Source organism: Bradyrhizobium sp. LTSP849 (genome assembly GCF_000938255.1).
Lineage (GTDB): Bacteria > Pseudomonadota > Alphaproteobacteria > Rhizobiales > Xanthobacteraceae > Bradyrhizobium.
This window is the reverse complement of record NZ_JYMR01000010.1, coordinates 57,088-112,203: the sequence shown is the minus strand read 5'-3', so window position 1 is coordinate 112,203 and position 55,116 is coordinate 57,088. Positions and strand designations below refer to the sequence as shown.

Genomic DNA, 55,116 nt, shown 5'->3' with positions numbered 1-55,116 from the left:
GAGATCGTGACGACCTCCGCCGGGTAGAAGGCACCGACGCCGAACGGCGCGCCGGTTCGTCGCTGGCAGTCGATGCAGTGACAGGCCGCGACGAGGTTGGTCGGCCCCGGAAGCGAAAGCGCAATGGTGCCGCAACTGCATCTGGCATCTGTCATGCGCACACCCTCCGAATTTCGCCGCCGCTACCGCGGTAAGTAGAGAAAGCGCCCGTTCTCTTCAGAAGAAATGGCCCGCGAACCGCCGTGCGTCTCTCGTGCCCCGGACGCAGCGCGGCGCCCCTTCGGCGATGCGCTGCAGAGCCGGAGTCCATCTATCAGCAATCTCCTGTGTCAACATCTGGGTCCCAGCTCTGCACCGCTTCGCTTCTCGCTGCGGCGCGTCCGGACGCGAGAGTTGAGTCGCGCCTCACCCTCACTCCTTCCCCACCTCGAACGCGAGCAACACATTTCCGGCGACGCCGCTCCACTGGCCGTAGCCGGAATTGGTGTAGAGCATGCCGTCGGCGATGACTGGCCCTGGGCCGTCGATCGCGCCGCCATGGGCGGGAACGCCGTTCACGGCCGTATAGTCCTGCGCGGTGTCGAACTCCCACAGCAGCTTGCCGTCGGCGGTCGCGTAGGCGCGCATGTGACCGCTGACGCCACCGGAGAACACGACACCAGGGATCACGCTGACCGCGGCCGAGAGCGCGGGACTGCATTGCGGGCGATCGCTGCAAGGCACCGGCGGCACTTCCATTGCAATTTTTCCGCTGGCGAGATCGAGGCCAAACAGGCCACCGCCTTGCGTGGAGTCGAGACGCCTTGTGCCGTCGCGCAGGAAGCGCACGTCGGAATTCGCGACATAGATGCGGTCCTGATCGGCCGCCGAGCCCCACTCGCTGCCGCCAAGCGCGCCACCCTTCCCGATCCGTGTCTGCCAGAGGATCTTGCCGTCGTCGTCGGGATCGAGCGCGTGCACGACGCCGGATTTCTGCGCGATGACGAGCATGCGCCTGCCGTCGCGCAAGGTGACAAGGATCGGCGACTGGCCGAAATCATGATCAGGCCCGTGGTCGTCGGGACAATTGGTCTTGTCCGCGCCGTAGCATGCCACCACATAGGCATCCTTCGGCGTCGCCTGCTGCTTCCACAACAGTTTTCCTGTCGCCAGATCGAATGCCAGGACCGCATCGCTGGTTGCAGACGGCGGATTCGAATAGGAATTGCTGGTGGCGACATAGATCGCGTTGCGCTTCACGTCGATCGTCGGCGCCGACCAGATCGCCGCACCGGACGGTCCGAACAGCTGCGTGCCTCTGGCATTCATGCTGGTCGGGTGCGGCACTTCGGGGATGGTGTAGGCCTGCCAGACCGGCTTGCCGGTCGCGGCCTCCAGCGCCACCACGCTGCCGCGGAAAGTGCAGCATTCGTAAGTGGCTTGCGAGCCGGCGGCTTCCTCGAGCGAGGAGACCGGGACATAGAGCATGCCGACATGAAGCACCGGCGCGCCGGTGATCCGCGCAGCCGTGTGCTCCTCGACCTTCGTTTTCCAGATCAGTGCACCCGTCAGCGCATTCACGGCATAGGCGTTGGCCCTGAGATCGCCGAAATAGATCGCGAACTGATCGCTGCCTGCGAGCGGCGCGACCGTGATCGCGGCGCGCACTGCGGCATCGGTCGCAAACGTCCACAGCGTGCAGCCGCTTTTGGCGTCGAGTGCATGCACCTTGCGGTCGGTGCCGCCGATGAACAACAAACCGCCCACCACCGTCGGCGGAGCAAAGGACACCGAGGCGCCAGGAAATGCATAGGCCCATTTCAACCGCAAGCGCGGCACTTGCTCCGCGGAGAGGCCCGCCATGTCCGCCGGCTGGAAGCGGCTGTTGTTGAGATCGACGCCCCACCCGTTCCAGCGCGGTCCGTCGATTGCTTGGGGAAAGCCGCTTCCCGGCTGCGTGCAAAGCCCCTGCGCACCAGCCGCAGCGCTCGGCGCGGCCTTGCCGGTGACGAAGGCGGCAATCGCGCGGCGTTCCTCGTCGCTGCGTTCCTTCGCCATCGGCGCCATGCTGCCGGTCGCAAGTGTTCCCAGCACATGCTCGAACGACATCGCCTGCATGGCACCGCGCGCCGGCACACGGCTCTGGGCATCACCGGCGTCGTGACACTGCGCGCAGTGCGTGGCGTAAAGCACCGCTCCGTCCTGCTGCGCTATCGCCGGAGAACAACACCCAAGCAAGATGGCGACGGCGGCGCTCAGCTTCATGGCGGACTCCGGCATTGTAACCGTGACACGAGATCGCTTTATGCAACCCAAAGTATATTGCAAGCGCGATCGCAGAGGCAAGGGACGGCGCGCCTGCGCCTGTTACACCTGCGTTGCACCACCACCGCCAACAGGCAGTTCATCCAGCCCAAGACTCTTGCCGCCCCAGCCGCCACCGCCCTCCTCGCAGTGCTCGTTGACCAGTTCGCGCGGCGCCGCCAGTTGAACGGTGCCTTCGCCATGTTGAGCGAGCCCAGTCGCCGTCCTCGCAATCGAGGTTATCCTCCCACTCCGGAAATGTCGTGACGAGCAGGAATTGCGCACCATTTGCTCAAAAGCGGGCGACCGCCCGGGCGATGTTCAGAAAGCTCAGATGCACGAGGCAGTCCCGGCACAGAATCACATCGGCGCGCGGCAACACATCGCGCGTGATGTCGGCAACCAGGAAGCGGCCGGACAATTCGCCGCGCGCCACACGCTCTCTGTTGACCTCGATCAGCGACGGTACGATGTCGATGCCGGTGTAGTCGACATTCGCTGAAGGGCAGCATCTAGTCGAGCTCGGCAAGTCGGTCGGCGCCGAGACCGAATTCGTACCCTATCCGGGCAAAGCCCACGGCTTTGATTTCTCCGACACCCGCCCGACGACATCAGATGCGATCGATCGCGTCACGAAATTCTTCCAGGCGAAGCTCGCCACCTGACCGCGCCAGCTCATGGGGACGGGGACTGACCACAGATTGGATCGGAGTCCAACATGAGGTAGAGTGTACCTCGCATGGAGCCCCATACCAGCCGCGAGAGCGCGAAGATCATCGCCGGTACCGTCGCAGCCGTTGTCGCGACGGTCTTCCTTTTCGCGGTCGCGATGGCTCTCTTGCTGCCGCAATAGGATCTGCGGCTCCCCGGCGGCGCAAGGCCGCCGGAGCTTGTGCGTCGCCCGGCTCAGGCCGCGCGCACCGTCCGGAGGAATTTTCCGACTTCGTCTTTGAGCCGGTTGCTGTCGGTCGCCAGCATCTTTGCGGTCGAGAGCACCTGCGAGGACGCCGAGCCGGTCTCGGCTGCGCCACGCTGCACGTCGGTGATGTTGGTGGAGACCTGCTGGGTGCCATGGGCCGCCTGCTGCACGTTGCGGGCGATCTCCTGGGTCGCAGCACCCTGCTCCTCGACGGCGGCTGCGATGGTCGAGGATACCTCGGACAACCGCTCGATGGTCGCCGAGATGTCGCGGATCGCGTTGACGGATTCCTGCGTCGCGGTCTGGATGCCGGAAATCTGCTGGCTGATCTCGCCGGTCGCTTTCGCGGTCTGCTCGGCCAGCGTCTTCACTTCAGAAGCGACGACCGCGAAGCCGCGGCCGGCTTCGCCTGCCCGCGCAGCCTCAATGGTCGCGTTCAGCGCCAAAAGATTGGTCTGGCCTGCAATGGTGTTGATCAGCTCGACGACGTCGCCGATCCGCGTCGCCGCGACCGAGAGCTCGCTGACCCGTTCGGTGGTGGTGCGGGCCTGGTTGACGGCTTCGCTCGCCATACGCGCGGATTCCTGCACCTGTCGGCTGATCTCGTTGACCGAGGAAGACAGCTCCTCCGTGGCCGTGGCGACCGACTGGACATTGCCGGTGGCCTCGCCCGAAGCGGTGACGACGACCGAGGTCAGCTCCTGCGCGCGCTGCGCGGTGGTCGCCAGCGTCGAGGACGATGCCTCGAGCTCGGTGGATGCGGATCCGACCGTTTCGATGATCTCGCCCACCGCCCGCTCAAAGCCGTCGGCCAGGTTGACCATGTCGCGGCGCCGCTGCTCGGCGGCCTGCCGCTCGATGTCGGCCTGCGCCGCCTTGAGCCGCTCGACCTCGAGCGCGTTGGTCTTGAAGACTTCGACCGTCTTGGCCATGTCGCCGATCTCGTCGCGGCGGTCCTTTTCGGGCACCTCGGTCTTGAGATCATTGCGGGCGAGGCCTTCCATCGCGAGCTTGAGCCGGGCGATCGGCTGCGACATCGCCTTCAGGCCGATGAACAGCGCGATCGCGATGCCGAGCACGAGGCCACCGGCGCTGACGCTCATCACGGTCCAGGTCGCGGATTTGGCGTCGCTATTGATGGCCTCCTTGCGCTTGGCAACCACCTGCGCCGTCTCGGTCGTGAACTTGGCGATGCGCTCCAGCGCCGCGTCGATCAGCGGATCGCACTCCTTGTGCGCACGATCTGCGGCCTTGGCGTTCTCTTCCGTGCTGTTTGCGGCAGCTCCAGCCTGGAGCACCGGTTCGCAGCCATTAAACACGGCCTTCAACTGGTCACCGATGCTCTTGAGCTCACTTGCACGCGACGGGTCGTCCTGCACGGCCGCATCAAGATACTGGCTAATTTCATTGCGGTTCTGGTTCGCGATCTTCAGACGATTGGCGTTGCCCGCTTCGGTCGTCTCGGTGAACACCGCATAGAGCGCCGCGTGATAGGTCTCGGCGCGACGCTGGGCACGCGTCAGGTTGAGCAATGCCGATTGCGCGGCGGCGAGTTCGCCAAACCCGTCGACGGTCGCGGAGAGTTCACGCGTGCCGAAGGCGGCGACGGCGACCATCGCGCATCCCATCACGGCTACAATCAGCGCAACCTTCAACACGATCTTCAAATTGTTCAAAAAGCTCATCCCTGCCTTCCAATGATTTTCGGCCTACGCGACCGAAGCGGCCCCAGCCGCGCCATTGGAACCGGCGGACGTTAAAATTTAATACTAAATGACAGGGGTAAACTTACTAAAAAATAACTTTCCGGTGCTCGTCCGTAAGCTTCGCGTAAGCTTGGGGTCCGTCTTAAGGGGTATCTGGTGCCGCCCGGCCGGCCCGGAACCATTCGTCACGTCCGGGGAAACCTGCTCAAATGGGGGAAATCTCCTGGCCCTCCTCGGGCCGGGCATGGACGCGCACGAGATCCTCGACGAACGCCAACACCTCCGCCCGTCTGTCGGGCGGCAGTGACAGAAAGGCGCGTACGAGCCGCAAGCCCTGCGCTTCGTCCGACGGGTCGTCCCTGGATTCCATCCGGCCAGTGTCGGGCGCTCGGGAAAAATATGCAATCCCTTGCAGGTCGCCTGCTTGATTCGGCGCTCCCACTTTGGTGGAATAGCTCTAACAAAGGTGGACCATGAAGTGGATCAGGGAACGCGACGCGCTGATTGCGCAGACACTGGCCTTCGTCCAATCGGTAACCGGCAAGACGGATGACCTCCATCCGCCGGCGCCCCCCGCGGCTGCGTTCGCAGTGACCACGGAGATCGTCACCGTGCGGGCCCTCGCGGTCGAAGCCGAGCCGCCACCGGCTCGCCCACCGCCCGCCCCTGTCCCCCCGCCGCGGTCGACGGGCGATTTTCGCAGCGAGATGCAGGCCCGCATCGCGAGCTTCAAGAAGCATCAGGAGCGCTTCGAGCGCGAGCGGGAGGAATATTGTGCGGCGACGCTGACCAGGCTTCGCGCCGCCATCCGCGATCCTTCCACCCGCCCGCCGGCGGACAAGTGAGGGCAGACTTAGCCTCTCACAGCCAGGACCACACCAGCCAGAGATTGGCCGCACAGGCACCCACCAGTGCCAGCGTCAGGGGCAGCAGCATGTGCCCGCAGGAGGTTTTCAGGTCGGTCGTCATGGCCAGAAACATCCGCTGATTCCGGCTGGGGAGTCCCAAGGATTCTTTTTTTGGGGATTCAGGACTCGTTTACGACTCAGGGCCCGCCACCTCGATCACGGCTCCGTGATCTAATCCCCGTATCGGAACCCCTCCCCGCGGCAGGTCGTTAATGCGGTTTCCGGGAGCGGGAAGCATGCCCTACGCCCTGTTCTGCAACGACGCCCAGATCAGCAAGGCCTATCCGAGCGAGGCCGACGTCTGGAAGCTCGCGCAACGGAGCGGCCTGGTCGTGGACGTCGGCACCAACGAAGAGCGGCCGGGGCCGCGCCGGGTGCTCGACAACGACTATGAGATCAAGTCCTGCCGGGCAGCCCAAGGCGAGGACCCCGCCAAGAACAAGGCGGATGCCGAGCGGGAGTCCCGGATGGAGCTTCAGTTGAGTTCGTGAGGCCCGACCGCAGGCCGCATTGCCTTAGGGCGTCGCGGTCGCCAACGAGGCCTGCTCACCGGCAAGGGCCACACAGGCCTTCCGGCGGTGCAGCCCGCGGATCGCACCGGTCACCTTCAGGACCTTGCCGGACGGACAAGACGCGTCCTTGACGAAAGCCACCTCATAAGGTGCCAGCATCAGAGGCTCGGATTTGAGGATTGTTTGGGCAGAGCACGGCAGGGCGACGAAGCACGAGAACACCACCACCGACGCCAAGATACGCATGTTCGTTGTCCCACCAGCCCGGCAATTCGATAATAACGCGTTCCGGAGCACGAGTTCCGTAAGTCGCAAAAATTATTTTTGCTTTACCCGAGCCCCGTGACACGCGTGAGAAGGCGCGCGCCCGAACGTTTGCTTGCAAATGACGCGCCAGATGGTTCACGCAATGCCAACAAGGGGCTGGGCCAACAAGGGGCTGGCAAACGAAAGGCCGGCGGGAAGCCGGCCTTTGTCAGATCTTGGTCGCTGCCCGCGGTCAGTAGCGCGAGGCTGCCGGACCGCCCCAGCCGAAGCGGTAGTTCACACCGACCTTGACGGTATGCTCATCCTCCCGGCCACGGACGCCGACAACGTCGGCCGGACCGGAGGTGATCGTCGTGCTGCCGAAATTGTAATACTGGTATTCGGCCTTGGCCGACCAGTTCGGCGCGAACATGTATTCGAGACCGGCACCGACGGTGTAGCCGTCCTTGCTGTTGCCGGTCGTGGTGAAGGCTTGCGGCACGCCGGCGATGTTGACGCCGAGGCCGCCGTTCCGCCAGGCGTAACCACCCTTGGCGTAGACCAGCGCCGGGCCCCAAGTGTAGCCGATGCGGCCGGTCACCGACCCGAGCTGGTCGGTATTCGACGTCACCTGCGTCCCCAGCGGGAACGTGGCACCGTTATTGTTGGTCGGCAGCCAGGAATACTGGGCCTCGACACCCACCACCCAATTGGGCGCGAACTGGTAGTCGAAGCCGCCCTGCACACCACCCAGGAAGCGGGCGTCGCTCGACTGGAAGCTGCTGTCGCCAGCGAAGGCGCCACCGACATGGCCGCCGATGTAGAAACCGGTCCAGTTGTAGATCAGCTGCGGTGGCGTATAGGCCGGAGCCTTGGTGTAGGTGCGCGGCTGCATGTCGGCTGCTGCCGCCGGTGCGGCGAGCGCAAGCAGAGCGGCTGCGCCCAGCAAAATCGTCTTCATGATCATCCCCGTTCTTTCAAATTCGACACTCTGGAAACAACGTGGCGTGAATTAGGTTGCTTCGCGGCGATGCCGGAACGTTGATCGGTCGCAACTGTGACGGGGTGGCAACAACGGCATTTTGTTCCGTCACTTGCGCTTGCACGACCGATTTTGTCGTCCGCGCAAGGCCAGCCGTAACGATTAGTCGCAAGGTAAAACCACCCCGTTCAAAGCTCGCCAAAATGTGATCCAGCGGCTCCGGCGGCTCTTGTCCTAGCACCGCCCGATGAAGGTGGGCTTTGCGCTATCGCGTCATCTTTTCCAGTTCCGGAAAGGGTGTGTAAACCGCGCCGGCGCAGAACTCGTTGGTGCGCTCAGTGACGCGGTCGCCCCGCCCGTTGACGAAGACAGCGGCACGCTCGCGCATGGTCTTGTAGCTGCCGTCAGGCTCGCGGGGCGTGAAGTGCAGGCAGCTGACATAGAATTGCCGGCCGCCGATCTCGCGCAGCACCGGTTCGGCGATGCTGGCGTCGCGCACGCCGACCGGATTGTTCAGATAGGCGCGCATCAAGGCCAGCGTGTCGCTGCGGAAATTGTCGGGAAACGGCTGCGGGCCTCCGGCCTGGGTCCCCTCCATCAGGGATGGACGGTCACCGTCACTGCCGAAACATGCCGCGAGCGCCAGCGGCAGCACCAGGATCACCGCACGTTTCGCCAATCGCCCCAAGGGTCACGCTCGCCGCTCAATCAGACCCGGAGACGTTTAGCCCCAAGGTTGCGATGATGCATCTCTAGAGATGTTTTGCCCGACGAGTCAAACAGATTCGTAAAATCCGTAGAGCAACCGATCGTCAAACCATTGATATATCTATCACCAGCTACTGTGCATGGGGTTGTTTTCGAGATTCTTGCCTGTGGTCGTGTATCGAAGGGAATTCGCCTGCAGGCACCGGCCCGCCGCCAGCACCTCGAGCTTTCGCACAAGGCATGACGAACGAGCCGGACCTGAACTCCGCGCGAGGCGGCGGGGCAATGCTATGGATGCCGCCTCACGGGATCAGTCGTTAGCTGCGCTTCTCGGTCGTCACCGGCTTGGTGACGTCGGGCTGCGCCTTGAGCGACTTCCTGGCCGACAGATGCTTGTGGTGGTGGCGATGCGTCCGCACGGTCTTGTGCTCGTCGGGCGTGATCGCGGCATTGGCGTTCATGGCCTTTGCCTTGGAATCTGCCTTGACGTCCGCCTTGACGCCGGCGGTCTTCGCGTCGGCCTTGACGGTAGCATCGGGTTTCGCCGCGGTGTTCGACGCCTTGGTCTGGGTCTGGTCCGCCTTGATCACCGGCGCGGTCGTCGTGGTGGTCTTGCCGGCCTCGGCTGCGAAGGCCGGGGCTGCGATCACGGAAGCTGCAAGCAAGGCTGCGGAAATGGTCTTCAACATGGTTGTCTCCTCTTTGAAGGATCTTGAGGCGGCGCCCACTCGCCAACCCTTCGATCGTAGGTGGAAGCCTAGGGGGAGCGCGCTGAACCCAGTCTGAAGCCGATTGCAGGCTTCCGTTCATCTGGATGACAAGTTTGTCATCTCGCAGGCGGACGGCGGCCGGGAATGTTTTTGCATGCGGGGTGTTCCGGTCTTCAGGCAATCGTGTAGGATCGCCACGTTCCATTCGGGAGAACTTGAGATGCGCAAACTTTCCATGCTTCTGGTACCGGGACTAGTCTCGATGGCGCTGGCGGCCGGACCGGTGCTGACGAGCGCCTATGCCGCCGGTAGCGATGATCCGTCGCCGCCGAAGTCGGATACCTCGACCAAGAAAGAGAAGAAGAAGAAGAGCTCTTCCATCAGCGATCCCAAATTCCTCGCGGCCTATCGCACCGCCTACACCACGATCTACGACAGCCACGACTATACGAGCGCGATCGGCCAGTTGAAGTCGCTCAAGCGTGACGACGTCGCCGACGTCGCCAATTTGATCGGCTACTCGTATCGCAAGATCGGCGACTACCAGTCGTCGAAGGTCTATTACGAGCTGGCGCTGAAGGACGATCCGAACCATGTCCGCACCTGGCAGTATTACGGCCTCTGGCAGCTCGAGCAGGGCAACCGCGAACAGGCGCAGTATCATCTGAACAAGATCGCCTCGCTCGCCGGCACCGACAGCTCCGAATATCGCTCGCTCGCCGCAGCGCTCGACAAGCCGACCGGCGCGACGCTCGTCTACTGAGATCCGCGTATTTGAACCGAGCGAACGGGCACAACCTCGGGGTTGTGCCCGTTCCGCTTTCTCGGCTAGCCTCTCGCACCAATCTCTTCTCGCAATTGGTGCGCAATGGACAATTGGCTGCGATCCGCGATCGACTACATCGGCTCCTGGATCGAATTCCAACAGACGACATTCCAACAGCCGGGCGTCCTCGTCGCGTTCGTCCATCGCGGCGAAGTCGTCGCCGAACATGCGTTCGGCCTCGCCAATCTCGACACCGGCGAGAAGCTCACCCCGCGCCATCGCTTCCGCATCGCCTCGCATTCGAAGAGCTTTACCTCCGCCGGCATCATGAAGCTGCGCGAGCAGCGCAAGATCCGGCTCGACGACACGATCGGCCAATATGTCAGTGGCCTGCATCCGCGCGTTGCTGAGACGACGATTGCGCAGGTGCTCTCCCACAGCGCCGGCCTGACGCGTGACGGCGCCGATTCCGGCCAGTTCATCGACAGCCGTCCCTATCTTGACGAGAAGGAGCTGCGCGCCGAGTTGAAGCTGCCGACCGCGATCGAGCCGGGTACGCGCTTCAAATATTCCAATCACGGTTTTGGCCTGATCGGCCTCGTGATCGAGGCGGTGACGAAGGAGCCCTACCCTGTCTGGATCAAGCGCGAGATCATCGAACCAGCGGGCTTGCGTGAGACCGAGCCGAACGCGCCGATTGCCAAGGGAACGCCGTTTGCACGCGGGCATACCCGAAAGCTGCCGCTGGGCGAGCGATGCGTGATCCCCGGCGACAATCCCGCCCACGCGATGGCATCCGCCGCGGGCTTCGTCGCCACCGCGGCCGACACGGCCCGCTTCTTCGCGCAGCTTGCACCCAACGCCAGGAAGAGCGTGCTGTCCGGTGCAAGCCGCCGCGAGATGACGCGGCATCATTGGCGCGTCCCGCAAAGTTTCGAGGCCTATTACGGCCTCGGCGTCAACGCCGGCAAGACCGACGGCTGGGACTGGTTCGGCCATGGCGGCGGCTTCCAGGGCTACATCTCCCGGACCTGCTCGATTCCGGGCTGCGAGCTCGCGATCAGCATCCTCAGCAATTCCATCGACGGCGCGGCACCATTCTGGATGGACGGCGCGATGCAGATTCTGCGTGTTTTCCAGACGCGCGGCGCCGCAGACAGGCGCGTCCGCGACTGGACCGGCCGCTGGTGGACGATCTGGGGCGCGACAGACTTCGTGCCGGTGGGCAATCGCGTGCTGATCGCCAATCCGCAATTCAACAACCCGTTCATGGATGCCGGCGAGATCGAGGTGACCGGCCGCGACACCGGCAATCTCGCATGGGCCGCCGGCTACTCCAGCCATGGCGAGCCGGTGCGCCGCGTCCGCGACAAGCGCGGCAAGGTCAGTGACATCTGGATCGCCGGCGCCAACGTCAAGCCTGCGAGCGTCGTCGCGCGCGAGATTGCGCGCAGATACAAGCCGCGGAAACGGCGGCCTACTCCCGAATGAGCGCCTCGACTTCGCCGCGCAACGCCTGTCGCGAGCCGTCGCGGGAATAGAACATGTGGCCGCCGGGATAGACGACGAATTTGATCCGCTGCGTCGCGAAGGCCGGCAATTGGTCGAGCGCCCGCTTCGATCCGAAATAGGGCGTGGCGAGATCGAACAGGCCGTGCGCGACCAGCACGTTCAGCTTCGCATCGGTTGCGAGGATCTGGCGCAACTCCGACACCGATTGCGGCGGGTTGATGCCGCCTCCGAAATCCCAATTGCGCTCGACGGCGCCGTTCAAAACCTCGTAGGAGCCGTCCGGCCGCCAGTTGAGCTTGTGTGTGAGAACATCGACCGCGGCACTCGTCAGCGGCGCCTGAAGCGCGTCGCCTGAGGGATCGCCGAACCGTGAGCTGCTCGAATCCGGATAGGGATCGAAGCCGCGCACGGAGGCGTCGTAGCGTCCCGTCACCATGCCGTTCTTGCGATCGAATTCACGGCGGAATTCGCCGACATCGAACCGGCCGGCGAGCCTGCGGCTCACCGCTTGATCGAGGCCGGTCAGCTCCGCGACCTTGTCGGCAAGACGATTGGTGGCCTCCTTGTCCGCCTCGCCCTTGACGAGATCGGCCAAAAATTCTCCGCGTGCGTAAGCCTCCACATCGGCGAGAGCGGCGCGCGTGACCGGCCCCTTGGTCGATTCCTTGGCCGATTCCTTGGCTTCGCGCGCCACCGCCACATAGCTTGGCAGCGTCGCGACATATTGCAGGAGGCTCGTGCCCGTGAACTCGCGGAAATCCAGCAGCGGCGACACCAGGATCAATCCCCTGACACCGACGCCATGCTGGAGCTGCAACTGGCGCACCACCTTCGGGCCGCGAATGCCGCCATAGCTCTCGCCCGCGACGTATTTCGGCGAGACCAGCCGGTTGTGCTTCTCGAGCCAGCGACGGATGACGAGCGCAATCGAATTGACGTCGCCCTCGACCGAATAGAACCGCTTTCGCGCGTCGTCTCCACTCGCGATGAAACGGCTGTAGCCGGTGCCGACGGGATCGATAAAGACGAGATCGGTGAAGTCGAGCCAAGTCTCGGCGTTCGGCTTCACCTCGGGCGAGGCCGACGGTGAAAGCCCCTCGCCGTCGAGCGGCAGCCGCCATGGTCCGGCATTGCCGAACTGGAGCCACGCCGAGGATGCGCCGGGTCCGCCATTGAACAGGAAGGTGACCGGACGCGTGGCACGGTCGGCGCCGTCGAGCTCATAGGACGTGGTCGCTATATCGGCCAGCGGTTCGCCCTTGTCGTCGAACACGCGGATCGAACCGGCGGTCGCGGCGAAGTTGAGCGTTCGGCCCGGCAGATCGAGCGTCTGCTTCGTGGTTGAGTCCGGAGGCAAACGATGCTGCTCGGCGGCCGACGGTGAAGTCTGGGTTGCATTTTGCTGCGCGTTGCCGCCGCGCGCGCCTTTCTGTCCCGAAGGCGCCGCGGCCTCATTGCGCGGCGGCACTGGATCATCCGCGCGCGCCAAACCCGCGAGCGCGAATGTAGACACCGCCAGCACTAGCCCCGCGCGGCGCAGCATCGGCAAACCCATGTCCATGACCCAATCTCCCTGCCCTGCCGCGCTCGCACGTCGTCCGGTCGCTGGCGAGCGATCACCGAAATTCTAGCTTCCAATTGCGACGGTTTGGGGGATCGGAGGCCGGAGGCTGGCTTTCCGGCCCGATCGGCCCGGCTTTTGCCCTGAACCGAGACTGGCGACCGTCCGACCGGGCGCCCATTTGCTTTAAGAAGCGGTCATCCTCGACAACGCAGGCCCAGGTCGTATAGACGACCTCGGCGGACCTTTCTCGAGCCAGCAGCACCTGCCTGGAAGCCATGACCAAGCCATTGCGGTACGACCGGATCGCCTTCGTCGCCAGCTCGAGCAGCGAAGCGCAGGCCGCCTTCGGCCAGCTCACCAGGGACTACGGCAATTGCGACCCGAACGAGGCCGACATCGTTGTCGCACTCGGCGGCGACGGGCTCATGCTCCAGACACTGCACCAGCAGATGCACTCGGGAAAGCCGATCTACGGCATGCATCGCGGCACGGTCGGCTTCCTGATGAACGAGTACTCGACGGTCGATCTGCGTGCCCGCCTGGAAGCTGCGCATGAATCCGAGATCAACCCGCTGCTGATGCGCGCGACCGACGTCAACGACCGCGTCTATCTTCACCACGCCATCAACGAGGTCGCGCTGTTCCGGCAGACCTACCAGGCGGCGCGACTTCGGATCCTGATCGACGAGCGCGAGCGCATGCCCGAGCTGATCGCCGACGGCATCATGGTGGCGACGCCGGCCGGATCGACCGCCTACAATCTGTCCGCCCAGGGGCCGATCCTGCCGATCAACGCCGCATTGCTGGCACTGACACCGATCAGCGCCTTCCGCCCCCGCCGCTGGCGCGGCGCGCTGCTGCCCAACACGGCTTACGTCGTGATCGAAGCGCTGGAAGGCGACAAGCGCCCCGTAGCGGCGGTCGCCGACCACGACGAGGTGCGCGATGTCCGCCGCGTCGAAGTGCTCACCGACAAAACCATCTCGATGCGGATGCTGTTCGATCCAGGCCACAGCCTGGAAGAACGCATCCTGCGCGAGCAGTTCGGCTCCTGAGCCGCCTGCCCGGCAGCCTGGCGGACGCCTGATCGCAACGCTTCGTTAACCCTCGGCACGATATGGTTAATGAAAGTTGACCCTTTGGCCTGGGCGTCATGTTCCGCATCGACTTCAACAAACTCCGTTTCCTCATCTGCGACGACAATCCGCATATGCGCCGCATCCTGCGGACGCTGTTGCATTCGTTCGGCGCGCGCGAAGTCTATGAGGCCGAGGACGGCGCCACTGCGCTGGAAATGTACAGCCATTACGTGCCCGACATTGTCATCACCGACTGGGCGATGCCGATCTTCGACGGGCTCGAGCTCGCGCAGATGATCCGGCAGCCGGAATCCAAGGGCAACCCCTACGCGCCGATCATCATGCTGACCGGCCATTCCGAGAAGCGCCGCGTCACAGTCGCGCGCGATGCCGGTGTCACCGAATTCCTGGCCAAACCGATCTCGGCCAAGGGGCTCTATCAGCGCATCCTCAACGTGGTTGCCAGTCCCCGGCCCTTCATCAAGACCAAGGCCTATTTCGGCCCGGACCGTCGCCGCAACACCAATTCCGCCTATATGGGCCCCGAGCGCCGTGTCGGCGAAAAGCACGAGGTGCTCCAGCAGCCCTCGCTGCTCGACAAGGCCCGGTCCTCCATCTAGCGCAACGTCTTCAGCGACGAGGCAGGCATCATGGCGAAGAACAGCGCAAGAGACATAGAGGTCAAGGCCTTCGCTACGCATCAAGTGATCACGCAGCCCAATCCGCTGCGGAAAGTCCTGCGCCGGGTCGAGGAAAAGGACATGGACGATCCGGTCGGCCGCGCCGAGCAGGCGCTGGCCGGCCTCTCCGGCGAGTTCAAGGACTGGATGACGACCGAGATCAACCGGCTGTCGGCCGCCTACGTTGCCATCCGCAACGAGGGCTTCACCAAGGACAGGCGCGACGAGCTGTTCCTCGCAGCGCACGACATCAAGGGCGACGCCGCGACGTTCGGCTTTCCGGCGGCCGCGGGAATCGCCGAGAGCCTGTGCCGTGTCATCGAGCACGCACCCGATCTCGAGAGGGTTCCGGCCGAGCTGTTCACGCACCACATCAACGCCATCCTGGCTATCGTGCATGACAACACACGGCTCGACAGCCTCACTGTCTCCGCCGAGCTCAACCGTCGCCTGCGCAAGGTTGCCGACGAATATCTCGCCCACGTCAACCGCGACCGCCCCGAGCATCTCGAGGCGATCCTGGCGCCGAGCATCGTGCCGGCGGAGTAGCGCGAGCTATTTTCTGAAATCGGGTGGGCAAAGCGAAGCGTGCCCACCAATCAACTCTGATTGTACGGATGCATGGTGGGCACGGCGCAAGAGCGCCTTTGCCCACCCCTGTACCTTCGTTACGCCGCGATCAGATCGTCATAGACCGGCGCGATCGCCTCGTCTGCGACCAGCTCGTCGCAGAACAGCCTCGCCTCTTCGCGCGCGGACTCGGTGGCAAAGCGGCGCAACAGGACCATCAGCGGCTCGGTGGCGCCGCGATCGGTCTCGCAATGGGTGAGCACGCGCTCGACCATGCGCCGGCGCAGCCGGGCCGCACTGTCGTCGGTATCGACAAAACCTTGCTCGTGGCAGGCATCGAGCGCGACCTGGAACGCTGCGAACGTTGCCTCGGGAAGCCCGGCGCGGCGCAGCAGCGCGTGCAGGCTGTTGCCGCCGCGGTCGTGCAGCAGCGCGGAGACGCGCGCCAGCGGCAGATCGGCCAATTCGGCGAGTGCGGCGTCGAACAGTTCGAGATTGCTCGACAGCAGTGCGCGCAGGATCAGGCCCGCGGTGAGCTGGCCCGTGATACGGAGATGCCGCACCAGACCCTGCATGTCATCGCCGCGCGAGCGCGCCGCGATGTTCATGGTGGAGCGGTCGCGCGCCTCGGTCGTCATGCGGTCGGCGCGGTCGGCGCTCAGCCAGTTCCGCGCTACGACGAACTGCGCCAGCGTCTCGGAGAGCTTTGCCACCAGCGCGGCGCGCGTTGCGGCCGGCAGATCCTCCAGCACCAGCATCGCCTCGCGGATCGCGGCGAGATGGCCGTGACGCTCGACAATGCGATCCCAGGAAAACGGTGCGAGCTCGGCGTGGGGATTTTCGATCAGCTCCAGCGCGGCCGCCGCGCAGCCGACCTCGGCAATGGCGGCGCAGACCGATACCGGCAGCGCGACGCGCCGGGCGACGGCGCACTGAACCACGTCATTGCCGGTCGCGACGATATCGACGAGGTCCGCATCGATCAGGAGCGGTGAATGTTCGAGCACGGAAAGAGCCACGGACGGCTGGTCTGCCGACAGCGCTCGCACGATCGCCGCGGGCGCATCGGTGCTGCGTGCAAAAGCCTCTGCCATCGCCTGCCGCACCAGAGGCGACGGATCGTCGAGCAGCATCAGCAGCGCGCCTTCGGCGGCGACGCGGTCGTCATGGGAAAGGTCTGAGATCAGCCAGGCCCGGGCCAATGCCCGTGTTGCCTCGGCCCGCTCACCGGCGGACGCTGTCCTGATCCAATTGATGAACTGCCGAACAATCATGGTGCTTCCGGCTTACGCAACGAAGACGAAGCGGTGACGGCTTGTCACCTGCAACACAAAATAAACCACGACGCTTAACAAAGCGTTCACCATAACTGGCTGGTTTTATTGACGTTTTGTTAAGGGAACAAAGCCGCCTGACTCACATGCCCGGACGCAGCGCAGCAGCGCTGCGCGTCCGGGACACGAGAGTTCGAAATTTAGCTGCTGAACGTGCCGCTGCGATCGCTGAAGAGATCGAGCGGCTGCGGCGGCCGCACATCGGGCGTTGTCGATGCGGCCGAGGTCGCTGACGCGACCGAGGTCAGCGAGGCGTTGCTGCCCCACAATTTCTGCACCGTCGTCGAGACCGGCTGCGTGGCGTCGGCGGGCTGATAGATCGAGCGAAACACCGGCGTGCTCGGTGCATTGTCGGCTACCGTCGTCGACGATGTCGCACTGACCGGCGTCACCGAGCGCGTATCGGGGAAGGTCTGGAGATAGGCGGCGCTATTGATCATGGGCGCGGTGGGCTGCACGCCGTTTGCGCTCGCGACCTGCGTGGTCGAGGGCGTATCACCGTACATCGCCATCGCGCTGCGCGTCGATTTCGCGTTCGAGGCGCTGGCGTAGCGTGCGTTCAACACCGAATAGACCTCGGAGACGCTGCGCGCGCGGCCGTCCTTGGCGTAGAAGATCGAGCGGTTCGCGGACGCCGCATTCGGAAACAGCCGCGCGCCGACCGCTTGCGGATTGTCCTCGGCATTGGCGATCAGTTTCGCGGCACCACCGACGCCCATGAAATGCGCCATGTAGAGCTCGCTGTCGCTCGGCCTGCGGCCGAGCAGACCGGTGAGCTTGAAGCTGTTGGACTGCGTCAGCGCGGCCGCCATGCTCGAGGCGGCTTCCGGATCGTCACGCAGCTTCATGATCGACCGCTTCATCATGGGATCATCGACGGTGTAGGTGCCGGACGACGTCTTGCTGATGGCGTCGGAATAGCTGCCATAGCCGAGCTGGGTGCCCGCCTCCTTCACCGTGCCGAGCCAGGTCTGGTCGATGAACTGGTAGAGCCCGTGGGCGGACGAGGTGCTGGCACCGGCGGTGGCATCAAAGTCCGATTCCATCTTGGCGGTGGTCAGCATGTATTCGAAGCTGACGCCGGTCCGGCTCGAGGCCTGCTTGATGGCGCCCGCGACGCGCGGCGAGCCGTCGGTCGCGGCAGTCTGCGGGGCACTGGAATTGTCGACCGACATAATGGAGTGCCCGCCCCGCGCGGCGTTAAACGGCGCCGGCAATTCGGACGCCCTGTCGTCCCACCGTGGGACAGGCATGGTTAATGCGGGGTTAATTCGGCTGTCCCGGTCATTCCGGGGCGCGCGAAAACTACTTCCTCTACTTCTTATAGACGTCGCCGGGATCGAACAGCCGCTCGGCATCGACGAAGACGAGCTTGGCGCCGCCGCCCTCGGCCTCGACCTTGCGATAGAAGCAGGAGCGGCGGCCGGTGTGGCAGGCCGCGCCGATCTGCTCGACGCGAAGCCAGACCGCGTCCTGGTCGCAATCGGCGCGGATCTCGACCACGCGCTGGGTCTGACCCGAAGTCTCACCTTTTCGCCACAAGGCATTGCGCGAACGGCTGAAGTACCAGGCTTCGCCGGTCGCAATGGTCTTGCGCAGCGCTTCGTCGTTCATGTGTGCGACCATGAGCACGTCACCGGTGGCGACGTCGGTGGCCACGCAGGTCACGAGGCCGTTCGCGTCGAAGCGCGGCTGGAAGGAAAGACCTTCCTCGATCTCATGGGAGTGAGCGGACACGACGACCTCGCTAGAGCATGATCCGGAAAAGTGTGCAGCGGTTTTCCCTCGCGACAAACGCAAAATGCGTTTGCGCGGAGATCATGCTCAAACAATAGATCTTTGCGAGGTCAGCGAAGACCTCGCACCAGGGACAGGAAGCGGGCCTGCTCCGCCGGATTGTCGCGGAACATGCCGGTGAAGCGGCTGGTGAACGTGGAGGCGCCATGCTTGGCGACACCGCGCACCGACATGCAGGTATGCTCGGCCTCGATCAGGACGGCAACGCCGCGAGGCTTCAGGATCTCGTCGATGGCGGCGGCGATCTGCGCCGTCAAATGCTCCTGGGTCTGGAGCCGGCGGGCGAAGATGTCGGTCAGGCGCGCAAGCTTGGACAGACCGACGACACGCTCCACTGGCGTATAGGCGATGTGCGCCTTGCCGTAGAACGGCATCATGTGATGCTCGCACTGCGAGGTGAACTCGATGTCGCGCACCAGCACGAAATCGTCATAGCCGGCGGTCTCGCCAAAGGTGCGGTCGAGCACCTCGGCCGGGCACTGGTGGTAGCCCTGATAGAGCTCGTCGAAGGCCTCGACCACGCGGCGCGGGGTGTCGAGCAGGCCCTCGCGCTCGGTGTTCTCGCCGATATAGGCGAGCAGCGTCTTCACCGCGGCTTCCGCCTCGGCGCGCGCGGGGCGCGGCTGGTCGGCGCGGACGGCGGCTGCGAGGAATTCGGCAGGATCAAGCTCGGCCGGGCGGCTCTCGGGTTGCCTGTCGGAGGGCTTGCTGGGGCGGATGGATTTGATTGCAGCGTCCATGTCTACTCCGTTCGACGGCCTTGTGGCCGGAGTGTCACCGGCAGACGGGGCGGCATGCCGCCGGACGCCTGAAGAGAACAGTTTTGGCGAAAAGGGTCTTCGGCTAGAACGCCGGCCGCGCGGTTCTGAATCAGCACCGGCAGACCGTCGGACTGTTTTTCCGCCAGTTCCAACCCTATATAAGGCCGTGGACGGCGCCCGCCAAGGCCGATCCAGCCCGGAAGTGTTGGACTCCATCACATGCTGAACGACATCTACAACAAGCGGATCATCGAACTGGCCGGCAATATTCCGCGCCTCGGGCGGCTATCCGACCCGCATGCCAGTGCCACCGCCCACTCCAAATTGTGCGGCTCGACCGTCAAGATCGACCTCAAGATGGATGGCGACACCGTCACCGACTTCGCCCATGACGTGAAGGCCTGCGCGCTGGGACAGGCCTCTTCATCCATTATGGCAAGTCACGTCGTCGGCTCGACTGCGAGCGAACTCCGTGAGTTACGCGAAACCGTTCGCAAGATGCTGAAGGAGAATGGCGCGCCTCCCGACGGCAAATGGGACGAGATAAAATTCCTCGAGCCGGTCCGAGATTACAAGGCGCGCCACGCCTCGACGCTTTTGACCTTCGATGCCGTGGTCGACGCGATCGGGCAGATCGAGGCGAAGGCCAAGCAGCCGGTCACTGCGCAGGGCTGAAGCTTTTACTTCTGCGACGCAGCCGCCGCACCCGTCGGCACCAGGGCTTCGGCCGTCTTGGTCGACTTGGCAGGCTGCGGCTGCTCCGGTTCCTCGCCGAACCTTGCCTGCGTCTTCGGCGCAAACTCCGCCATCGCGGGCGCAGAGACGTCCACATGCGGCAGCACGTCAGCCACGAGATCGGTCGTCACCAGATTGGTGAGCTTCAGCTCGCCAGCGTCCAGCTCGTGCAGATCTTCCCAGGGCGGCACGTTGAGCGCGAGCGACAGGAGATCGCCGGCGCCGCCCATATCAAATGTGTACTTGGCGAGCCGGCCGATGTCGCGTTCTACGATCATCAAGTCCTGGGCGCTGTAGCTCGCGGCCCTCGCATCGTCGGCACGGTCGCCCATCCAGATCTGGTGGACGCGAACATGAGCCGCCTCCGGCACGTAGCGCTTCTTGCCGGCGAGCAGCAGAAACACACACATGGACTCGCAATAGGCTTCCGAGGCGACCGCCGGACGGGCACTCTGCCCATCGCGGTTCTGCTGTGTGATGCCGACGGTGGTCAAAAGGCCGAGATTGCGGAAGCGCCGGCCGAGCGTGATCGCGTCGTTGACGGAACCGCCGCTGGAGTCGAGCACCACCGTGGCGCCGCCAAGCTGGCGCCCTCGGGCGAAGTCGTCGAAATCCTTGGGTGTATCAGCGGTGATGATGCCGACCGCGCTGACCCAGCCGCGACAGTTGGGATCGCAGGCGACCCAGCCAAACTTCATCGACAGCTTGCGCTCTTCGAGGGAGCCGCCGGCACGGGCCGACGACCCGAAGGTCGCCACGGCACCCGCCAACATGACGCCGCAAGCGGCGGTTCCCACCAGCAACCAGCCGCGTAGATTGAGCGACTTCAGAAGTTTCAAACTGGTCCCTTCCCAAGCCCCAAAGCGATTCAGGTAAGCCCCGTTCGGCGTCCGATGAGTCTACACATGGACGTAACAAAAATGGTATCCGGGGGAATACAGATCGTCCATAGGTACTTGCTGCACTGCTCCCAGAAAGCAGGCAAAGTATGGCGTGCGCACAACAGCTCGCTGTTCCCTGCGTTGGAACTGCGCATCAAGGCGCACAGGATGGCAGCACAGCGCACATGAAGCACTCAACCTGCGAGCACTGTTCCGGCGCCGTGACTGAGACGCTGCGGCTGCCGCGCAGATTCGGCCGCGCGCTGATCTGGTTGTACCGACACACGCTGTCGCCGCTGGTTGGCTATAATTGCCGGCACCTGCCGACCTGCTCCGTCTATGGCGACGAGGCGATCGAGCGCTTTGGACTCTGGGCTGGCGGCTGGATGACGCTCGCGCGCGTGTTGCGCTGCAACCCCTTCGGAACGTCCGGCATCGACAATGTGCCCCTCACCACGCCGCCGGCCGCGCGCTGGTATCTGCCGTGGCGCTACGGCCGCTGGCGCGGCGTCAACGCGTCGTAGGCAAATAGCTGCGGTAAGTATGCTGCGGTGCTTTGCGCATCGCTGCTCTGAGCGGAACCGGAACTTTTCCATGTCGTTGTTGTGTGCTCCCCGGGGAGGAAACAACAATGCGCTGGAAAATCAGCCCTCATTTTCACTTCAGGCTTGGTCCGCATCCCAAGTTTAATCCAAGGGATCACGATCCCCGAACCATCGACATGATCGCGATCGTGGCCCTGCTCACGCTCGTCCTCGGCTCTGGCTGGTATCTGGCGACAAGCTTCGCCACGCAGCCGAGTACGACAGCGTTCATTGTGCCGAGCCAGAGCGTGCACTGGTAGTTCAGAGGTCCAGCACCAAGCGCTCCGCGTCTGACCCGGCGACGCAAACCATGAGATAGCGTTCGCGCTCATACGGCGACAGAATGCGGTCGCGGTGGATGGGCTTGCCCTCGATCCATCCGACCTTGCAGGCGCCGCAGATGCCGCCGCAGCATGAGGTCGCGATGTCGACGCCCCCTTCCTGCAATGCGGCAATCATGGTCTGGCCGGCGCGAACCTGGATTTCGGTCCCCGTGCGCGCCAGCGATACCGTGAATGGCTTGGCGTCGGGATCGATGACCGGCGCCGGGGCGACAAAGCGCTCAATGTGAACATGGGCCGCGGGCCACGCTGCGGTCACACGCTCGAAATCGTCGATCATGCTTTCTGGGCCGCAGCAAGCGACCAGTGTTTCCGGTCCGGCGCCGCCGACCAGCTCCGCGAGATCCGGACGCCCAGTCCGGGACGTACGATGCACGACGACGCGGCCCTCATCGATCAGCGACGCGAGCTGCGCGGCCAGCGGCATCTCCGCGCGCACGATCAAATGCAGCGTGAAGTCGGCGCCACCCGTTCTCGCGAGGTGCCGCGCCATCGACAGGAACGGCGTCACGCCGATGCCGCCTGCGACGAACACGTAGCGCGTGATCGAAGTCTCCGACTTCAGCCCACCGCGCGGCAGCGAGACGCCGATGACATCGCCAATCCCGATCTCGTCGTGCAGTGCGCGCGAGCCGCCGCGTCCGTCCGCCTCGCGCTTGACCGCGATGACATAGCGCGTGTTGTCGGCGGGCTCGTTGCACAGCGAATAGGTGCGGACGAGCCCGTTCGGCAGATGCAGATCGATATGCGCGCCGGGTTTGAACGGCGGCAGCTCCCATTGGTCGGGATCGGCCAGCGTGAACAGTTTTATGCCTGCACAGCCCTGCTCGATCCCGGCAACGACCGTCTTGATCGTCGTGATCGGACGCGCCTTCATGCCGCGTTCCGCACGGTGTCGCCGACCCTGACCATACCGCCTTGCAGGATCTTGCAGTTGAGGCCCGAGCGATTGATCAGGGGATCGAAGATCGCCTTGCCGGTAATCTCCTCGATATGCCGACACGGTATCGACAAGCGGGTTGCCTCCAGCAGGGTCTCCCCCAACCAGAAGCGGCGGCCGACCAGATGGTTCAACGGCACGCCCTCAACGGTCACGTTACGGCGATGCTCATCGGGACCGAGCTCGATACCGGCGTCGCGCTTGAGCGCGATCAGTGTCTCGAGCTCGAACAGGGTGACCTGCCGGCCCTCTTCCGGCTTGTGCGAATAAAAACCCTCTTCATTGCCGATCAGGTAGCGATCGCCTTCGATCCCCCTGCCGGCGATGAGGGTGATCGATTCCATCGCGCGCATCGGCAGGAACGCACGCGGGGTGAGATGAAGGAAGCGCACTACGCCGGTCCAGGCGAGGCGTGCTGCGCTCTGCGCCGAACCGGCGCTGATGGTGTCGAGCATGACAGAATCCTTGTGAGACGATCCTTGCGAGAAGCTATGGCGCGCCGCAAGCAGCGGCGCGCCGGGGGATCAGGTCAGTTCCTTGTTCGCCATTTCCGGCGCGAACGTGGTCGCGATCGCCGTGACGGCGGCGCAGGCGATCAGCAGCAGCGACACCGGCCAGGTGGCGCCTCCGCTCCAGGCCATCAGCGAGGCCGCAATCAGCGGCGTCAATCCACCGCTGATGGCCGCACCGACCTGGAATCCGAGCGAAGCCCCGCTATAGCGCAAGCGTGCGGAAAACAGCTCGGAGTACCAGGGTGCACCGATACCGAACATCACCATCTGGCCGAAGGTGATCGCGACCACAATGGTGCAGATGACGATGGTGGGGTCGCGGGTGTTCAGCAGCCAGAACAGCGGGAAGGCAAACAGCGCCGAGAACACGCAACTTGCATAGAACATCCTCTTGCGGCCGACGATGTCGGACAGCCAGCCGAACAAGGGGATGGCGAACAGCGCGACCAGCGATGCCGCGAACGCGCCGTTCAACACCACCGTACGCGACAGTCCGAGATTGGCCGTGGCGTACGACATCACGAACACGCCGCCGATGCTGGCATAGGCGATCTCGGAGATCTTCAGCCCGACCGCGGTGAAGAACGGCTTGCGGTGGTGCTTGAAGATCTCGACGATCGGAAGGCTTGCCACTTCTTTCTTTGCCTGAACCTGACGGAAAGCCGCGGTCTCTTCCATGTTGAGGCGGATGTAGAGGCCAACACCGACCAGGACGATCGAGATCAGGAACGGAATCCGCCAACCATAGGTCATGAAGTCGCTTTCCGGCAGGCTCGCCACCAGCGCAAACATGCCGATCGCCGCGAGATTGCCGATGGGATTGCCGACTTGCACCATGCTGCCGAGCAAGCCGCGGCGGTGCGTCGGACAGTTCTCGACCACCATCAGCACCGCGCCGCCCCATTCACCACCGAGGCCGATGCCCTGGAGAAAGCGTAAGGCGATCAGCAGCACCGGCGCGGCGATGCCGATTTGCTGGTAGGTGGGAAGCAGACCAATCAGGAAGGTGCCAATGCCCATCACCATGATCGTGATCGCAAGCATCGCCTTGCGGCCGACCCGGTCGCCGTAGTGACCGAAGATCGCAGCGCCAAGCGGGCGCGCCAGAAATCCGACCGCGTAAGTGCCGAAGGCCGCGATCGTAGCAAGCGTGGGGTTGCCGGCGGCGAAGAACACCTTGTTGAAGACCAGCGCGGTCGCCGTGCCGTAAATCAGGAAGTCGTACCATTCGACCGCGGTGCCGATCACGCTCGACCACACGATCCGTCGCAAGCTCGCCGCCTCGTCCGGCGCTACGTTCAGGGCTATGTCGTCTGCTACGGTCATCGATCTCTCCAAAAGGTACCGGCGCCAGGGAAAAGCAGTTGGTTCTGGCCGTGGAGCCCATCGGCAGCCACGACGCGAAAAATCGACCATGTTTACTGACAGAAATCAATGACGCGGAAGCCGGCAAATGCTACGCGGATCGGCAAAATGCCTCTATTGCCCTATTTTTTAGCTATATTTCCTGGGATACCAACGAATCTGCTCACAATATCTGCGGGTCTGCTTGAAATTTCCGCGCATAAGTTTTCTGTTGGGATACACTTGGGCGCCGGCTGAGCGACCCCCGCGGAGCGCCGGGCTGGCGGTTGAGGCATATCTATTGCAAAAGGTGGAGCAACAACTCGGTCGTTACCTGGAGACACATGCGTGCTTGACGTCAGCAAGGCGGCAGCCGTCGGGGCCAATATCCGCCAGGCGCGGATCGCCAAGGGCCTGACACTGGATCAGCTCGCCAGGCAGAGCGATCTCACGCGCGGCTACATCTCACTGGTCGAGCGCAATCTGAAGATCCCCTCGCTCGCAGCCCTGCTGCGAATGGCCGCCGCGCTCGAGGTCAATGTCGCGAACTTCTTCGACCCGAACGCCGAGCCCGCACCGCGCTACACGCTGTTCCGCCGCGAGAACGGCAATGTGCCGCTGTTCCAGGACACGTTTGGCCTGGTCCCGCTCGTCACCGGCCGCACCCGCAAGATGATGGAGCCGTTCCTGCTGAGCCCGCCGCACAAGTCGGCGACGCGTGCTTCGCATGCCGGGGAGGAGCTGCTCTTCGTCATCAACGGCAAGATCGCGATCAAGCTCGACGGCGAAGAGCTGGTCCTCGGCAAGGGCGACTGTCTGTATTTTTCAGGCGAGACGCCACACGAGGTCAGGAGCCTCGGCCGGCAAAAGGCGGAGGTTCTTGTCGTCGTTGCGCAGAGCCCGGCGGCCTGACTCTGGCCTCAGCAGTAGGCTAGCGGAACCAGAAGAAACGTCCGGGTGGCGGCGGAACCGGCTCGGGCGGACGCGGCCGCTTCGGGCGTGGCGGCTTCGGCGGCGGCTCGGCGGACGAGGTGGTCTCCGCGGCAGGCGCAGTCTCGCTCCCCGGTGTCTTCACCGACAGCAGCAAATTCGACTCATGCATCCGCCAGCGATAGCCGACGCCAAAATCGATCGGCTGCGCGCGCGTGAACAATTCGGCGTAGCGCTCCTGATAGCGGCCGGGGAATTCACTGATCGGTCCGAGATAGCGGCCGAACGGGAAGAACCGCCATTGCCGCGAATTGTAATTCGCAAGCGGAATGCCGGAATCGTCCTGGATGATGGTGGAGCTGTTGGCGAGCAGCCAGTCGCGAACAACCGTGAAGTTGCCGGCGTGCAGCAGATAAGACGCGCTCTTGATCAGGCTATTGCCGGGCCCGAGTGTCTCGCAGAACTTCAGGAATCCGGCCGCGCGCGCACCGGAATTGGAGAGATCGGTCGAGAAATAATACAGCGTGCGCGCCTCACCGTCGCTGCCGGCAAAGGTGATGCGGACGCCGCGCGTCGCGTTCGGCCCGGGATTGTCGTTGCCGGTATGCACCCCTCCCTTGTCGTCGAGTGCGATCATCTCGACGTTGCGGATGGTCTTGCCGGAGCGCGCCAGGAAGACATAGAGGATCGGCAAGGTGCCGTTGACCTGGTTGGTGTGCAGGTCGACCTTCATCTGCTTGGTGATGAAGAAGGAGAAGCTCAGGATCGAGCCGAGCGAGCGCTCGACATTGTAGAGCGCCCCACCGACCGACCCACGCGGCAGCTTGGACAGGTCAGGGACCGCACCGACCGGCTCGAGCGCGCCGAGCACATAGGTGCTGGCCTTGGAATAGAACGCGTTGGCATAGAGGAAATCCGGACCGCTGAACATGTAGAACATGGTCGGCCGCGGTGCGGCCAGATTGACGTCGGACCAACTCCGGATCTTCGACAATTGCCGCTGCTCGAGCTGGGCGAAGGCGCCGTCGAAGAATTTTGCGTGATGCTGCCAGGACGGGTCCTTGGTGAGCGCCACCAGCGGTGAGTCCGCCGAAGGCTGCATGCCGGCAAGAAAGCGCGCAGTGTCATCGAAGGTGACCTCGGCAGCACGCGCGGGCGAGATGGCCGCAGCCAGCAGGACGAGAGCGACGGCCGCAATTCTCATGGGTCGAAACATGTCTATTCGCGATGTGATGAAGTGGCAGCGGCGACCGGCCGCCTGCGGAAAACAGCATAAATCAACAGGCCAGCGAGCATAACCAGCATCCCAGCGAGCGACTGCACCGGCCGCTCGGTCAAAAGGTAGTACATCATGAAGGCGGTCACGAGCAGGAAAACGAGAGGCGTGAACGGGTATCCCCAGGCGCGATAGGGCCGCGGCAGGTCGGGATCGGTAATGCGCAGCTTGATGACGCCGGCCACGGTGAAGAACGAGCAGAACAGCAGCGCAAACTGGATGAAGTCGAGCACCGCCTCGAAGCTGCGCGTGAACAGCAGCAGGTTCGAGACCGCGAGCTGAAACAGGATGGCATAGGCCGGCGCGCCGCTCGTCGACTTGCGCGAGAACACGCGAAGCGCCGGAATGTCCTCCCCCATCGTCATCATCACGCGCGGACCGATCCACATCATCGCGCTGATCGAGGAGATCAGGCCGACGCAGATCATCGCGCCGACGATCCGCCCGCCGATCCCGCCGAAGATGGCGCTGCCGGCAACGCTCGCGACATCAAGCTGACCGGCGAGCGCGCTGATTGGCGTGGAGTACAAAAACACCGCATTCAGTGCGACGTACAGCACCAGCACGATCAGCGTGCCCCCGAGCAACGCCCGCGGCAGGCTCTGCTGCGGCGTCTTCATCTCGCCGATGATGTAGGTCGCGGCGTTCCACCCCGAGAACGAGTACATCACGAAGACGAGCCCGATCGCGAAGGGCGCGCTGACGATGTGGGCCAGGTCGCTCGCTTGCGGCGCAAAGGAGATCGGTTGCGGCACACCGACAACAAAGCCGGCGACCAGGAAGGCCACGATCAGCACGACCTTCAGGATGGTCGAGATCAGCTGGAAGGTCGAAGAGTGCCTGACGCCGGTCAGCTGCACGAGCGAAACCAACCACACCACGCCGATGGCGAGCGGAATTGGCGGCACACCGGGGACGACGGACTTGGCGTATTCGCCAAATGCCATGGCGGCGAGCGCGACCGGTGCTGCGAAGCCGACCGTCGCCGAGACCCAGCCGGCGAGAAAGCCGAAGGCGGGATGATAGGCGCGGCCGAGGAAATTGTACTCGCCACTCGAGCGCGGAAACATCGCGCCGAGCTCGCTGTAGGAGAACACGCCGCACAGCGCCACGATGCCGCCGATGGTCCACAGCGAGAGGATCGAAAAGCCGGAGGGGATGTCCTTGACTTGGAAGCCGAGGCTGGTGAAGACACCGACGCCGATCATATCGGCAACGACGATGGCGGTTGCGACCAGACCGGAAACCCCGGAGCCGCCTCCGGTCAGCCGGCCGGTCCAGGCCGCCGTTCCCGCATCTGATGCCGTCATCGGGGTCCTTAACCTCAGGCGTCGCGCCTCGTGGGAAGCATCGTGCAGATTGGTCCAGTCAATTCAAGCAGGGTTAACAAGGGCTAAATGAGGCGGCCAAAATAGGTATTTAAACACCTTCTATGCACGCTTTTGGGCGATAACCCCGTAGTCGACTGCCGAAAACCACGCTCCTCCCCCACAATCGCGACACGATTGCGTGGTCTTTTTTGATCGTTCCGGATGTGGGGAAGTTTGTCCGGACACTTAACGTCGCCTAAACGCCAGTCGGCTCAATTGGCTTAAACATAGCCGCTGGACTCGGGGTCATGGGTGGATGGTCGGGGTCGTTCCGAAAGTGAAAGCAGACATTCGTGCTGACTGGACCAAGGCGTCCGGCGCGCGCGGTCGTGCGCTCCGGATCGTCCTGATCTCAGCCTTGGTGCCGCTGTCGCTGACGCTGGTTCAATGCGGCAAGGCGCCCAATCCGGCGGCGCTCGCGGCGAACTCGCAGGCCAATGTCCAAGTCGTCAATCAGACCGTCGCCAAGACCAATCCGCAAGTTGCAAGCAGCGACACATTCGAAGATCGCTTCCCCGCCCCGCAGTTCAGGGAACGCTTCCCCTCGGCGAGCGAGAGTCTCCTGCAACGGCAGATGTCGGACTTCTCGCCCAAGCGCGCCGTACAGCAGCAGCCGGAGCAGGCGCCCTACAGGGTGGCCTCGCTCACGCCGCAGGTCCCCTATCAGCGTCCACCGCGCGAAGACCTGACGACCCTCGTCAGCATGAAATCGTCCGCGTTCCCCTATTTCGGCAACAATCCGGCCTCCGACACGCCCTTCCTCAACATCTCCAAGGGCGACCGCCGCGGCCACCGCAGCTATTCCGGTCGCGTGTTGTGGCAGGACGAGACCTACAACGACAGCCGCGTGCTGGTGCACGTCCCTGAGCATTTCGACGTGCGCAAGCCGGGTGTGATCGTGGTGTTCTTCCACGGCAACGGCGCGACGCTGGAGCGTGACGTGCGCGACCGGCAACTGGTGCCGCAGCAGATCACTGATTCCGGCGCCAACGCCATCCTGCTCGCCCCGCAGATGGCGGTCGACGCTGCCGATTCCAGCGCCGGCAAGTTCTGGCAGCCTGGCGGTCTCAAGCGCTTCATGGAGGAATCGGCCAGCCACCTCGCCCGCATGACCGGCGATCCCAACAGCGCACGCGCCTTCGCCAACATGCCGATCGTGATCGTCGGCTATAGCGGCGGCTTCCTGCCGACGGCATGGAGCCTCGAGGTCGGCGGCATCAGCGACCGCGTCCGTGGCGTTGTCCTGCTTGATGCGGTCTACGGCGAAATGGACAAGTTCGCATCCTGGATCGAGAGCCACCGCTCCGGCTTCTTCGTCAGCTCCTACACCCACTACACCGCACGGCGCGATCGCGAGCTGATGAGCATGCTGCGGCAGAAGGGCATCGGCGTTTCCGAGGACATGGACGGCCCCTTGCGCCCCGGCAGCGTGGTGTTCGTCGAAACCGGCGACGGCATCACCCATCGCGACTACGTCAACCGCGCGTGGACGCAATATCCGCTCAAGGACGTGCTGGTGAAGATGTCGGCGACGCCGGCGCTGGCGCTGACGCGCGTTGCGGCCACCACCGGCTCCTCCGCATCAGGCCGATAGCCGGGATATTGCGCGGGCCGGGATTTGGCCGCGCTTGCCCGCAATTCTTTCAGGCTTTGATCAAAATGTGATGTTGATGGCCGATATCCCCGGGAGCCAACGGATTGCTTCCGCTGGCCACGATCATAATTTGCCGGCCTAGTAGCAGTTGGAATTTTGCGGGAACAGGTAGTGCGTCAGGGACTGTATAAGGTCGACTTCCACACGGTTCATGGAACCGGCTGCGGCGTCGTCTATGTGACGGATGGCAAGATGCGCGGCGGCAATTCGGCCTTCGCCTTCATCGGCTCTTACACGGGCGAAGGCGACAGCATCAAGGTCAAGATCTCGACCGAGCGCTACAATGACGACCCGTCATTCAAGGCGCTGTTCGGGCTCGACCGGATCACGCTGACGCTCAGCGGTCGCGAAGACGGCGACATGGCCGAATTCGAAGGCACCGCGCTGCAAGTGCCAGGCGTTACCTTCAGGGCCGTGCTGAGCCGGCTCAGCGATTAGCCGTCCGGCTCCCAAGCTTCAGCTTTTGATCTTCAGGTTTTGGGCAGCTTCGGAATGCTCTCGGCAAAGCCGTTGAAGCAGGCCAGTCGCTCGTCCTCTTCCTTGAAGAACCGGCAATCGGCGTAGCCCTTGGCCTTCGCCGGCTTCGGCTTCGGCGTTGGCGGGATAATGGCATCGTAGCAGTTGAGCCGGTCCTTGGTGCCATCGTCGGTCTCGAGGCAGGCCTGGAGCCGCGCCGCGATCGATTGCGGCTTGCCCTTCGGCGCCGCGGCCGGCTTGGCCGCTGCCTCTTTGGTCCCCGCCTTAGTCCCCTTGGGCTTGACCTGCACCAACGGCTTGTCCCCCACCATCGGTGGCTTGTCGGTTTGCGCAAACGCGGAGGCTGAATAGAGCACCGCGGCAACCGCCAGAATCATCCTCATCTCAGTCAACTCTCTTTGGTCCCCATAACTGGCCTTCTAGCGCTCTCCCCCGCGGTTTGCCAAGCGCCTTGCGTACGGGAAACGCTGGCTTCAGGCCGGAGCTTCAGCAGCCGGCCGCGGCCGGGTCAGGACCACCAACATCAGCGCCAGGACGACGAAGCCGACCGCCACGAAGCCGATCGTGTGCAGGAGCTCTCCGGCAAACAACATCCCGCCGACCGCGGAGCCGATGGCCTGGCCGATATAGAGGACCGACGTATTGAGTGCGACGGTGGCCGATGCCAGCGGTGGCGCTGCCGCGACCAGCCGCACCTGCTGCATCGAATTGGTCGAGGCAAAGCCCAACCCCCAGATCGCGACCGCAATCGCCATCCATACAATGGTGCCGGCACTCAGCGCCCACCCCGTGATGCCCACAAGCACCAGGCATGTGAACAGCAGTGAGGTCCGATAGGCTCCCCAGGTGTCCACGATGCGGGTCGCGATCGCGACACCAAGAAAGCCGCTGACGCCGTAGAGAGCGAACACCATGCCGATTGCATCCGGGCTCGCTTCGGTCAGCTTCTTGAGCAGCGGGCCCATGAACGTGAAGACCGCGAACTGTCCGGACATTTGCAGCATCGTGATCGCCAGCAGCAACAGGATCGTCTTGCTGCGGCCGACCTCGCGCCAGGTCTTCAGGTCGACCGGCGTCCCCCTCAAGCCGGCCGGCAGGCGCACCAGCAGCAACAGGAAGCTGACGCAGCCGAGCACACCGATCCCGCCATAGGCGGCGCGCCAACCATAGCGGCTGGCGATGAAAGTGATCAGCGGGAGGCCGACGGCGGCGGCGAGCGACCAGCCGAGGAAAATATAAGCGATCGTGCTGCCCCGCCGTTCAGGCGACACGAGCAGCGCTGCGGTGCCGGCAGCTTGCGGCGTATAGAGCGCGCCGACGGCAAGCATCACCAAACGGATGACAAGGAGGCTGGTGTAGTCGGGTGCGAAGGCCGAGGCGAGATTGCCGGCAGCAAGCACTGCGAGTGTGGTCGTAAGCAACGTCCGTCGTTCGATGCGGCTGGTCAGCCAGGCCGTCAGCGGCGAGCCGATGCACAGCGTGATCGCACCAAACGTGATCAGGAGCCCCGCCGCGTGGATGCTGATCCCAAGCCCCGCCGACAATTCCGGCAGCATGCCCGCCGGCGCCAGCACCGAGCTGCCGGTGACGATATTGCCAAGCATCAGGGCGGTTGGCCCGAAACGGCCAGCGCGGAGATTTTCCATGCAAATGCATGTAGACCAGAGCCATGGCCAGTTAAAGGGCCTCCTCGAAATAGTTGATGCAGGCACCACCTTTACGCGCCCATTTTCTTGGAAATGCCGGATTGCACAGGCCGAATCGCCTGATATATCGCTCGTTCCCGCTTACCTGCGCTCGTTCGCAGGAGTGAGCCTCAGGAGAAAAGCAATGACCGATGACCGCAAGTCCGAATCCGGCTTCCAATACAGCCTCAGCAATTTGAGACCCGTGACCCCGCCGGAAAAAATCACCCTCACCTTCCCCGACGGCGCTCGGCGCGAATACGCCAAGAGCACGACCGGCATGGAGATCGCCAAGGGCATCTCGCCGTCGCTGGCCAAGCGCACGGTTGCGATGGCGCTCGACGGCGAGCTCGCCGACCTCAACGATCCGATCGAGGTCGATGCGAAGATCGAGCTCGTCAACCGTGACGATCCCCGCGCGCTCGAGCTGATCCGCCACGACTGCGCCCACGTGCTGGCGGAAGCCGTGCAATCGCTGTGGCCGGGCACCCAAGTCACCATCGGTCCCGTGATCGAGAACGGCTTCTATTACGACTTCTTCCGCAACGAGCCGTTCACCCCGGAAGACTTTGCCGCGATCGAAAAGAAGATGCGCGAGCTCATCGCGCGGGACAAACCCTTTACGAAGGAGGTTTGGGATCGCGAAAAGACCAAGCAGGTGTTCCGCGACAAGGGCGAGGCCTTCAAGGTCGAGCTGGTCGACGCCATTCCCGGCAACGAGCCGATCAAGATCTACTATCAGGGCGACTGGTTCGATCTCTGCCGCGGCCCGCACATGACCTCGACCGGCAAGGTCGGCAACGCCTTCAAATTGATGAAGGTGGCCGGCGCCTATTGGCGCGGCGACTCGAACAACCCGATGTTGACCCGCATCTACGGCACCGCCTTCGCCAAGCAGGAGGACCTCGACGCTTATCTGAAGCAGATCGAGGAAGCCGAGAAGCGCGACCATCGCAAGCTCGGCCGCGAGCTCGACCTCTTCCACTTCCAGGAGGAAGGTCCGGGCGTCGTGTTCTGGCACGCCAAGGGCTGGACGATCTTCCAGCAGCTGATCGCCTATATGCGGCGACGCCTGACCGGTGATTACAGCGAGGTCAACGCACCGCAGATCCTCGACAAGTCGTTGTGGGAGACCTCCGGCCATTGGGGCTGGTACCGCGAGAACATGTTCGCGGCGCAGTCGGCCGGTGACGAGGCCGAGGACAAGCGCTGGTTTGCGCTGAAGCCGATGAACTGCCCGGGCCACGTCCAGATCTTCAAGCACGGCCTGAAGAGCTATCGCGATCTGCCGTTGCGCCTCGCCGAGTTCGGCGTGGTGCATCGCTACGAGCCGTCCGGCGCCATGCACGGCTTGATGCGCGTGCGCGGCTTCACCCAGGACGACGCGCATGTCTTCTGCACCGAGGATCAGCTCGCCGACGAGTGCCTGAAGATCAACGACCTCATCCTGTCGACCTATGCCGATTTCGGCTTCACCGGCGATCTCACCGTCAAGCTCTCGACCCGGCCGGACAAGCGCGTCGGCACCGACGAGATGTGGGATCATGCCGAGCGCGTGATGGCGACGGTGCTGCGCGAGATCCAGTCGCAGAACAATCACATCAAGACCGAGATCAATCCGGGCGAAGGCGCCTTCTACGGGCCGAAGTTCGAGTATGTGCTGCGCGACGCCATCGGCCGCGACTGGCAGTGTGGCACCACGCAGGTCGACTTCAACCTGCCGGAGCGGTTCGGTGCGTTCTACATCGACCATGACGGCGGCAAGAAACCGCCGGTGATGGTGCACCGCGCGATCTGCGGCTCGATGGAGCGCTACATCGGCATCTTGATCGAGCATTATGCCGGCAACTTCCCGCTCTGGCTCTCGCCGGTGCAGGCGGTGGTCACCACCATCACCTCGGAAGGCGACGAATACGCCAAGCAGGTGCTGGAAGCTGCGCGGCGCGCGGGGCTTCGGGTCGAGATCGACCTGCGCAACGAAAAGATCAACTACAAGGTCCGCGAGCACTCGCTGGCCAAGATCCCCGCGTTGCTCGTGGTCGGCAAGAAGGAAGCCGAGAGCCACTCGGTCTCGGTCCGCCGGCTCGGCAGCGACGGCCAGACGGTGATGCCGACGGCCGAGGCGATCGCCGCGCTGGTCGACGAGGCGACCCCGCCGGATGTCCGGCGGATGCGCGACACGGCCTGATCCCTGAAATCGATCTAAACTCGCTTTCGGTTGCGGGCGTGCGTTCCTATCTGGGGACTGCACGCCCGACGACCAGCCGAAGAGGAAACCGCAGTGCCTGACGCCCTTGAACTCTTGAAGACCCGCCGCTCGGTCAAGCCGCGCGAGATGACTGGCCCCGGCCCCTCGCCGGCCGAGCTCGAGACCATCTTGACCATCGGCGCGCGGGTGCCCGACCACGGCAAGCTGGCGCCCTGGCGCTTCATCATTTTCGAGGGCGATGCAAGGACGCGCGCCGGCGAGGTGATCGCAAAGGTCTTTGCCCGGAAGAATCCCGGCGCACCGGCGGCCGATATCGAGACTGAGCGCAAGCGCCTCACCGATGCGCCGCTGGTGATTGGCATCGTCAGCTTCACCAGGCCGCATCCGAAGGTGCCGGCCTTCGAGCAGGAATTGTCGGCGGGCGCCAGCGTCATGAACATCGTCACGGCCGCGACCGCGCTCGGCTACGGCGCCTGCTGGCTGACCGGCTGGTTCTCCTTCGATCGCGACGTGCTGGACGGGCTTGGCCTCAAGGCGGACGAAAAGCTCGCCGGCCTCGTCCACATCGGCACGCCGATCAAGCCGAGCGAAGACCGCCCGCGACCGGTCCTTTCCGACATCGTGACGCGTTTTTAATCGAAGTCTTGTTGACGCCTCGAACATCTTGCGGCTTTGATCCCGTCGAGGGAGGAAGCCCGGATGAAACGCCGTGAATTTCTGGTCGGGGCCGCGATGCTGGCCAGCGGGATGACGCGAAGCCGCGCTGCCGACATCCCCGCCCCTGCACCGGACAAGCTGCAACGCATCACCGCGTTCTTCGAGAACGAGGTCACGGCCGGCAGATTGCCGGGGGTCATCGTCCTGATCCAGCAGCACGGCAAGCCGGTCTATTTCAAGATGTTCGGCGTGCGCGACGTCCGAACCCGGCTCTCCATGACGCCGGACACGATCTTCGCGATCCATTCCATGACTAAGCCGGTCACCAGCGTCGCGGCGATGATGCTGATCGATGAGGGCAAGCTTGCGCTCACCGACCCCGTGTCGAAATACATTCCGTCGTTCGCCGGCACGAAGGTGGGACTGGAGGTCACCAAGCCCGATGGTTCGCTGACGCTCGAGCTGGTGCCGCCGATCCATCCCGTGACTATCAGGGATCTGATGCGGCACACTTCCGGCATCAGCTACGACTATATCGGCGGTAAATGGGTCGAGCTCGCCTACAAGGAAGCCGACATCTTCGCGGGACAGTTCGACAACAAGGTATTCGCCGAGCGCGTCGCCAAGCTGCCGCTGGCGCGCCAGCCGGGGACGCTGTGGCGCTACGGTCATTCCACCGACGTGCTCGGCAGCGTCATCGAGATCATCACCGGACAGACGCTGTACGACGCGCTGAAGCAACGCATTTTCGATCCGCTCGGCATGACCAGCACCAAGTTCGTGCTGACGACATCCGATGAACTCGAGCGGATGGCGCGGCCGCTGCCGAGCGACCAGATCCTGCTCGACGCCGAGCACGACCGCCTCGCCCATCCGGAGTGGCAATCCGGCGGCGGCGGCCTGCTCTCGACCATCACAGACTATCAGCGCTTCGCGCAAATGCTGCTCAACGGTGGCGAGCTCGACGGCAAGCGCTACCTCAGCCCGGCCGCCTTCAAGGACATGACAACCGATCAGATCGGGCCGGGCTCGGGCGTCGCGCGCGACTATTTCTATTTCCCGGGCGACGGGTTCGGCTATGGCTACGGCCTTGCGGTGCGCACCGACCCCGGCAACGCAAAGCCGCCGCCGCCAGGATCGATCGGCGAATTGAAATGGGACTCCGGGAGCGGCACCTATTTCGGCATCGATCCCAAGCTCGACATGGTCTACGTCCTGATGCAGCAGACCCAGAACGAGCGCGGCCGTATCACGCCCGCCTTCAAGGAACTGGTCTACGACACCTTTCCGCCGGAGCTACGCCGCCCGTGAGGCGCGCTGGCCGAAATCGGCGAGCAGTTTTGCGATCTCGGCCGCCGGCCGCGCCGCGCTGAACAGAAAGCCCTGCACCTCGTTGCAGCCCTCGGCGCGCAGCCAGTCGAGCTGGTCCTCGGTCTCGACGCCTTCCGCGGTCGTGGTGATGTTGAGGCTGCGGCCGAGCCCGGAGATCGCGCGCACGATCGCGACGCAATCGGGCCGCTCCGCGAGATCCTTCACGAATGAGCGGTCGATCTTGATCTTGTCGAAGGGAAAGCTGCGCAGATAGCTCAGGCTGGAATAGCCGGTGCCGAAATCATCCATGGAGATGCCGACACCGAGCTCGCGCAACTGATGCAATATTGCGAGATTGGCATCGGTCTCGGCCAGGAAGATCGACTCGGTGATCTCGAGCTCGAGCCGCTTCGGCGACAGGCCGGATTGCGCCAGGGCCGAGATCACGACCTGAACCAGGTTGCGACTGCGGAACTGCACCGGCGACAGATTGACCGCGACCTTGATGTCGGCAGGCCATTTCACCGCTTCAGCGCAGGCTTCGCGCAACACCCACTCGCCGAGCTGGGAGATCAGGCCGATGTCTTCGGCGACCGGAATGAATTCAGCCGGCGAGATCATGCCCTTGTCGGGGTGATGCCAGCGCAACAGCGACTCAAAGCCGGAAATGCGGTCGGACGCGATCGACACCAGCGGCTGGTAGTGCAGCTCGAACTCGCCATTGACAAAGGCACGGCGCAGATCGAGCTCCATGTCGCGGCGCTTCTGCGCCTGGAGGTCCATCTCGCGCTCGAAGAAATGGTGCACGCCGCCGCCATCGGACTTCGCCCGGTACAGCGCCATGTCGGCGTTGCGCATCAACTCTTCGGACGTTACGCCGTCGCCCGGCGACAGCGCGATGCCGATGCTGGCGCCGATCACCATCTCCTGGCCATCGAGTTCATAGGGCGCCTTCAGCATGTCGATCAGCAAGGTCGCGCAGGCGCTGGCCTCGTTCGGCGAAACATCGGCGGCGAGAATCACGGCGAATTCGTCACCGCCGAGACGCGCCGCGAGATTGACACCGCGGACTGCGGTGGTCAGGCGTTCGGCGACTTTCTTGAGCAGGCGGTCGCCCGCCGGATGCCCGAAGGAATCATTGATGTTCTTGAACAGGTCGAGATCGATATAGAGCACGCCGACCCGTTTTCCCGCGCCCTGGTCGAGCGCCTGCTTCAATCGCTCCTGGAAATATTCGCGGTTCGGCAGATCGGTGAGTCCATCATGATGCGCCATGTGGGCGATCCGCGCCTCGGCCTTGCGCCGCTCGGTGATGTCGACCACCGCGACCAGATAGCCGTCGCGATCGTCGAAGGCGACGCGGCGGCCGAAGGTCAGCACCTCGATCTCGCTGCCGTCGGCGCACAGATGACGCCAGTTGCGCGAGGAATGATAGGTGTCGCCGATACGCTCCAGCGCCTCGGCGTGGCTGTCCCACTCGTCCTGCGGCCAGATCTCTGGCAGTGTCATGCGCAGGAAGACGTCGCGGCTATAGCCGTAGTGCTGGACCGCGGCGTCGTTGACGCTGAGGAACTCTTTGGTGTCAGCGTCAAACACCCACATCGGCATCGGGTTGTTGTCGAACAGCAGGCGGAACGAGGCGTCGCGCCGCTTCAGGGCGGTGACGTCCGAGATCGTCAGCGACACCAAATCGGCGAAGGCGGTGGCGCTCAGCCGGAGATAACGGCCATCGTGCTCGATCTCGAGCTGTTCGCCGCGGCCGCCGGAGACGGCTTTGAGCAGAAACTTGATGATGTCGGACGAGGCCAAAAGCGTGCTGCTTTCGCCGATCCGTCGCCACAGCAAGGCTCCGCCCGCGAGCCTCAGCAACAGCCCGGCGCTCTTGTTGTGATGCACGACCTGAAGATCGAACGGTTTTCCGCTCGCGTCGCGCAACGTCGCGAGCGAAATGACCGCGTCATCGGTTGACGAGAAAATCGCGTCGAGCAGATTATATTGCGCGCCGCGCTCGTTGACGTAGGCGCCGACCAGCGTGGCGCCCCAGCGCGAGGCGGTCGGCAACGCGAGCAAATCGTAGGTCCTGACCATGCCGTCGCGCACGCAATGCGCGCTCGCCTGGTGTGGCCGTCCGTTCTTGAGTGCGCTCGCGACCGCCTCCGACAGCGCCGTGGCGCAATCCGGCGACAGCTCCGCGACCGGAATGTCCCAGCGCTCCTCGCCGAGCCATTTCTGCACATAACGTCCGCTGCGCGACAGTTCGAGCGCGCCGTCGCCCTTGAGCAGCGCGATGTGACCGGCGAGACGTCCGAGGCTGCCGAGCATCACGTCCTCGTAACGCGGCAGCCGTTCACCCGGCTTCAACGCGGCACGCCATTTGCGCTGAAGCACCGGGATATCGTCGAACATTTCGGTGGCCGGTTTTCCCGGCATCTTCTTCGCGGCACTCATGGCAGTCCCCAACGCACTTTCCCGCCGCATCCAATGCACCCCCGCTTAATGCCTTGTAAAAAGCGCGCGACTGTTGGGTTCCGATCGGCGATTATGACAGTTTTAAGTCGGGCGTTGGTTAGTGCGCGTTAGAGACTATGACGGTTTTGTTTGCGTGATGCGCGAAGTCGCTGCATGAGCGTAGCGAAGCCCAGTCTCTCTGCACGGCGGCGGTGTCTGTTCCGTCATCCTGAGGCGCGAGCGGCGCAGTGCAACTGCACTGCGCCGCGAGCCTCGAAGGATGGACGGCCCGGATGCAGCCGGGCCGTCGCCCTTCGAGGGCCGCTGAAGAAGCGGCCACCTCAGGGTGACGGTGATAGATTGGTGCTCGCGACAACATTGGCTATTCGATCTCTGAGCAACAGACATACCCTCTCATCCTCGCGGCGCGTTTCGCCCGAGCTTTGCTTCGTCGCCTCACCCCCATGAAAGAGGGCGCAGGGAAGACCGGGAGCCGGCTGGCTCCCATTGACCGCTATGCCATGAGTAGATTGCGCTACACTGCACAGCGGATAACAGGGCAACCGGAGACATCCCGGCCTTCCCTGCGCGATGGTTGGAACGGCTTATGTCGTGCTCTCCCCGGGGAGCGATGCACTATTGCCCCCGTCGCCTTGCGGATGGCTGATGGGAGGGTCCGGTTGGACCACACCCATCACCGCAACACTTGGCGCACAGACCCCGGGCGCCAGGACCACACGATTTGGCCGTACGCAGATCACACCGGTCGTGTGCGCGATGGCTTCGCTCACGGCTCTCCGCCCTGCGAAGTCCATTCGCGCCGATGTAACCTACGTCCACCGCCATCCGGCCCGCGTGTCGTGACGATCGCGATACGCCCCTCTTCCTTGGGCCGGAGTGCGCGCAATATCCGCCAATTCCGAATTTCGGTAAAGTGGAATATTTTCGCGAACGCGGATTGACCTAGCGCTGGGCTGTTTTGCCCGTCGGACAACGCAAGGGATTGTCGGCGGATCACCCCGCCAACCTTTCAATCACGAGATCAAGCAGCGCGCGCAGGCGGGCGAGGCGCCTGAGATCGCGGTGATAGCCGATGAAGGTGTCGCGGCCTGGCGGCGTCACGCCGATATCGAGCGCGACCAGACGGCGGTCGCGGTCGCCGAGCGGACGCGGCAGCACGGCCAATCCGCCGCCGCCGGCGCAGAGTTCGGCCTGCGCCTGCCTGTTGTTGCTGCGTGAGGCGATCTCCGCATTCGGCAGCGTGCGCTTCAGCCAGACGGCGTCGGGCATGTCGGCGAATTCGGCATTCATGGTGACGACGTGGACGCCACCTCCATCGCCGGCGCGGGGCGGCTTGCTGCCCCTCTTGCCGTAGAGCGCGTAGGGAATGTGGAGCAGTTTTCTGGAAATGACTTCCGGCTCGTCGAACGGCTTGATGCGAAACACAAGGTCGGCTTCGCGGCGCGGCAGGCTGTAGAGCCGCGCATCGGTTAGAAGCTCGACGATCACCTTGGGATGGCGCTTGCCGAACGCGGCAATCACCGGCGACAGCATCACCGTCCCGAACCAGTCCGACGACGACAGGCGCAGTAGGCCGTCAAGCTGCGTCTCGGCGCCGGTCACATGCCGCTCCAGCGCGATCGTCTCTTCCTCGATCCGCTCTGCATGCCGCAGCACCGCCGTCCCCTCGTCGGTCAGGACAAAGCCGTCGGCTGTGCGCTGGAACAGCGTCTGCCCGAGCGACTGTTCGAGCGCACGCAGCCGCCGCCCCATGGTCGGCTGGGTCTGGCCGGTTTTTCGCGCGGCAGCACCGAGCGTGCCTTCACGCGCGATCGCCAGAAAGATGCGCAGATCGCTCCAGTCCATCGAAATCTCTTCCATACAAAAATGTATGATGATCGTACATCCTTGTTGCTAGTCATGCAAAAATTTATGGCCATATTGGAGGCCGACAACGGAGCAAGACAATCATGACCAGGCAGTCGACCATGCGCGCGGCGATCCTCGAGACGCACAACGCGCCGCTGCGCATCTCAACGGTCTCCACGCCCGAGATCGGTCCAAATCAGGTGCTGGTGCGGGTGCGCGCGAGCGGGGTCAATCCGCTCGACACCAAGATCCATTCCGGAGCAGCGGCGCATGCGCGCCATTCGCTGCCCGCCATCCTCGGGCTCGATCTCGCCGGCATGGTCGAACGGACCGGGCGCGACGTGACGCGGTTCAAGCCGGGCGACGAAGTCTATGGCATGACCGGCGGCGTCGGCGGCGTGCAGGGATCGCTGGCCGAGTTCGCCGCCGTCGATGCCGACCTCCTGGCGTTGAAGCCCGCCAATCTCAGCCTGCGCGAGGCAGCCGCCCTGCCCCTCATCTTCATCACCGCCTGGGAAGGCCTGATCGACCGCGCGGCGTTAGAGGCTGGCCAGAAGGTACTGATCCATGGCGGCGCGGGCGGCGTCGGCCACGTCGCGATCCAGATTGCGCACGCACGCGGCGCAAACGTGTTCGCCACCGGCTCAATAGCACAGCGCGCGACCATCGAAGGCTTTGGCGCTGTTTTCATCGACCGCGACATCGCCGTTGAGGCCTATGTTGCCGAGCACACGGGCGGCCGGGGTTTCGACGTCGTCTACGACACCGTCGGCGGCAAGGTGCTCGATGCCTCTTTCGCAGCCGTGCGCCGTTTCGGACACGTGGTGAGCGCGCTCGGCTGGGGCACGCACGCGCTGGCGCCGCTGTCGTTCCGTGCCGCCAGCTATTCGGGCGTCTTCACGCTGTTGCCGCTGCTGACCGGCGAAGGCCGCGCGCATCACGGAGAGATCATGACGGAGGCCACGCGCCTTGCCGAGGCCGGCAAGCTCGTGCCGCTGCTCGATCCCAGGCGCTTCACGCTGGAGAGTGTTGGCGAGGCCTATGCGCTGATCCATGATCACGCGGCGAAGGGCAAGCTGGTCGTCGATGTCTGAGGTCGCATGCTCTTGTAGCCCGGATGGAGCGCGGCGTAATCCGGGCTACGGACTCACAGTGCGCCGCTAGTCCTCGCTGGACGCCGCGGAGCGGTTGCGCAAATGGGCCTGCGACAACAGGAAGAATAATGCGCGCTCGCCATAGTATTTGGCCGACGGCCGGGTGCGCTCGAAACCATCGGCAAATACCTTGCCGGACTGGTCGCACACCTGCCATCGCCAGCCAAAGCGCTTACGCCTGGTGAGGATCACTTCGAACATGCCGACGGGCTTGGTCCCCTGCTCCTTGCCGGTCTCGCAGGCCTGCAAGCCCGCGCCGGCATCCCCCATTGGACGGATGCCCGACATATAACGCAGCAGGAGGTAAAGAGAATTAAATTGATTATCGGAAATACGTATCTTGCACAGGCTGTGACCAAGTCGCGACGCTGCTGGAATAAGCCACTGCTGCCGGTGTATCGCGAGACCTCTCGGAGCGGCGTGGTAGCGCTTACATAAGGCGCGAACGTCCGGTAAGCGAACACTCACCAGAAGCTGATGCGCGATGTTAACGGCCGACTCGCGCCTAGAGATGCGCAGGATAGCGGTCGCCCTGCACTGCGACCTTGGCCAGCACCTCTGCAATGGCCGCAAGATCCGCTTTCGATAGCGTCACACTGGCCGCGCCGAGATTCTCCTCGAGCCGGTGCAGCTTGGTGGTGCCGGGAATCGGCACGATCCAAGGCTTTTGCGCGAGCAGCCAGGCCAGCGCGATCTGCGCCGCCTTCACCTTCTTCGCCGTGGCGATCTCGCCGAGCAGATCGACCAGCGCCTGATTGGCTTTTCGTGCACTCGATGAGAAGCGCGGTACGATGTTCCGGAAATCACTGCTGTCGAGCGTCGTGCTCTCGTGGATCGCACCGGTCAGGCGGCCGCGCCATGAAGGTGCGCGTCGACGGCCAGCTCGTGCTCAACACCGGCCTGTTGCGGATGAATGCGGTGCTGGCCGGTCTTGGCCTGGCTTACATCCCGGAGGACCTCGTGAAGCGCGAGATCGCCGACGGCCGGCTGATCCGCGTGCTCGGAAGTGAGGATCAGCGCGCGACGACTTCGACTTCGCCGTCGACGCCGTTGACGACGTTGAAGCCGCGCTCGAAGACCTTGCCCTCGTTCTTGGCGATGGCGCGGTATTCGCCTTCGGCGAGCACGACGCGCGGGAAGGCGCCGATCGATTCCTTGATGACGTCGCCGCCCGGTGTCAGCACCGACCAGGCGGTGTTGGCGAGCGCCTCGCCGCCCTTGTCGCTGACGAGCTTGAGCGTGATCACGGCAGCACGGTGGGTGACGATGACGTCGGTGAGCTTGCCGGCCTGGACACGGATGTCCGAACGCACCACCGAGTTCGCCAGGCTAGCCGGATCGCCATAGTTGGAGATGATGTAGTAGGTGCCTTCCGGCAGCAGCACGACGTCGCCGGCCGCGACGTTGGGCACCAGCGAGGCGCGCTCGCCGGATTCGAACTGGCTGCCCTTGTAGATCGCGAACGAGATCTGGTTCAGCGGAATGCGGCTGGTGCCGACGCGGCCCTCGATGCGCAGGCCGCCCGCCGGCAGCACGAAGGATTCGCGGTCGGTCTCAGCCTTCAGGCTGACGGTGCGCACCGCACTGACGAGGCCGAAGGCGACGTGCACGACGTAATTGCCGGGCGGCAACACGATGTTGGGCGTGGCGTTGCGGTCCTCGCGGATCAGCTTGAAGGTGCCGTTCTCGTCGGGCCGGTCGGCAAACACCCGCCAGACCAGGCCGCTGGTGATCGGAGGGGTGTCCTTGCCGTATTTGGCGGTCAGCGACAGCACGGCCTGTCCGGGCGCGGCCGCGCTGAGCGGCGGGGCCGACGGCACGGTCGAGACCGCGGGCGGAATGATGGGGGACGCCGGCTGGGTCAGGGCCGGCGGCAGGCTCGGAGGGGCTGCGCCCGGGCCGGACGGCGGCGCCAGGCTGACGGCTCCGCCGGGGTCAGGCACCGAGGCCGGCGGCACCGGCGGGGGACGATCGGAGAAAAGCTGGGCCTGGGCGACACCAAGACCGAAAATAGCCTCGCCGAGAACCAGGCACGCAGCAAGGATTGCCGGCAGCAGCAATGCGCTGCGCCGCCATCCGATGATGCCGTCACCCCCGAGAGTCATGCCCTCTGCTTTTCACCGAAAACGCGGCAAATTCAAGCCTCTGAAATCCCATGAAATACGGCGTGATGGAACCCGGATGACGCCTGCGTGATTAGTCCCGCGCCACCCGGCCCTCGCCACACTCCCGCCCCCTGCTTCCCGAACGGTATAAACCATGCTTCGCGCTCGTTCTGGCGAAGCGGACGTGCGGTGCCTAGTCTGGTGATAAGGCTGGCCCCGGGGTAGGAGAGTTTCGGTGCTGGATATGTTGAGAGGTCGGAGCGTGAATGGCTCCAACGGCGAGAAAGTCGGGCTCGGCAGCATTCGCCGGCCGGTGATCGGCCTCGCACTCGGCGGCGGCGCGGCGCGCGGCTTTGCCCATATCGGGATCCTGAGAACCCTGATTGCCAACGGCATCGTGCCCGACGTCGTGGTCGGCACCTCGATCGGGGCCGTGGTCGGCGGCGCCTATGCAGCGGGCCAGCTCGATGCGCTCGAAGAATGGGGGCGCAGCCTGCAAGGGATGCGCAACATCCTCGGTTATCTCGACATCCGCCTCACCGGCTCTGGTCTGCTCGGCGGCGAGAAGCTCGCAACCCGGCTTGAGGAGGCGGTCGGCCAGACCCTGATCGAGGACCTTCCGATCAAGTTCGCCACCGTCGCGACCGAGGTCCGCACCGGCCACGAGATCTGGCTGACGCGCGGCCGCGTGGTCGATGCGATGCGCGCTTCCTATGCGCTGCCCGGGATATTCTCGCCGGTGCTGATCGGCGATCGCTGGCTGGTCGACGGTGCGCTGGTGAACCCCGTGCCGGTCTCGGCCGCGCGAGCGCTCGGCGCCGAAATCGTCATCGCCGCAAATCTTTCCAGCGACATCTTCACCCATTCCACGACGATCTATTCGCACGGCGCGATGCCCGCGCCGGTCGCGGCCGTGCCCGAGGAGACCACAGCCAAGCGGCGCTTTCCGCGCTTGTTCTCGGCGGAGAAGACCATGAAGCGCGAGTTCTTCGGCAGCGCTGGTCGACCTGGCATCTCCTCAGTGATGGTCGATGCCTTCAACATCATGCAGGACCGCATCACCCGTGCCCGCCTCGCCGGCGATCCGCCGGACCTGTTGATCTCGCCGCGGGTCGGCCATTTCGGCTGGTTCGACTTCCACCGCGGCGAGGATCTGATCGCACACGGAGTGCGCGCTGCCGAGCGCGCGCTGGAGTCGATCCAGGAGGCGATCGAGGTGCTCGCGCCGGCGCCCGCAGGCAGCCCGCCCAAAGTGGACGAGTAAAAAGTCCGCTCAGGCCGTCTTGATGTAGTCGCGCAGGGCTTCCTGCTCGGACTCGTATTCCTGGACGCGGCGCTTGACGATGTCGCCGATCGAGATCAGGCCGACCACCTTGCCGTTGTCGGTCACAGGCAGATGGCGGAACTTGCCGGTGGTCATCATCTCCATCAGCTCGGCGACCGTGTCGGTCTCCTTGCAGGTCACGACCTTGCGGGTCATGACGCCAGAGACCGGCTCCTCCAGCGCGCCGGCGCCGCGCTCGCCGATCACGCGCACGATGTCGCGCTCGGACAGGATGCCTTCGAGCCGGCTCTGGTTCATCACCAGCACCGCGCCGATCTTCTTCTCACCGAGCAGCTTGACTGCGACCGCCAGCTTCGCGTCGGGCTCGACGCTCATGATCTGGTGGCCCTTGGTATTGAGAATTGAACGTACCGTCATTGTCGCCTCCCTGAATCGGATCCGTCCGCGTTTCGCGGTCCGGACTTGTTCGTGAGTCTTCAACTAACAGTTTCGGCGCCGGTTTCACGCTCAGGCGCTTTGCGAAGCAAAGCCGCTACCGGCTTGTCGCTTCGGAACATTCTTGTTCTTCGCAAGGATGATGAATGAAATCGGGCCGCGCCGCAAGCGCCGCCTCAAATACCGTCTGAAACGTCCTGTGATGACGCATCTGCAGCATCGCTTCGCACACGCGGTACGGGATCGAACAGCGCGAACAGCAACAGCCCTGCGAAGAAGCCGCCGATATGCGCCTCCCAGGCCACGCCCGCGCTTTCGCTGTCGACGCCGATCGCACCGACGCCGAAGATGATGTTCAGCGCGAACCACACCACGAGGAAGCCGACGATCCGCCTGTCACGCAACGCCCGCAGCAGCGGCAGCGCCGGAACCCTGGCGGCGGTATCGGCATCCGAACGGCTGAACGACAGGAAGCTGCCGCGCACGAAGGCAAACCGGATCGCCGCCGCCATCGCGCCCGATACCGACGCCGAGGCGCCGATCATCGGCACCACCGCATGCTCATGGGTGACGAGATGGGCGAGCGCGCCGGCCGCGGCCGTCACCGCCAGGAACAGGAAGAACCGCACCGCACCGAACCGCCGCGCCAGCGCGCTGCCGAACGGCAGCAGCCACAGCACGTTGAAGGCGAGATGGGTGAGATTGGCGTGCAGCAGCGAATAGGTGACGAAGGTCCAGACCTTGGCGCCGGCACCGCCAGGGATCTGCAAATTGGCCAGCGAGGAATCGTAGCGCTTCGGGATGAATCCGAAGACGTCGATGGTCCAGTTCTCCAGTTCCGGCGGCAGCAGCACCCGCAGATGGATCAGCGCGAGCAGTACGACATAGGCCGTCAGCGCCAGCGGTAGCGTCAGGATCGGCTCGCGCGGAGCCGTCTCGATGACGGCCGGTTCGTCCGATGGAGGTTGTGGCGGGGAATCCAAGAGCTTCGCTTTCAGGCGCGATCGGAGCAACAGCTTGGAGATAGTCGCCTTTACCCACCCGGTGCAAGTGCACAAAAGGAAAAGGCAGGGCCCTGGGAAAGCCCTGCCTGTCCATGTCGGCCTTTCCGGCATAACAGAGGAATAAGGAGTATCCCCACCCCTCCCCGCGCCAGTGACCAAACTGTTTGACGCCCGTGTACAGGCCTCGCCGAGAACCTGGATGAAAGCGGCGAGGCTTGCGACCGCGATCACCATAGCAGGCGTCGAGCGAGCGCAAAGCGCATAGTTAATTTAACGTTAACGACGCAAAGGTGCTGGTCCCAGGGGCGAAAACGCCCCCGCGGCATAGACGCTGCAAATCCCCTCCTGCACAACAACACAGGGATCTCAGGTGCACTGAAGTGGGACAGCTCTGTCCCACATGGTGCGGCCCCGGGGTAAGCGTTCAGTCATGAAACATCCGTCGAGCCGCGCGTTCTTCGCGTATTGGGACAAGAAGCGCGGCGCTGCGCGGGCACCTGACAGGTCCGATATCGATCCGGCCGCCGTTCGCGAGCTGCTTGGCGACATCTTCGTCTTGTCCTGTGAGCCCAAGCTCGGCTTTCCGTTCCGCGTCGCCGGCACCCGCGTCTGCGCGCTTGCCGGCTGCGATCTCAAGGACCAAAGCTTCGCGGCACTGTTCGCTGACGCCAGCCGCCGCGAGATCGAGGAAATCGCCACCATCGTCGCCGACGAGACGCTCGGCGCCATCGCCGGCATCACCGCCACGCGCGAGGACGGCAGCAAGGCGCATCTCGAGCTGCTGCTGCTCCCCTTCAACGCCCGCCCGCACACACCTGTCAGCGTCACCGGCGTGCTCGCGCCGTTCGACGATGAATGCGGCGCGCTCGGCCCGTTCACCGTGACCTCCTGGCGCTATCTGCACCAGCCGGAGAAATTGTTGCCACGCGCCATCCGCAAATTGCAGATCGCGCGCGGGCTGATGGTGTATGAGGGACTGCGGTAGTTTTCGTTTCGACGTGAGCGAGCGCCGCGATCTCGATGCAGCCTCTCACGTGGACGAAACAGTCATGCCCGACATCATCAATTTCGGTACGCTTCAGCTCCGCTTCCTGCACAGCAAGGATGACACCGGCGGCAGCGTCGACATCTTCGAAATGACGCTACAGCCGAATGCGCGGATGCCGATCCCGCACTATCACGACCGCTGGGACGAAACGATCTACGGGCTGTCCGGCGTCTCGTCCTGGACGATCGACGGCAAGCAGAGCGATCTTGGCCCCGGACAATCGGCCTTCATCAAGCGCGGCATCGTGCACGGCTTCACCAACCGTTCGACGGGGCCGGCGACACGCCTGTGCATCCTCAGCCCCGGAGTGCTGGGCCCGCAATATTTCACGGAGATGGCCGCGCTCCTGTCGGCCGGCGCGCCACCCGATCCCGCCAAGATGAAAGAGACGATGCTGCGTCACGGACTGGTGCCGGCGCCGGCTGCGTGAACCAAGCTCGCCGCGCCGCCATTATTGTCCCACCAAGAGCCGCGTACCGGCGGCGGTGAGCTCGAGCTCGCCGAGCCGTCTGATCGCGTAGCCGAGATCCACGAGACGCTCCCAGTGCAATTGGGGGATCTCGCTTTGGCGCTCAGTCGAGCCGACCTTGCGCAAGGAGTCGAGTTCGTCGCTGCTGAGCGGGGGATGACTGGCCATTATGCGATCTCGTCGGTCCAGACCTTGAAGCTGACCAGCTCGTTCGGGCCAAAGGTCTGCGTGATCGGAACGTCGCAGGCATCGCGCCCCTGTGCGATCAGGATGCGCCCCTGCCGCGGCTCGTTGTTGCGTGGATCGAAGGTGTGCCAGCGTCCGCCGATAAAGGCCTCGAACCAGCCGGCGAAATCGCCCGCCGCCCACGGCTGAGGCGTGCCGACGTCGCTCAGATACCCGGTGCAATAGCGCGCGGGAATGTTCATGCAGCGGCAAAACGCAATGGCGAGATGGGCATAGTCGCGGCAAACGCCTTTGCCTTCCTGATACGCCTCCCACGCCGTCTTGGTGGCGCGCGCATGCTCGTAGCCGAAGGCGATGTGGCGATGAACGAAATCGCAGATCGCCTGCACCCGCGCCCAACCCAGAGGCGTCTTTTCGAACAGCTTCCAGGCGATCTCCGAAAGTCGGTCGGTCTCGCAGTAGCGGCTGCCGAGCAGATAGACCAACGTATCAGCAGGCAGCTCTTCGATCCTGTGCTGAACGGCTGAGGCAAACACGGGGTCCGGCAGACCGCTGTCGCGAACGACGCCGTCGGCGGCAAGGCGCATCCGACCGGCCGGCGCGACCATGCGGCTGCACCAATTGCCGAACACGTCCCGATAGGGTGTGATCTCGACCGCAGGGGCGGTGGTCAGGAAGTCCGGCACGATGACATCCGAGGCGCGGGTGAAATGCGTCCCCAGCACCATGATCATCGGCGTTGGCTGCGGGAAATCGTAGAGCATTTCGAATCCGACACGGAACTTCATCGAAACGCCTTTCCGGCTGCTGTCCGCTCGAAATGGCTACGAAACCATCGAATACAAGGCAGTCAGCCGGAATTCTCGCGTTCCGCGCATTTATCGCGCCTCGCACGGCCGATCACACGCGCCGTCCTCGCCCTTCAGGCAACGACGAGCCGCGTTCAATCATGGCGTCGCAAGATGCCAGGCGCCGTTGAGAAAACCGTCGCCGGTGACGTCGCCGGGCTTCGTGTCCTTGGCGAAGGTGTAGAGCGGCTTGCCCTTGTAGGCCCATTGCTTCGAGCCGTCGTCGCGCGCGATGATGGTGTAGCCGTCGCCAGCGGCGTCGCTGGCCTCGGCCTTCAGGCCCGGCCAGTTTGTCGCACACGGACCGTTGCAGGCCGACTTGCCGTCCATATCCTTGTCGAAGGTGTAGAGCGACATGCCCTTGGCGTCGGTGAGCACGTTGCCCTTGTCGGTCTTGCCGGTCTTGGTGGGAGGCGCTGCGAACACGGCCGGGATGATCGCGAGCGATGCGGCGAGCGTGAGCGCGAGGCGGATCGAGGATGTCGTCATGGTCTCTCCTGTCATGCAATTGGTTTGCAAAATTGGCCTGCATAGGTAGGACGCCGCACGGCGCGTCGTATTCCTCGAAACGCCGCAAAGAAATTTTTCGCTGCGTGCATCATCGCAACGGAATAAATTGCGGTGATTGATACGGAACAATTCAGATGAGCAAACCGCATTGGCGCCCTGCGCGCGCCTCCGACTTGCCGGCGATCAGTGCGATCGCGGCGCGGATTCATCCCGATCTGCCTGAAGGCCCCGAAGTGTTCGCAGAGAAGATGCGGCTTTACCCGGATGGCTGCCGCGTGCTCGCCGCGGAGAATGAGACCGTCGGCTACGGCCTCTCGCATCCCTGGATGCAGCATCAGATCCCGCCGCTCGACGGCTTCCTTGAAAAATTGCCTCACGATGCGGACTGCCTCTATGTGCACGACGTCGCCGTGCTCCCCGACTTCCGCGGCGGCGTGACGCGCGCTTATGTCGCGGCGATCGAAGGGCTGGCGCGATCATCGGGCATCGCGGCGCTCGCGCTGGTCTCGGTCTACGGCACGCGCGTACTGTGGGAGCGTCTCGGCTTCCGGCCCGTCACACCGGATGCGGCGCTGCGCGCCAAGCTCACGTCCTATGCAAGCGCGACCTACATGCTGCGCGAACTCGCCAAATAGCCACCCTTCCCGTCACGCGGGCGTGAGGCCAAGAGCCTCGAACCAGTTTCGATCAGCCCTCGTCCAAGGACTGTGCGAGCCGTTCCTGTCTCGCCGAATTGAGGCTGGAGAATTTCCATGAAACTCACATTGCCGAAAGTTGCATTGATTGCATTCGTTGCGACGACCGCGTTCACCGCAACCAGTGCCAACGCGGTGCAGTTGCGGGGCTATGGCTGCGACGTCGCGTTCTTTGAGGGCTGCACCGGCTTCGTCGATCTACAACCACCGGGCGGAGCGCGCGTCGTTCGTATCGACCGCGACACTTCGCCGATCTACATGAAGCAGAGCGACCCTCGCTACAACTCCGCCATGCGTGACGCCGGCGGTGGTGGCGGCGGAGGTGGCGGCGGAGGCGGAGGAGGCGGAGGAGGCGGAGGCGGAGGTGGTGGTGGTCGGTAGATTTAGCCGAGTTTACCCGGCATGATGCCGCCGGCAGCGCGATGAATCTGCCCGGCGGCGTTTTGGACGACTAATTCAGGGGCTTGAGATAGTTCTGCAAAACATGCTCCCCGATCTTGCGCCCCATCTCCACGCCGACTTCGCCGGATGCGCGGTAGTGCACACCGTCGTAGATTCGCGCGTTGATGATTTCCGCCGTGTAGTCGGACAGCCGGTCGAACTTGCGTGTCACGCCAGGCGCGGTCGGGCTGGTCATGATGACGGTGATCGGCATCGCATCACCGAAAGCACTCTTCAATACAGCTGCCGCTGATGATTGCGCGATGCAGTGCGCGCATGGATACTCGGGATGCATGGGCGTCGTGATAAATGGCATCCACGCCGCGTCCAGCTCGGTCGCAGCGTTGCCGTCGTTATCGGCGTTGCGAATGGCCGTGAGCGGCCGCCAGAAATTGTAAGTGTACTTGGCGTCAAAGATGGCGATGAACGCATCAGCTGTCGCAAGATAAGCGAGCGCGTACAAACGCGCATTATCCAGGATCCCGAGTTTCTTTGCCGCCGCAATTTGTTCGACCATTTGGTTGAAGGAGCCAGCTCCGGTCTGCTCCCAGAACTTCGCAATGTCGGTTTGTTCGTCCGTGCGCCCGGAGCCAATCTTCGCACCCATCGTCTTGACTTCGTTAAAATCCTTTGCCCATTCGGCACTGGCAAGCGCGTAGGGAGCATCAGGCCGGAACTGATGTCCCGACTTCATCGCGAAAGGCTTCACCAAGCCCCAATTCCAGCTGGCCGTCAGCACAGTCGGCACATACGCCCCGGCTGCTCCGTGAGGACGATAGGTATCGGGGACGGCGCTGCCATCGGCCTTCCGCTCCTCCAGCATGGCGGCCGCAATCTCTTCACCGAGCCGCACGCCCTGCGCCTTGTCCGGCCCCTCCGGCACGAGCGCCATGGACTCTTTCAGCGCCGCGTCGGCGTCCTTTGCTTGTGCAGCGTAGAGGCGCACAACCAAATAGTGCGCAGCGACGGATGCAGCGACCTCGCGGGACGTGGTTTTGGGCACATTCGATTGCATGCGATAGGGCGTGTATCGCGGCTCTATGGAATTCAGCGCATCGAACATCGCAAGATGTACCATGGCGAGGTTTCTTGCCTGCTGCGCAGGTGTCTGTCCCACCGGAGTTTGCCGCGCAGCCGTCCCAGCGTTCAACGCGATTGTATTCCATTCGGTCACGGTGTCTGCATGTGCCGGCGATAACAGGCCCACGACAAGAAGCGTCGCCGGCACACTGATTTTGAAGAACAACATGGCGGAACTCCCATCGAACATCGGAGACGACCGACGCGACAATGCTCCCTCGGTCGAAGGTGGCGTCGCGAGAAGCTTCATTTCCAAGAACGTCTTGCCAAGAACCTAATCGGGATCTTGCAAACGGGCGGGAGCACGCGGCTCTCTCAGCCGGCAAAGCCAAAGGCTACCTATCGCCGATCAAAAATCGTATCACGCGCCGCTTGCAGCACCTAGGTAATTCGCGGCGGCGGCACATGATGCACGAGTTTGTCTGGAGCCGGCGAGCAGCGGCGCAGCCAGCGCAGACAAACCAACCCGTTGGCTCACCCTGGCGTCAGCCTCACCGAGCCGCCGGTCCTCTTGCGGCGCCGATCAGCCGCGATTTTTCTTCTTTGCCTTCTTGCCGGATGAGGCTTTTGCAGACCACTCGGTTGCTTGACCGGGCTTGTCCCGATGCTTGTGGTTCTTTGCGAAAGCCGGCAGGACGCCGAATTTCACGCCGCTCTTGCCGTGAGGCTTGCCGTGCTGCTTCGGTCCTGTCGCGGCGCGCGAATGATCGCTTCGATGCGCACCGTCATCGCTGCGACGGGCGCTATCATCTGTCTCGCGGGCCTCGCGCCGAGGCGCGTGCGGCCGCTTCTCCGAAGCCACCTGCCCCTGCGGTGCATCCGCCATCGGCTCGAGGCGGATATTGTCTTCCTTGTCCGGGCGCTTGATCTTGGCAGCGAAGGATTCCGCGACCCGCTCGGAAATTTCGAACTCGGTCGTGGTGTCCATGATCTTGATGGCGCCGATGTCGCCCTTGTCGATGCCGCCACGACGGCAAATCATCGGCAACAGCCAGCGCGCTTCCGCATTCTTTTTTCGTCCGATGTTGGCCCGGAACCAGACGCTGCCATCCGCCATGCCGTGTTTCGACGACGATTTTCCCGATTTGGGTCGAGGCCTTTCAGAGCGATCATCGCCGCGCGAGGCGCGGGCATCGTCGCGCGGCGCGCGAACATCGTTGCGGCCACGATCGTCACGCGGCCGGCCGCTTCGCTCGCCGGGATCGAGAATGTCTTCAGGCGATGGAAGCCGCGCGCGATAAAGCCGTGCGAGCGCTGCAGCGATATCCTCGGCCGATCGCTCTGCCAGCAATGCCTGCGCCAGAACCAGATCGTCGGCGGTCGTCTCCTCGGAGAACAGCGCATCCTTCAGCATGCGCTCGTGATCGAGCTTGCGGATCTCATCGGCCTGCGGCGCCGTCCCCCAGACGGCATCGATGCCGGACAGATTGAGCAGTACCTCTGCGCGCCGCCGTCGTACCGGCGGCACCAGCAGGACGCTGACGCCCTTCCGGCCCGCGCGGCCGGTGCGGCCCGAGCGATGCTGCATGACTTCCGCGTCATTCGGCAGGTCGGCGTGAATGACGAGATCGAGGCTCGGCAGGTCGATGCCGCGCGCTGCCACGTCGGTCGCCACGCAGACGCGAGACCGCCCGTCCCGGAGCGACTGGAGCGCCTGGGTGCGCTCGTTCTGGGTCAATTCGCCGGAGAGCGCCACCACGGAGAAACCGCGCTCCAGCAACGCGGACTGCAAATGCCTGACGGCATCGCGCGTGTTGCAGAACACCAGCGCGCTCGGCGACTCGAAGAAGCGCAGGACATTGACGACTGCATGCTCGACATCACCGGGAGCGACCCGAATGGCGCGGTACTCGATGTCGGCGTGACCGCCCTCGTCGCCCGCGACCTCGATGCGGAACGCCTGCTGCTGATACTGCTTGGCCAGCGCCACGATGCCACGCGGAAACGTGGCTGAGAACAGCAGGGTGCGGCGCGTGTCCGGCGTGGTCTTGAGGATGAATTCCATGTCCTCGCGAAAGCCGAGATTGAGCATCTCATCGGCCTCATCGAGGACGACGACCTTCAATTCCGAGATATCGAGACGGTTGCGGCGCAAATGATCGCACAATCGGCCGGGCGTTCCGACAACGATGTGAGCGCCCGCGGCAAGCTCGCGCTGCTCGCGGCGCGGGTCCATGCCGCCGACGCAGGAGACGACGCGTCCATTCGCATGCTCATACAACCAGGCGAGTTCGCGATGAACCTGCAAGGCGAGCTCGCGGGTCGGTGCGACGATCAGGGCGAGCGGCGCACCTGCTCTTTCAAATCGCTCCGCGTCGCCGAGCAGATCCTTGGCCATGGCCAGCCCGTAGGCCAGGGTCTTGCCCGAGCCGGTCTGGGCCGAAACCAGGAGGTCGCGGTCAGCGGCTTCGTCCGCGAGCACGGCGAGCTGAACGGGGGTCGGACGGTCGTAGTTGCGCTCGGCCAAAGCTCGGGCGAGCGGCGGACTCATGGTCGGAAAAGACACGGGATAAACCTTGGTTGGTCCAGGCGCGGAACGTCGAGCCGCGCGACCTGAAACTGCATGCGCGGCAAATGGTCCAGCCGCACGCGTGGTGATTTGATTTGGTGCTCTTTACGCCAATAGCGGGCAAATCACCATGCCTATGACGCATGGCTCTGGCGATACCGAGAATAAGCTTACTGGCCGGCCTGACCCACTACATCCAGCGTTTTCGAGCCGTTTTGCTGGATATAGCGAGATTTTGCACCAAAGCAGGTCGGAGGGCCGCGTCGCCGGGCAAGATTGCCCGATTGGCTGGCTACAAGTCTTGTCGCATCCGCAATTTGATCCCAGATCGAGCGTCACGAGAGAGCAAGATATGGGTGAACCATGGCCGACGGGATATCGCTTACCGACAAACTCGCGACCTTTGGTGATTTCTGGTCTCCGCGGACGATCACGACCTTCAACGATTGCGACGTGATGGTGGTGAAGGTGAAAGGAGAGTTCACCTGGCACAGCCACGAGGACACCGACGATTTCTTTCTCGTCCTGAAAGGCAATTTGGACATCGAATTGCGGGATCGCACGGTGACGCTCGGTCCCGGCGAACTCTACGTCGTGCCCAGAGGAGCCGAGCATCGCCCCGTGGCGCGTGAGGAGGTCCATCTTCTGCTCATCGAGCCGACCGGCACGCCGAACACCGGCGACACGGCAACCGCCGCAGCGCGCAAGCTCGCATAGAGGAGAGTTTGCCTAGTCTAATCCCTGGAAGTCACCAGCCTGCTGAAGCCACCGGCGAGTCTTGCTATTGCCCGCGCAACGTAGTCTCTCGCCGCGTGGCTCAGGGCGCGGACGGTGCGCCAGGCTTCGGTTGCTTGGAGCCATGCCCTCACCTCTGTGAACTTCCCGTAGACGCAGACGAACGCCGGAATCCTCATCAGCTTGTCACGCGTGAGATGAAACAGGCGCTCGACGAGTACGAGCTTGAGCAGCTCACCGATGATGAAAGCCGCCGCGCCGCTCAGGACCTGACCGGTTGCGGCGAGGTAGGCTGCCAAGGGCTTGATCGGCTCCAGAATGATCACAGGCACGGAAAACAAAGCGAGCGAGG

General features: G+C 63.9%; 55 protein-coding genes and 3 pseudogenes (2 of these 58 cut by a window edge). 24 read left to right on the top strand and 34 right to left on the bottom strand.

The window, feature by feature from the left end:
* The 4 genes and pseudogenes from UB31_RS08515 to UB31_RS08500 all read right to left on the bottom strand — a co-directional run.
* Positions 1-155: the 5' end (the start) of a GFA family protein gene (locus tag UB31_RS08515; RefSeq protein WP_045010545.1), read on the bottom strand. Its footprint begins 265 nt before the window's first position; only the first 155 of its 420 coding nucleotides appear in the window; its start codon is at positions 153-155; its stop codon lies off the left edge, out of view.
* A gap of 256 nt (positions 156-411) precedes the next feature.
* Positions 412-2,244, bottom strand: coding sequence for an outer membrane protein assembly factor BamB family protein (locus UB31_RS08510; RefSeq protein ID WP_045010544.1), 1,833 nt, complete (start codon positions 2,242-2,244; stop codon positions 412-414).
* A gap of 102 nt (positions 2,245-2,346) precedes the next feature.
* Positions 2,347-2,779: pseudogene (locus tag UB31_RS08505) on the bottom strand (class I SAM-dependent methyltransferase); the annotation flags it as partial.
* A gap of 410 nt (positions 2,780-3,189) precedes the next feature.
* Positions 3,190-4,887 carry a methyl-accepting chemotaxis protein gene (locus tag UB31_RS08500; protein WP_045008314.1) on the bottom strand — a complete coding sequence of 566 codons (1,698 nt, stop codon included), beginning with the start codon at positions 4,885-4,887 and terminating at the stop codon, positions 3,190-3,192.
* Between the two features lie 494 nt (positions 4,888-5,381).
* Between UB31_RS08500 and UB31_RS08495 the strand changes: the two genes are divergently transcribed.
* Both UB31_RS08495 and UB31_RS08490 read left to right on the top strand, forming a co-directional pair.
* Positions 5,382-5,753: a hypothetical protein gene (locus tag UB31_RS08495; RefSeq protein ID WP_045010543.1), complete on the top strand. Its 372-nt coding sequence runs from the start codon at positions 5,382-5,384 to the stop codon at positions 5,751-5,753.
* Between the two features lie 299 nt (positions 5,754-6,052).
* Positions 6,053-6,307 (top strand): hypothetical protein, encoded by a 255-nt coding sequence (locus UB31_RS08490; protein ID WP_045008316.1) that lies wholly within the window; start codon positions 6,053-6,055, stop codon positions 6,305-6,307.
* 24 nt (positions 6,308-6,331) lie between these two features.
* On the opposite strand, the gene UB31_RS08485 is transcribed toward UB31_RS08490, so the two are convergent.
* The 4 genes from UB31_RS08485 to UB31_RS08470 all read right to left on the bottom strand — a co-directional run bounded on the left by UB31_RS08485 (position 6,332) and on the right by UB31_RS08470 (position 8,953).
* On the bottom strand, positions 6,332-6,574 hold the full coding sequence (locus UB31_RS08485; RefSeq protein ID WP_045008317.1) for a DUF6719 family protein: 243 nt from the start codon (positions 6,572-6,574) through the stop codon (positions 6,332-6,334).
* 253 nt (positions 6,575-6,827) lie between these two features.
* Positions 6,828-7,535, bottom strand: coding sequence for an outer membrane protein (locus UB31_RS08480; RefSeq protein WP_045010590.1), 708 nt, complete (start codon positions 7,533-7,535; stop codon positions 6,828-6,830).
* Positions 7,536-7,821: 286 nt separating this feature from the next.
* A complete protein-coding gene (locus UB31_RS08475; RefSeq protein ID WP_197090786.1) occupies positions 7,822-8,244 on the bottom strand; it encodes a hypothetical protein in 423 nt (140 codons plus the stop codon).
* A gap of 337 nt (positions 8,245-8,581) precedes the next feature.
* Entirely contained in the window at positions 8,582-8,953 is a 372-nt protein-coding gene (locus UB31_RS08470) for a His-rich protein BRANT (protein WP_045010542.1), read from the bottom strand.
* A gap of 241 nt (positions 8,954-9,194) precedes the next feature.
* Here UB31_RS08470 and UB31_RS08465 point away from each other — a divergent pair, with 241 nt between their 5' ends.
* Both UB31_RS08465 and UB31_RS08460 read left to right on the top strand, forming a co-directional pair.
* A complete protein-coding gene (locus UB31_RS08465) occupies positions 9,195-9,737 on the top strand; it encodes a tetratricopeptide repeat protein (RefSeq protein ID WP_045008319.1) in 543 nt (180 codons plus the stop codon).
* Positions 9,738-9,842: 105 nt separating this feature from the next.
* Positions 9,843-11,231 carry a serine hydrolase domain-containing protein gene (locus UB31_RS08460; protein WP_045010541.1) on the top strand — a complete coding sequence of 463 codons (1,389 nt, stop codon included), beginning with the start codon at positions 9,843-9,845 and terminating at the stop codon, positions 11,229-11,231.
* On the opposite strand, the gene UB31_RS08455 is transcribed toward UB31_RS08460, so the two are convergent.
* Positions 11,218-12,813: a S10 family peptidase gene (locus UB31_RS08455; RefSeq protein WP_045010540.1), complete on the bottom strand. Its 1,596-nt coding sequence runs from the start codon at positions 12,811-12,813 to the stop codon at positions 11,218-11,220. The two genes, UB31_RS08460 and UB31_RS08455, sit on opposite strands and share 14 nt — an antisense overlap.
* A gap of 278 nt (positions 12,814-13,091) precedes the next feature.
* Here UB31_RS08455 and UB31_RS08450 point away from each other — a divergent pair, with 278 nt between their 5' ends.
* The 3 genes from UB31_RS08450 to UB31_RS08440 all read left to right on the top strand — a co-directional run bounded on the left by UB31_RS08450 (position 13,092) and on the right by UB31_RS08440 (position 15,124).
* Complete coding sequence (locus UB31_RS08450; RefSeq protein WP_045010539.1) at positions 13,092-13,871, top strand: NAD kinase; 780 nt, start codon at positions 13,092-13,094, stop codon at positions 13,869-13,871.
* Positions 13,872-13,969: 98 nt separating this feature from the next.
* Positions 13,970-14,515 (top strand): response regulator, encoded by a 546-nt coding sequence (locus UB31_RS08445; protein WP_045008324.1) that lies wholly within the window; start codon positions 13,970-13,972, stop codon positions 14,513-14,515.
* Between the two features lie 30 nt (positions 14,516-14,545).
* Positions 14,546-15,124 carry an Hpt domain-containing protein gene (locus UB31_RS08440; protein ID WP_045010538.1) on the top strand — a complete coding sequence of 193 codons (579 nt, stop codon included), beginning with the start codon at positions 14,546-14,548 and terminating at the stop codon, positions 15,122-15,124.
* Positions 15,125-15,243: 119 nt separating this feature from the next.
* On the opposite strand, the gene UB31_RS08435 is transcribed toward UB31_RS08440, so the two are convergent.
* From UB31_RS08435 to folE, 4 genes are all read right to left on the bottom strand, one after another.
* The gene (locus UB31_RS08435) at positions 15,244-16,419 is read right to left on the bottom strand and encodes a DUF2336 domain-containing protein (protein ID WP_045008326.1); all 1,176 of its coding nucleotides are present in this window, start codon (positions 16,417-16,419) and stop codon (positions 15,244-15,246) included.
* A gap of 200 nt (positions 16,420-16,619) precedes the next feature.
* The gene (locus tag UB31_RS08430; RefSeq protein ID WP_245305629.1) at positions 16,620-17,654 is read right to left on the bottom strand and encodes a lytic transglycosylase domain-containing protein; all 1,035 of its coding nucleotides are present in this window, start codon (positions 17,652-17,654) and stop codon (positions 16,620-16,622) included.
* Between the two features lie 139 nt (positions 17,655-17,793).
* The gene (hisI, locus tag UB31_RS08425; protein WP_045010537.1) at positions 17,794-18,216 is read right to left on the bottom strand and encodes a phosphoribosyl-AMP cyclohydrolase; all 423 of its coding nucleotides are present in this window, start codon (positions 18,214-18,216) and stop codon (positions 17,794-17,796) included.
* Between the two features lie 110 nt (positions 18,217-18,326).
* A complete protein-coding gene (gene folE / locus UB31_RS08420) occupies positions 18,327-19,016 on the bottom strand; it encodes a GTP cyclohydrolase I FolE (RefSeq protein WP_045008329.1) in 690 nt (229 codons plus the stop codon).
* 240 nt (positions 19,017-19,256) lie between these two features.
* Between folE and UB31_RS08415 the strand changes: the two genes are divergently transcribed.
* On the top strand, positions 19,257-19,712 hold the full coding sequence (locus UB31_RS08415; RefSeq protein ID WP_045010536.1) for an iron-sulfur cluster assembly scaffold protein: 456 nt from the start codon (positions 19,257-19,259) through the stop codon (positions 19,710-19,712).
* 5 nt (positions 19,713-19,717) lie between these two features.
* Here the strand turns inward: UB31_RS08415 and UB31_RS08410 are convergent, their stop codons facing one another.
* Positions 19,718-20,611, bottom strand: a complete 894-nt coding sequence (locus UB31_RS08410; RefSeq protein ID WP_045010535.1) for a COG3904 family protein — start codon at positions 20,609-20,611, stop codon at positions 19,718-19,720.
* 227 nt (positions 20,612-20,838) lie between these two features.
* Here UB31_RS08410 and yidD point away from each other — a divergent pair, with 227 nt between their 5' ends.
* Together yidD and UB31_RS08400 are read left to right on the top strand one after the other, a co-directional pair.
* On the top strand, positions 20,839-21,177 hold the full coding sequence (yidD, locus tag UB31_RS08405) for a membrane protein insertion efficiency factor YidD (protein WP_045010534.1): 339 nt from the start codon (positions 20,839-20,841) through the stop codon (positions 21,175-21,177).
* A 107-nt stretch (positions 21,178-21,284) separates the two neighbouring features.
* The gene (locus UB31_RS08400; protein ID WP_045010533.1) at positions 21,285-21,497 is read left to right on the top strand and encodes a hypothetical protein; all 213 of its coding nucleotides are present in this window, start codon (positions 21,285-21,287) and stop codon (positions 21,495-21,497) included.
* A gap of 1 nt (position 21,498) precedes the next feature.
* On the opposite strand, the gene UB31_RS08395 is transcribed toward UB31_RS08400, so the two are convergent.
* The 3 genes from UB31_RS08395 to UB31_RS08385 all read right to left on the bottom strand — a co-directional run bounded on the left by UB31_RS08395 (position 21,499) and on the right by UB31_RS08385 (position 24,356).
* Complete coding sequence (locus UB31_RS08395) at positions 21,499-22,455, bottom strand: PDR/VanB family oxidoreductase (RefSeq protein WP_045010532.1); 957 nt, start codon at positions 22,453-22,455, stop codon at positions 21,499-21,501.
* A complete protein-coding gene (locus UB31_RS08390) occupies positions 22,452-22,973 on the bottom strand; it encodes an MOSC domain-containing protein (RefSeq protein WP_045010531.1) in 522 nt (173 codons plus the stop codon). The genes UB31_RS08395 and UB31_RS08390 overlap by 4 nt, the downstream gene beginning before the upstream one ends.
* 69 nt (positions 22,974-23,042) lie before the next feature.
* Positions 23,043-24,356, bottom strand: a complete 1,314-nt coding sequence (locus UB31_RS08385) for an MFS transporter (protein WP_045010530.1) — start codon at positions 24,354-24,356, stop codon at positions 23,043-23,045.
* A gap of 366 nt (positions 24,357-24,722) precedes the next feature.
* Here UB31_RS08385 and UB31_RS08380 point away from each other — a divergent pair, with 366 nt between their 5' ends.
* The gene (locus tag UB31_RS08380) at positions 24,723-25,286 is read left to right on the top strand and encodes a helix-turn-helix domain-containing protein (RefSeq protein WP_045010529.1); all 564 of its coding nucleotides are present in this window, start codon (positions 24,723-24,725) and stop codon (positions 25,284-25,286) included.
* Between the two features lie 19 nt (positions 25,287-25,305).
* On the opposite strand, the gene UB31_RS08375 is transcribed toward UB31_RS08380, so the two are convergent.
* Complete coding sequence (locus tag UB31_RS08375; protein WP_156175243.1) at positions 25,306-26,520, bottom strand: hypothetical protein; 1,215 nt, start codon at positions 26,518-26,520, stop codon at positions 25,306-25,308.
* 2 nt (positions 26,521-26,522) lie between these two features.
* Positions 26,523-27,890: an APC family permease gene (locus tag UB31_RS08370; protein ID WP_045008338.1), complete on the bottom strand. Its 1,368-nt coding sequence runs from the start codon at positions 27,888-27,890 to the stop codon at positions 26,523-26,525.
* A gap of 316 nt (positions 27,891-28,206) precedes the next feature.
* On the opposite strand from UB31_RS08370, the gene UB31_RS08365 reads away from it, so the two are divergent.
* Together UB31_RS08365 and UB31_RS08360 are read left to right on the top strand one after the other, a co-directional pair.
* Positions 28,207-29,544, top strand: coding sequence for an alpha/beta hydrolase (locus tag UB31_RS08365; protein WP_045010527.1), 1,338 nt, complete (start codon positions 28,207-28,209; stop codon positions 29,542-29,544).
* A 171-nt stretch (positions 29,545-29,715) separates the two neighbouring features.
* Positions 29,716-30,042: a GrlR family regulatory protein gene (locus UB31_RS08360; RefSeq protein ID WP_045010526.1), complete on the top strand. Its 327-nt coding sequence runs from the start codon at positions 29,716-29,718 to the stop codon at positions 30,040-30,042.
* A 32-nt stretch (positions 30,043-30,074) separates the two neighbouring features.
* Here UB31_RS08360 and UB31_RS08355 read toward each other — a convergent pair whose 3' ends face one another.
* Positions 30,075-30,464 carry a hypothetical protein gene (locus UB31_RS08355; RefSeq protein ID WP_045010525.1) on the bottom strand — a complete coding sequence of 130 codons (390 nt, stop codon included), beginning with the start codon at positions 30,462-30,464 and terminating at the stop codon, positions 30,075-30,077.
* A gap of 90 nt (positions 30,465-30,554) precedes the next feature.
* The gene (locus UB31_RS08350) at positions 30,555-31,727 is read right to left on the bottom strand and encodes an MFS transporter (RefSeq protein ID WP_045010524.1); all 1,173 of its coding nucleotides are present in this window, start codon (positions 31,725-31,727) and stop codon (positions 30,555-30,557) included.
* Positions 31,728-31,911: 184 nt separating this feature from the next.
* On the opposite strand from UB31_RS08350, the gene thrS reads away from it, so the two are divergent.
* The 3 genes from thrS (at position 31,912) to UB31_RS08335 (ending at position 35,943) form a co-directional block, all read left to right on the top strand.
* Positions 31,912-33,954 carry a threonine--tRNA ligase gene (gene thrS, locus UB31_RS08345; RefSeq protein ID WP_045010523.1) on the top strand — a complete coding sequence of 681 codons (2,043 nt, stop codon included), beginning with the start codon at positions 31,912-31,914 and terminating at the stop codon, positions 33,952-33,954.
* A 93-nt stretch (positions 33,955-34,047) separates the two neighbouring features.
* Complete coding sequence (locus tag UB31_RS08340; protein WP_045010522.1) at positions 34,048-34,611, top strand: nitroreductase family protein; 564 nt, start codon at positions 34,048-34,050, stop codon at positions 34,609-34,611.
* 63 nt (positions 34,612-34,674) lie between these two features.
* Entirely contained in the window at positions 34,675-35,943 is a 1,269-nt protein-coding gene (locus UB31_RS08335; RefSeq protein WP_045010521.1) for a serine hydrolase domain-containing protein, read from the top strand.
* Here UB31_RS08335 and UB31_RS08330 read toward each other — a convergent pair.
* Positions 35,929-38,391, bottom strand: coding sequence for a putative bifunctional diguanylate cyclase/phosphodiesterase (locus UB31_RS08330; protein ID WP_045010520.1), 2,463 nt, complete (start codon positions 38,389-38,391; stop codon positions 35,929-35,931). The two genes, UB31_RS08335 and UB31_RS08330, sit on opposite strands and share 15 nt — an antisense overlap.
* Positions 38,392-39,405: 1,014 nt before the next feature.
* Positions 39,406-40,257 carry a LysR family transcriptional regulator gene (locus UB31_RS08325; RefSeq protein ID WP_045010588.1) on the bottom strand — a complete coding sequence of 284 codons (852 nt, stop codon included), beginning with the start codon at positions 40,255-40,257 and terminating at the stop codon, positions 39,406-39,408.
* A 104-nt stretch (positions 40,258-40,361) separates the two neighbouring features.
* Here UB31_RS08325 and UB31_RS08320 point away from each other — a divergent pair, with 104 nt between their 5' ends.
* Positions 40,362-41,354, top strand: coding sequence for a zinc-dependent alcohol dehydrogenase family protein (locus tag UB31_RS08320; RefSeq protein ID WP_349643864.1), 993 nt, complete (start codon positions 40,362-40,364; stop codon positions 41,352-41,354).
* A 66-nt stretch (positions 41,355-41,420) separates the two neighbouring features.
* Here UB31_RS08320 and UB31_RS42110 read toward each other — a convergent pair whose 3' ends face one another.
* Both UB31_RS42110 and UB31_RS08310 read right to left on the bottom strand, forming a co-directional pair.
* Positions 41,421-41,684, bottom strand: coding sequence for a hypothetical protein (locus tag UB31_RS42110; RefSeq protein ID WP_245305963.1), 264 nt, complete (start codon positions 41,682-41,684; stop codon positions 41,421-41,423).
* Positions 41,685-41,919: 235 nt separating this feature from the next.
* Positions 41,920-42,282, bottom strand: a pseudogene (locus UB31_RS08310) (aldo/keto reductase); the annotation flags it as partial.
* On the opposite strand from UB31_RS08310, the pseudogene UB31_RS40280 reads away from it, so the two are divergent.
* Positions 42,264-42,416, top strand: a pseudogene (locus UB31_RS40280) (LysR substrate-binding domain-containing protein); the annotation flags it as partial. The pseudogenes UB31_RS08310 and UB31_RS40280 sit on opposite strands and share 19 nt — an antisense overlap.
* 11 nt (positions 42,417-42,427) lie before the next feature.
* Here the strand turns inward: UB31_RS40280 and UB31_RS08305 are convergent.
* Positions 42,428-43,519: an RgsD C-terminal domain-containing protein gene (locus UB31_RS08305; protein ID WP_045008348.1), complete on the bottom strand. Its 1,092-nt coding sequence runs from the start codon at positions 43,517-43,519 to the stop codon at positions 42,428-42,430.
* Between the two features lie 235 nt (positions 43,520-43,754).
* On the opposite strand from UB31_RS08305, the gene UB31_RS08300 reads away from it, so the two are divergent.
* On the top strand, positions 43,755-44,783 hold the full coding sequence (locus UB31_RS08300; RefSeq protein WP_045010519.1) for a patatin-like phospholipase family protein: 1,029 nt from the start codon (positions 43,755-43,757) through the stop codon (positions 44,781-44,783).
* 9 nt (positions 44,784-44,792) lie between these two features.
* Here UB31_RS08300 and UB31_RS08295 read toward each other — a convergent pair whose 3' ends face one another.
* Complete coding sequence (locus tag UB31_RS08295; RefSeq protein WP_045008350.1) at positions 44,793-45,221, bottom strand: CBS domain-containing protein; 429 nt, start codon at positions 45,219-45,221, stop codon at positions 44,793-44,795.
* A gap of 194 nt (positions 45,222-45,415) precedes the next feature.
* Positions 45,416-46,222 carry a rhomboid family intramembrane serine protease gene (locus tag UB31_RS08290; protein WP_045010584.1) on the bottom strand — a complete coding sequence of 269 codons (807 nt, stop codon included), beginning with the start codon at positions 46,220-46,222 and terminating at the stop codon, positions 45,416-45,418.
* A gap of 451 nt (positions 46,223-46,673) precedes the next feature.
* Between UB31_RS08290 and UB31_RS08285 the strand changes: the two genes are divergently transcribed.
* Complete coding sequence (locus tag UB31_RS08285) at positions 46,674-47,228, top strand: PAS domain-containing protein (RefSeq protein WP_045008351.1); 555 nt, start codon at positions 46,674-46,676, stop codon at positions 47,226-47,228.
* Between the two features lie 64 nt (positions 47,229-47,292).
* A complete protein-coding gene (locus UB31_RS08280; protein ID WP_045010583.1) occupies positions 47,293-47,721 on the top strand; it encodes a cupin domain-containing protein in 429 nt (142 codons plus the stop codon).
* A gap of 21 nt (positions 47,722-47,742) precedes the next feature.
* Here the strand turns inward: UB31_RS08280 and UB31_RS08275 are convergent, their stop codons facing one another.
* The 3 genes from UB31_RS08275 to UB31_RS08265 all read right to left on the bottom strand — a co-directional run bounded on the left by UB31_RS08275 (position 47,743) and on the right by UB31_RS08265 (position 49,283).
* Complete coding sequence (locus UB31_RS08275) at positions 47,743-47,928, bottom strand: hypothetical protein (protein ID WP_045010518.1); 186 nt, start codon at positions 47,926-47,928, stop codon at positions 47,743-47,745.
* A complete protein-coding gene (locus tag UB31_RS08270) occupies positions 47,928-48,734 on the bottom strand; it encodes a transglutaminase-like domain-containing protein (RefSeq protein WP_045010517.1) in 807 nt (268 codons plus the stop codon). Before UB31_RS08270 ends, UB31_RS08275 begins: the two co-directional genes overlap by 1 nt.
* A gap of 159 nt (positions 48,735-48,893) precedes the next feature.
* Positions 48,894-49,283 (bottom strand): COG4315 family predicted lipoprotein, encoded by a 390-nt coding sequence (locus UB31_RS08265; protein WP_045010516.1) that lies wholly within the window; start codon positions 49,281-49,283, stop codon positions 48,894-48,896.
* 155 nt (positions 49,284-49,438) lie between these two features.
* Here UB31_RS08265 and UB31_RS08260 point away from each other — a divergent pair, with 155 nt between their 5' ends.
* Both UB31_RS08260 and UB31_RS42105 read left to right on the top strand, forming a co-directional pair.
* Entirely contained in the window at positions 49,439-49,939 is a 501-nt protein-coding gene (locus UB31_RS08260; protein ID WP_045010515.1) for a GNAT family N-acetyltransferase, read from the top strand.
* 117 nt (positions 49,940-50,056) lie between these two features.
* Positions 50,057-50,380, top strand: coding sequence for a hypothetical protein (locus UB31_RS42105; protein ID WP_045010514.1), 324 nt, complete (start codon positions 50,057-50,059; stop codon positions 50,378-50,380).
* 70 nt (positions 50,381-50,450) lie between these two features.
* On the opposite strand, the gene UB31_RS08250 is transcribed toward UB31_RS42105, so the two are convergent.
* Together UB31_RS08250 and UB31_RS08245 are read right to left on the bottom strand one after the other, a co-directional pair.
* On the bottom strand, positions 50,451-51,689 hold the full coding sequence (locus UB31_RS08250; protein ID WP_045010582.1) for a vanadium-dependent haloperoxidase: 1,239 nt from the start codon (positions 51,687-51,689) through the stop codon (positions 50,451-50,453).
* Between the two features lie 354 nt (positions 51,690-52,043).
* On the bottom strand, positions 52,044-54,011 hold the full coding sequence (locus tag UB31_RS08245; RefSeq protein WP_045010513.1) for a DEAD/DEAH box helicase: 1,968 nt from the start codon (positions 54,009-54,011) through the stop codon (positions 52,044-52,046).
* Between the two features lie 381 nt (positions 54,012-54,392).
* Between UB31_RS08245 and UB31_RS08240 the strand changes: the two genes are divergently transcribed.
* Positions 54,393-54,746 carry a cupin domain-containing protein gene (locus UB31_RS08240; protein ID WP_045010512.1) on the top strand — a complete coding sequence of 118 codons (354 nt, stop codon included), beginning with the start codon at positions 54,393-54,395 and terminating at the stop codon, positions 54,744-54,746.
* 17 nt (positions 54,747-54,763) lie between these two features.
* Here UB31_RS08240 and UB31_RS08235 read toward each other — a convergent pair whose 3' ends face one another.
* Positions 54,764-55,116 carry the 3' portion of a hypothetical protein gene (locus UB31_RS08235; protein ID WP_045010511.1) on the bottom strand. Its footprint extends 160 nt past the window's final position, so only the last 353 of its 513 coding nucleotides appear in the window; the start codon falls outside the window, past its right edge; its stop codon occupies positions 54,764-54,766.

Excerpts from the sequence above, each read along its gene's own strand:
- UB31_RS08470 (WP_045010542.1), bottom strand. The coding sequence starts at position 8,953 with ATGTTGAAGACCATTTCCGCAGCCTTGCTTGCAGCTTCCGTGATCGCA.
- UB31_RS08390 (WP_045010531.1), bottom strand. The coding sequence starts at position 22,973 with ATGCTCGACACCATCAGCGCCGGTTCGGCGCAGAGCGCAGCACGCCTC.
- UB31_RS08350 (WP_045010524.1), bottom strand. The coding sequence starts at position 31,727 with ATGGAAAATCTCCGCGCTGGCCGTTTCGGGCCAACCGCCCTGATGCTT.
- UB31_RS08335 (WP_045010521.1), top strand. The coding sequence starts at position 34,675 with ATGAAACGCCGTGAATTTCTGGTCGGGGCCGCGATGCTGGCCAGCGGG.
- UB31_RS08455 (WP_045010540.1), bottom strand. The coding sequence starts at position 12,813 with ATGGACATGGGTTTGCCGATGCTGCGCCGCGCGGGGCTAGTGCTGGCG.
- UB31_RS08385 (WP_045010530.1), bottom strand. The coding sequence starts at position 24,356 with ATGACCGTAGCAGACGACATAGCCCTGAACGTAGCGCCGGACGAGGCG.
- UB31_RS08510 (WP_045010544.1), bottom strand. The coding sequence starts at position 2,244 with ATGAAGCTGAGCGCCGCCGTCGCCATCTTGCTTGGGTGTTGTTCTCCG.
- UB31_RS42110 (WP_245305963.1), bottom strand. The coding sequence starts at position 41,684 with ATGGGGGATGCCGGCGCGGGCTTGCAGGCCTGCGAGACCGGCAAGGAG.
- UB31_RS08285 (WP_045008351.1), top strand. The coding sequence starts at position 46,674 with ATGAAACATCCGTCGAGCCGCGCGTTCTTCGCGTATTGGGACAAGAAG.
- UB31_RS08460 (WP_045010541.1), top strand. The coding sequence starts at position 9,843 with ATGGACAATTGGCTGCGATCCGCGATCGACTACATCGGCTCCTGGATC.
- UB31_RS08325 (WP_045010588.1), bottom strand. The coding sequence starts at position 40,257 with ATGGACTGGAGCGATCTGCGCATCTTTCTGGCGATCGCGCGTGAAGGC.
- UB31_RS08415 (WP_045010536.1), top strand. The coding sequence starts at position 19,257 with ATGCTGAACGACATCTACAACAAGCGGATCATCGAACTGGCCGGCAAT.
- UB31_RS08320 (WP_349643864.1), top strand. The coding sequence starts at position 40,362 with ATGACCAGGCAGTCGACCATGCGCGCGGCGATCCTCGAGACGCACAAC.
- UB31_RS08465 (WP_045008319.1), top strand. The coding sequence starts at position 9,195 with ATGCGCAAACTTTCCATGCTTCTGGTACCGGGACTAGTCTCGATGGCG.
- UB31_RS08480 (WP_045010590.1), bottom strand. The coding sequence starts at position 7,535 with ATGAAGACGATTTTGCTGGGCGCAGCCGCTCTGCTTGCGCTCGCCGCA.
- yidD (WP_045010534.1), top strand. The coding sequence starts at position 20,839 with ATGAAGCACTCAACCTGCGAGCACTGTTCCGGCGCCGTGACTGAGACG.
- UB31_RS08435 (WP_045008326.1), bottom strand. The coding sequence starts at position 16,419 with ATGATTGTTCGGCAGTTCATCAATTGGATCAGGACAGCGTCCGCCGGT.
- UB31_RS08295 (WP_045008350.1), bottom strand. The coding sequence starts at position 45,221 with ATGACGGTACGTTCAATTCTCAATACCAAGGGCCACCAGATCATGAGC.
- UB31_RS08245 (WP_045010513.1), bottom strand. The coding sequence starts at position 54,011 with ATGAGTCCGCCGCTCGCCCGAGCTTTGGCCGAGCGCAACTACGACCGT.
- UB31_RS08500 (WP_045008314.1), bottom strand. The coding sequence starts at position 4,887 with ATGAGCTTTTTGAACAATTTGAAGATCGTGTTGAAGGTTGCGCTGATT.
- UB31_RS08495 (WP_045010543.1), top strand. The coding sequence starts at position 5,382 with ATGAAGTGGATCAGGGAACGCGACGCGCTGATTGCGCAGACACTGGCC.
- UB31_RS08450 (WP_045010539.1), top strand. The coding sequence starts at position 13,092 with ATGACCAAGCCATTGCGGTACGACCGGATCGCCTTCGTCGCCAGCTCG.
- UB31_RS08365 (WP_045010527.1), top strand. The coding sequence starts at position 28,207 with ATGGTCGGGGTCGTTCCGAAAGTGAAAGCAGACATTCGTGCTGACTGG.
- UB31_RS08250 (WP_045010582.1), bottom strand. The coding sequence starts at position 51,689 with ATGTTGTTCTTCAAAATCAGTGTGCCGGCGACGCTTCTTGTCGTGGGC.
- UB31_RS08430 (WP_245305629.1), bottom strand. The coding sequence starts at position 17,654 with ATGTCGGTCGACAATTCCAGTGCCCCGCAGACTGCCGCGACCGACGGC.
- UB31_RS08445 (WP_045008324.1), top strand. The coding sequence starts at position 13,970 with ATGTTCCGCATCGACTTCAACAAACTCCGTTTCCTCATCTGCGACGAC.
- UB31_RS08440 (WP_045010538.1), top strand. The coding sequence starts at position 14,546 with ATGGCGAAGAACAGCGCAAGAGACATAGAGGTCAAGGCCTTCGCTACG.
- UB31_RS08485 (WP_045008317.1), bottom strand. The coding sequence starts at position 6,574 with ATGCGTATCTTGGCGTCGGTGGTGGTGTTCTCGTGCTTCGTCGCCCTG.
- UB31_RS08400 (WP_045010533.1), top strand. The coding sequence starts at position 21,285 with ATGCGCTGGAAAATCAGCCCTCATTTTCACTTCAGGCTTGGTCCGCAT.
- UB31_RS08355 (WP_045010525.1), bottom strand. The coding sequence starts at position 30,464 with ATGAGGATGATTCTGGCGGTTGCCGCGGTGCTCTATTCAGCCTCCGCG.
- folE (WP_045008329.1), bottom strand. The coding sequence starts at position 19,016 with ATGGACGCTGCAATCAAATCCATCCGCCCCAGCAAGCCCTCCGACAGG.
- UB31_RS08270 (WP_045010517.1), bottom strand. The coding sequence starts at position 48,734 with ATGAAGTTCCGTGTCGGATTCGAAATGCTCTACGATTTCCCGCAGCCA.
- UB31_RS08305 (WP_045008348.1), bottom strand. The coding sequence starts at position 43,519 with ATGACTCTCGGGGGTGACGGCATCATCGGATGGCGGCGCAGCGCATTG.
- UB31_RS08265 (WP_045010516.1), bottom strand. The coding sequence starts at position 49,283 with ATGACGACATCCTCGATCCGCCTCGCGCTCACGCTCGCCGCATCGCTC.
- UB31_RS08260 (WP_045010515.1), top strand. The coding sequence starts at position 49,439 with ATGAGCAAACCGCATTGGCGCCCTGCGCGCGCCTCCGACTTGCCGGCG.
- UB31_RS08395 (WP_045010532.1), bottom strand. The coding sequence starts at position 22,455 with ATGAAGGCGCGTCCGATCACGACGATCAAGACGGTCGTTGCCGGGATC.
- UB31_RS08370 (WP_045008338.1), bottom strand. The coding sequence starts at position 27,890 with ATGACGGCATCAGATGCGGGAACGGCGGCCTGGACCGGCCGGCTGACC.
- UB31_RS08490 (WP_045008316.1), top strand. The coding sequence starts at position 6,053 with ATGCCCTACGCCCTGTTCTGCAACGACGCCCAGATCAGCAAGGCCTAT.
- UB31_RS08240 (WP_045010512.1), top strand. The coding sequence starts at position 54,393 with ATGGCCGACGGGATATCGCTTACCGACAAACTCGCGACCTTTGGTGAT.
- UB31_RS08375 (WP_156175243.1), bottom strand. The coding sequence starts at position 26,520 with ATGTTTCGACCCATGAGAATTGCGGCCGTCGCTCTCGTCCTGCTGGCT.
- UB31_RS08275 (WP_045010518.1), bottom strand. The coding sequence starts at position 47,928 with ATGGCCAGTCATCCCCCGCTCAGCAGCGACGAACTCGACTCCTTGCGC.
- UB31_RS08330 (WP_045010520.1), bottom strand. The coding sequence starts at position 38,391 with ATGAGTGCCGCGAAGAAGATGCCGGGAAAACCGGCCACCGAAATGTTC.
- UB31_RS08280 (WP_045010583.1), top strand. The coding sequence starts at position 47,293 with ATGCCCGACATCATCAATTTCGGTACGCTTCAGCTCCGCTTCCTGCAC.
- thrS (WP_045010523.1), top strand. The coding sequence starts at position 31,912 with ATGACCGATGACCGCAAGTCCGAATCCGGCTTCCAATACAGCCTCAGC.
- UB31_RS42105 (WP_045010514.1), top strand. The coding sequence starts at position 50,057 with ATGAAACTCACATTGCCGAAAGTTGCATTGATTGCATTCGTTGCGACG.